Here is a 57,671-nt window from a genome sequence, read left to right as displayed (position 1 = left end):
GATATGTTTCTTGATTTCCCAAATACTTTCTCCCGTTCCTCTTTTCCGCCCGAAAAGACTGATATCACAGGCATACGACTGCGGATTATCTGCACAAACCAGACTCAATAGAGTCGATTTACCCGCTCCGTTTTCCCCACTTAATGCCCACTTCTCACCACGACAAACTGTCCAGTCCAATTCTTTCAGGATAGTACGGTCATCATAACGAATACTCACCTTATTCAATTTCACGACTTCATCCGAGTCGTAGGTATTTCCGTCATAAGCCAAATTGATAATCCGTTTCTGCAACTCCTCAAAAGAATCAACCGTATCTCTGTCATGAAAAGCTTTCAGATAAGCCTCACGTGCCATTTTAGGAAAGACCTCCATCTTATCCACAGGAATGACATGAGTAATAAACGAAGGTATATCATCCAGCATAGAAAGGACTAAGACGATCTGCACCGACGACATCTTTGTCAAACGCTCAAGCAAGGAGAACAATAATTCGCGGGTAGGTGCATCCAAACCGATGAACGGATTATCCATAATCAGCACACGAGGTGCTGTCAACAGAGTTTTAGTGAGTTGGAACTTACGTAGTTCACCACTGGAAAGTAAAATTATCTTTTTGTCAAGAAGAGGTTCGATATGGAAAAGTTCAAACAATTCATTTTTCAGCTTGTCGTCTTTGATTTCGCCCAACATATCACGAACATCCGGCACTTCATCCTGATCATGAGCATTCCAACGCTGCTGATAGTAGTAATTGGTATCGGCTGCCCCATAAGTATCACGGAAAGCAATATATTTCACATTATCATAAACAGTCTGAGTGGCCGAAGGAGAAAAATCATATTCAATCGTTCCCTCACGCAAAGGATATTTTCCTATCAAAGTATCTACAAAAAGACTTTTACCACCACCATTAGGACCTACAATAGCTATATGTTCATTCGCTCCGATAGTTGACGTGATGGGTTTGGCTAAACGCACAAGCGGGTTGCGTGCTACGCCCCCCGCCATGCTAAATGTATTTTGACTCATATTCTTATATTCTGTTTAATTATCGACCGCAAAGGTAACAATTTTACAGCAAAACAAGACCTATCACGAACATTTTTCCATTCATACAACCGATTTGTTTATCCAACGGGGTTATTCATCCATTCCGTCAATAGTAATGATTTTCCCGTCCGCATCATATTGCAGTTCGCAAACCTTCATGCTGCGCAACCAAGTTTTCCCTCCTGATGGCACACAATCGTGATGGAACAAATACCACTTTCCTTTGAATTCAACAATGGCATGATGTGTAGTCCATCCTATTACCGGAGTCTGAATGACTCCCTGATAAGTGAATGGTCCGTATGGATTATCACCTATCGCATAACAAAACAAATGGGTATCTCCCGTAGAATAAGAGAAATAATATCTCCCGTTATACTTGTGCATCCACGAAGCTTCAAAAAAACAGCGACCGTATCTCCGGCTGTCAACGGTTTCCCATTTTTATCGATTATCACCACCGCGTGGTTCTTCGGCAAACTCCATCATCTCCTCTCTCAAACGGGCTACACGTGTGGGCAAGGCTTCTTCCGTACCTTCCGGCAAAATGGCAGATTCCAACGCCTTATTATTCCTGTAACGTCGAAGTTGACCGCCCCACAATCCACCAAAATAGATATAATAGTTACGCCCAGCCATCGGCCAATCATTACGCCAAGAATCCGGATCGGCCTCATGTGCATATTGAAAAGCCAACGGAATTGTTTTGCGCAAAAGCTACTTCACCACCATAAGTAAGAAATGCCGCCATCACAAGCAAAAAAAATATTGATCCGTTTGTTTTTATATACAACAATTTTTAAGTAAATATTCTTTTATTTATTCGCCCCCTTTGTGGCGTAATTCTATCTCTCTATTGATGTTATCAATCACATCGTCCTCTAGTCCATACTTAGATATAATGAACATAGCCACCAGAAGCAGCAAGGCAGGAATAACAGCTACAAGCCACAGTATTCCCTGTTCGGCAAAAGGTGATTGTGACACCTCATTAGTCTGATCAAATCCGACAAATGCCATGACAAGTCCCGGCACCACACCTCCAAGAGCCATACCCGCTTTGTAGAAAATACCTGTCAATGGAATCCCTCCCAATATAAGGTATGAACGGTATTTGCCGAGTTTAGGATTGTGCTTATCAACAAAAGCCCCTACAAGAGGATCCCAAATGACATCCACTATCCTGACGATAAGGAACATCACGGCTGCCACCTCCGATTTGAGACCATATACATTCGTATAAAAAATCAGCAAATACATACATACGGTCTGATAGATTAAGGTTTTGCGCCAAATCACCGGAGCCGAATCCTATACGCTGGAGCCAGGAGAGCTTGTAGAAACCTTTAGCATCATTCATTTTCATTGTAGAGTCCATTTCATTCTGGCTTTTCTTTTACTTCTTAGTTATTTCGCGATAGTTAGAAAAAATGACGAATCTTGCCGACTATCACGTTGCAAACTTAAGAAGTTTCTTGCCCTCCACCGAAGAATTACGATTCAGATTGTTTCTCGTCTGTTACATCATCGTATGCATATGTTACAAATAGTTGTTGTTATGTTACATTCAAGCTGAAAAAGCTGGCTACCGATACATAATCAAAGCCGATTGACCGGGAATAATCACTTCCGCTCCCGTCTGTGTTCCCAGTCCGCGAACATCTATCACCCCGTCTTTACACACCACTGTATACTTTCCGGCAGGCACTGCCAAACGCGCAGGGGTCATACGGGAATTAAAGGCCACGATAATATCTTCCCAACTATCTCCGTTCGCGTGATCCTTCAGGCGGAATGCAATCAGGTTTTGTCCTTCCACTGGAAGAAACTCCAAATGCTTCCGAACCTTTTCCGCATCTCCCATACGGAAAGCGGGATGGGACTTACGCAGATCTATGAGCCGCTTATAATACATGAAAACATCTCCGTTCATCGTCTTGCGTCGCCAATCGATAGCATTGACTGCATCCGGACTCTTATAACTATTATCCACCCCTTGTTTATCGCGCATCACTTCTTCTCCTGCATAGATAAAAGGAATACCTTGCGAAGTGAAGACTACCGTCTGCGCAAGCTTATCAAGCCGGACCAGTTGCTCGGGAGTAGCTTCTGGCATACTTGCTTTCAAGCGATCAACAAGGCACAAACCGTCATGGCAGGAAACGTAACTAATCATTTGGGTAGGCTGTCCGGCCCAGGCTTGCCGACTGTAATTCACCGAATCATAGCGTACTTGCGGATGTTCGATAGCTCCCACAATACCAAACTTAACGCTGTTCTCCCCTCCCGGCACTCCGGCAAGAAAAGCTCCCTTACCTTTCTCCCAAACAGAACCGCAAAGTCCGTCACGAAACTCGTCCGAGAAGACTGCAATTCCGGGCATATACGCCACATTCTTTTTCATAGCCAAAGAATCAGCAGGATATTGAGGCATTTCAGCAGCCCATCCTTCTCCGTAAACACAAACAGTAGAGTCCACTTCATCCACTGCCTTCCGAATCTCGTTCATCGTTTCAATATCATGCACTCCCATCAAATCGAAGCGAAAACCATCGATATGATATTCCTTCATCCAGTAAAGCACGGATTCTATCATAAACTTACGCATCATAGGACGTTCACTAGCCGTTTCATTTCCACAACCCGAACCGTTCGCCAATGTCCCGTCTTCTTTCTGACGATAAAAATAACCGGGTACTGTACGTTCAAAATTACTCTCCGCCGTATTAAACGTATGATTGTAAACCACATCCAGAATCACCCGGATGCCGGCTTTATGCAACGCCTGTACCATTTGCTTGAATTCTTTCACGCGAGTGGCGGGTTGATAAGGATCTGTTGAATATGAGCCGTCCGGAACATTGTAATTCAACGGGTCATATCCCCAATTGTACTGATTTTCATCCAATTTCGTTTCATCTACGGAAGCATAATCATAGGAAGGAAGAAGATGCACATGCGTCACACCCAACTCTATCAGATGGTCGATTCCTGTCAGCAATTTGTCCGAGTTCATCGTTCCATGCTCAGTCAAAGCAAGGAACTTTCCTTTATTCTTTATTCCGGAAGTAGAATCGACCGAAAAATCACGATGATGCATTTCGTAGATAACCATATCGGCAGGAGATTTCAGCGGAGGACGTTGATCATTCTCCCATCCTTCCGGATTCGTTGCTTTCCAATCGATAATAGCGGCACGTTTTCCATTCACCCCGACAGCATGAGCATTAATTCCCGGAGTATCCCCTTGCCATTTATCATTGATTTTCACATTGAAAGTATAGAACTTATTGAGCAAATTCTTGTTAACCACAGTTGCCCAAGTTCCATCCTCTCCAAGTTCCATCTTCACTGTTTCATAAGCATGACCTCCTTCACCTTCATCATAAAGCATCAGGCGCACTTCTTCTGCTGTCGGTGACCAAAGGTTGAATTTCGTAGCTTCCGGAGTATATTCCATTTCCGTAAGGCTTCCCGTACGGACGGGATACAACTCGAAGGAAGCATATTCCTTTTTCGCAGAAGAACAACTCATCACTGTTGCCACTGTAGTCACTCCTATTATTGAATTAATTCCTATCTTCATCTCAAGCTCTCCTATGATACTATTTTTCGTAATCTGATTTATTGTTAAAGTTTACTTCACTTTATCCGGATTCTTCGCTATAAAATCCTTCCAGCTACTATATCCCTTCTCTACGGCAGGCCGTCCCATTTGCAGGAAATGGCAATAGGCGGCAGCCAGACCGTCGGTCGCATCCATAAAAGTGGGCATATCCGCTTTTGAGAAATGAAGCATTCTCTGCAACATATCCGCCACCTGCTCCTTCGATGCTTGTCCGTTTCCGGTAATAGCCATCTTTATCTTCAACGGGGCATATTCGGTGATCGGTATATCACGACTTAACGCTGCTGCCATCGCTACTCCTTGCGCACGTCCCAATTTCAACATAGACTGAACATTTTTGCCGAAGAAAGGAGCTTCAATAGCCAGTTCATCAGGCAAATAGCTTTCAATAATACTCAGCACCCGCTCATGGATATGGCGCAATTTCAAGTAATGATTGGCAAACTTACGCAAGTCGATAATCCCCATAGCAATCATTTCGGGTTTGGTTCCTTTTATTCTCAGCACTCCATATCCCATGATTGTCGTGCCGGGGTCTATCCCCAGAATTATCTTCTCTTTTACCGGTTGAATCACTCTATCACCTCCATCAATGTGGGAAATCCGATTACCTTATCCTTAAATATCTTAGTCAGTTCGTCATTCAATCGTATCCCTTGTTCCAAATGCCAGCGGTGCAACAATCCACTACTCTCTACTTCCCACTGTAAAGAATAGGCGCTCCCATCTTCCCGATGGCTCAATATACGACAAATACGTGGTGTTTTCAGCGCTCCGTGCTTCTGTACTTCGGGAATATAAGATTCTTTTATCCAAATCAAAAAATTATCGTGAACATCATCGTCCACTTGAAAAGTGGTGTTATAAATCAACATATTTTTCCTTCTAATAGATTATTTACCGCAAACATAGCAATTATTTCAGAATATTGCATTATATTTGCGGCAACAAAAGAGATTCGTTTACAAACGTTATCATATAAGAGAAAAAAGGGGCGTTAGCTCATCTGGCTAGAGCGTAACACTGGCAGTGTTAAGGTGATCGGTTCGAGTCCGATACGCTCCACTTCCTTTCCAATATTGGAATGTTAATAAATTACAGGATTCAGATTTTTATCAAAAAAGGGCCTTTATTCAAGGTCCTTCTTTATCACTTCATCTATTTCCTTTATACGTTTCTGACGGCCTTTGTCGGGACCGTCTTTCGTATCATTCTTGAAAACATTGTCTGCACGGTCAGAAACTTCACTGCTCCATTCTTCAAAATCATTCGTGGCCGGACGACCATTCGGTTCGATATTTTCTTCTGCAATCGAATCGTGTCTGTTAATCATATCATCCATAAGTTCTCATTTTATATATTTATGGTCATAAGACAATCAAGAACAAGAAAAGTTCTTTGTTTTAATGATTTTTTGAATCTGATTATACATGAGTAACTATCTTGCCAAAACATCTGTCACCCAATACGACCATACGATTTGCCTAAATCGACTATACGATTCACCTAAACTAACCATACGATTCACCTAAACCAACCATATAATTCATCCCAAGCATACGGAGTAGAGTCGTGTTTCAACGGCTTGAGACAAAGTGTTCGACAGTGCGAAACAAAGTGTTTAGCAGCGTGAAACATAATGTTTTCCACCGTTAAACAAAATGTTTCAAATAGCTATGAAACAAAATAATAAATAGTAAGAAAGACATTCTACCGATTACTGTTTTCAGAGAAAGCGGTGATAGGTGACAGGTGCGGTGATAGATTACACACAACCTATCACCTTATTGAAAGCACGATGAATAAAGGAATTCAGAGCAACAGGTGATAGGTGATAGAGGATTTTATGTTTTTATACTAGGGAAGGAAGGTTATTTCGCCCGATAATTCTGCGGTCGAAAAGGAATATAAAGAGTATAATTACTATCTGTCGGTTTACCTTCTACAAGAGCTGGAGCCCACTTCGGCATTCCTTTTACAATGCGGAGAGCTTCTTCCGCAAACTCCGGATGCGTAGACCGTACTATATGTGGACGAAGTATAACTCCTTCTTTATCAATAGTAAACTCGCACAAAGCAAATCCGGGAATATTTTTCTCCAATAAATCGACCGGATACACCATCTGTCCGGCAATATATTCTTCAGGAGTCATATCCGGAAAATGAGCTAACTCTTCTATCCGTTTTCCAGAAAGTGCTCTCGAGCGGGGACCTACCTGATAAATTCCAACATATATCGGTTGTTTATACGCATCGGGAGCTTCCTTGCTGCGTTGTTGCAGGGCCTTCAACAGAGAAGCGGCTTCTTCTGCCAAAGTCTGCTCCGATATATTTCCACCTTTGGACAACATATAAGCCGACTGGCAAACCAACACAAGACGCTCCATCAAAGTTCCTTTTTCCGGAGACCACTTCCTTCCCATCCGCTCTTTCCCTTTCTCATTGGTGGAAGAAAAATAATAGACAACCCCATCCAAACCGGCACTGGAACCATCCAAATCCTGTATCTGCTCAGTGGCTATATGAAAGATAGCTCCCAAAGACCGATAAAGCGACGGACTGACGGCAACTGATTTCGTCTCCACTTTCACCGTTCCTTTCTCCGCCTGCCAATAAGTTCGTGACAGCGTGTTCGATATCAGAAAATAACGTCCGTTCTTCTTTTCTACCGACATGGCATATTCGGGCGAAAAGGAAGGAATAGCTGTAAAACGTGCATAAGGCTGTTTCTGAAAACCTGTATTTAACAAAGAGAATACACTACGATAATATTCACCCAACTCGCCTTTATAAGTAGAGAGAGATCGCACCGGCTCCAAATAATCTGTCTGGGCCGCAAGGCGAAAAGAAAAAGCCAAAATCAGAAGAGTGAAAACAATCTTTTTCATAAGTTGCCGGATTTTCGGTACATAACGGTGCAAAGATAGGAATTATTTCAATGCGTACCGATAAAACAATGGGGAATATACTCCATCACACTGTGGAATTTTTACACAATTCCACAGTCTGCAATTCCACACTTCTAAAAAAACACACTTTATTTCTTAAATACTATAACAATAAAAATCAATTATTTACGTTTTATCCGGACAGTATATAGAATGGTCTGGCACGCTACTTGCTAACTATTAACAGAATTCAATCCCTATAAGAAATCTAAACTTAAATAAACATGAAAGTGACAAGAAAAAGCAAACGGTTGTTAAGCATTCTTTTTGTGTTCCTTTTACCATCACATCTGTTTTCACAAGCAGCAAGCATGCCGATGGAAGCCCCGACAGAGGGAGAGCCGGTAACGGAAGTGCAAGAAGACGAAACCGATGAAGGCGGGAACAGAACCATAAAAGGAATTATTTATGACGAACAAGGAGAAACCATCATCGGTGCCTCTGTATTAATAAAAGGAGAAGAAACGACAGGGACAACGAGTGATATGGACGGCAAATTTACACTGAGTGTTCCCCAAGGATCCACCCTCGTTATTTCTTATATCGGATATCATCCGCAGGAAATAAAAATAAGAAAAAGAACAGCCCTTCATGTCATACTGAAAGAAGACAATCAGCTACTAGAAGAGGTAGTGGTGGTAGGATACGGAACAGTCAAGAAAAGCGATTTGACGGGCTCCGTTTCCGGTGTGTCGACCAGGCAATTCAAGAACCAGCCGGTAAAACGGGTGGAAAACATCCTTCAAGGCCGGACACCCGGTGTGGAAGTTACTGCGACAAGCGGTGTGCCCGGAGCAGGCATGAAAGTACGTGTACGCGGTACTACCTCCATCAATAAAAGTAGTGACCCGTTGTACGTGATAGACGGAATCATCTCTTCCAGCGGGCTGGACGGTATCAATCCGTCGGATATCCAATCGATGGAAGTTCTGAAAGACGCTTCATCCACCGCTATTTACGGTTCGCGAGGTTCAAACGGAGTTATTTTGATCACCACCAAAGGCGGTAGCGAAGGAAAAGCCAGTATTACGTTCGATGCTTCCGTAGGTCTTTCCACAGTGAGAAAACAATATGATTTACTGAACGCATATGAATATGCAACGGCACTGAATGATATACGCGGTTCATCTACGATTTCAGCAGAAGACCTCGAAGCCTACAAAAACGGGACAAAAGGAATCAATTGGGCTGACCTCATCACTCACACCGGTATCACGCAGGATTACAGATTAAGCATCTCCGGTGGAAACGCCAAAGTGAAATATCTTATTTCCGGAAATATGCTGGATCAGGAAGCCGTCACTATCAGGACGGATTACAAACGTTATGGTATCCGGGCAAACATCGATGCTGATGTAAAACCCTGGCTGACTATCTCCGCCAAGATGAACGCCAGCAGTCTGCATAAGCATAACGACGGCGCCAACTGGTTTCATATCACCAACTTCTCCCCTACGATGGAAATGAAAGATCCGGAAACCGGCATATACAACAGAGACCCGTATAACATCGCCAACGGCTCGAATCCATACGGCGAGCTGATGGTTAACTACAGTGACAGTTACAGTTATAACCTCAATGCTAACCTGACCTTATTATTCAAGATAATGAAAGGGCTTACGTTCTCCGTACAAGGTGGATACGACTACGACCACAGCCCTTCCTATTCTTTCAAATCGAAATTGGAAGCTCCCGGTGCAATCAACAGCATGAACAACACCAGCAATATGCATAACTATTGGCAGAATACCAATAACCTGACCTGGCAAAGACAATTCGGTGACCACAACGTTACGGCAATGGCCGTATGGGAAATCAGCCGCTCGTGGGATACGGGCTTGCAAGGTACCGGTTCGAATCTGAACAATGAGAGCGTAGGATATTGGAATATCGCCAATGCCGCCATAAGAAATGCAAGTAACTCGTACACAGAAGCGTCTCTTGCTTCAGGAATCATACGTGCCAACTATGACTACAAGAAACGGTATTTCATCACTGCCGCATTAAGAGCGGACGGCTCTTCCAAATTTCAAGGAAACAATAAATGGGGATATTTTCCATCCGCAGCAGTAGCTTGGGATATAGCAAAGGAGAAGTTCATGAGCAACCAACATATATTGGAACAATTGAAATTAAGAGGTAGTTTCGGTGTCACCGGTAATCAGGACATTGCCGCATACAGTACGCTGGGAATGTTATCGGGCGCAACTTACGGCTGGGGTACTTCCAATGCTTACACAGGGTATTGGGGTAACCAGTTCCCTACTCCCGATATCACTTGGGAAAAAACCTACCAATATGATTTGGGAGTAGATTTAAGCTTGGGCGGGTTCAACATTACATTCGATTGGTTCAAGAAAATAACCAAAGACCTGCTCTTCCAAAAACAAGTACCCAAATACAACGGTGGAGGTACGTATTGGGTGAATCAGGGTGAACTGAAGAACACGGGAGTTGAATTCTCGGTCAACACCTTCCCGGTGAAAGGAACGGTGACTTGGGAGACCGGTTTCAATGCCGCTTATGTGAAAAATGAAGTAACCGACCTTGCCGGCAGTGACTTCGTACTGACAGCCAACTACAGCGATTTGGGCGGTGCGATGCAAATTATGAAGCCCGGTTATCCGATGGGATCTTTCTATGTATATCAATGGAAAGGATTCGACGACAAAGGCGCCAACCTTTATCAGAAAGCAGACGGTAGTCTGACTACCAGCCCTACTTCCGATGACTTGGTAGTAAAAGGACAGGCAAGCCCGAAATGGACAATGGGGTGGAACAACACAATCAGTTGGAAAAACTGGACTGTAAACATCTTCTTCAATGCCGCCACCGGATACAACCGCCTGAATATAAGCCGCTACACGGCCGCCTCAATGACCGGGAATTCACGTTTCGTCACGCTGCGGGATGCGTATTTCAAAGGTTGGGATCACGTAAGCAACAAAGCGGAAGCAGCTTATCCGAGCCTCACCAATACCGAAAGTAAGAATTACGCCAACTCGGACTTCTGGCTGGAAGACGCTTCTTTCGTCAAATTGAAGAACGTCAGCATTTCGTATCGCATTCCGAGACGGGTTGCCAAATTTGCAAGTATACAATTATCCGTAAGCGCGCAAGACCTTTTTACAATCACCCGTTACAAAGGAATGGATCCGGAGGTTTATACCAGCTATGACGGTCTGGATTATGGTGCGTACCCCATCCCACGAACAATAACTTTTGGCGCCAAAATCAGATTTTAACCATTGACCTATAAATAAAGAACAAGATGAAAACAACATATAAGTATATCAAAAAGACATTGCCATTCGTTTGGGCGGGTCTATGCTTGGTTTCGTGTAACGACTTCCTGACCGAAGACCCTAAAGGACAGTTGCCCTCAGAAGAATTCTTCAGCAACAAAGAAGATCTTGATGCTTCACTGACCGCACTATACTCCGTGATAGCAAGTTCACAGGCAAGCAATAATCTTTGCGGTACTAACTTCCTAGCCGGTGATGATATTTCCACCCACCCTTCCAGCAACAAACAGCCGCTTAGGGAACATGACCAGTTTGATGTGAAAGATAATAATTCATGGTTGTCCAGTATGTGGGAACAGCGTTTCAAAGTAATCAAAGCCGCCAACTTCATTATCAACAATGCTGGACGCACCCCTGACGTATCAGAGGAAGAAATTAAGGCTGCTATCGGACAGGCACATTATTGGAGAGCCTATTCGTATTTCTATCTGGTGACAACGTGGGGAAAAGTACCTATCATGCTGGAAGAGGAAATCAATTACAACGCTCCTTTGCAAACAGAAGAAGAAGTTTATAAATTGATTCTATCCGACCTGAAGATTGCAGAAACAGACTGTCCTGCAAATTACACCAAAGAGCCTTATGCCAGAAACGGAATAAATATCGCCGTAAGTGAAGGAGCAGTGAAAGCGACAATGGCATACGTGTATATGTGCATGGCAGGATGGCCGCTCAACAAAGGAACGGAATATTATAAACTGGCGGCAGGCAAAGCAAAAGAAGTAATCGACGGTGTGGAGAACCACATTTATAATTATGCACTGCTGGATGAATACAGCCAGGTATATTCTTGGGAATATAATAATAAGAATAAAGAGTTACTGCTGGGTATCTACTATAACCGGGACCAGACAAATCAAGCCGCTCCCTTGACCGATTTCCTTCAGGATATGGCACAAGGCGGATGGGGAGATACCAATGGAGAAATCAAATTCTGGAAAGCTTTTCCGGAAGGACCGCGCAAAGATGCCACTTACTTTCCTAAAATCATATTGAGCGATGGCGAGCTACATGACTGGTGGTATGACACCGATCCACCTTCCCGCGAAGTGGTTGCACCTGTTTTCATGAAAACGGTGGAAGGTGCTGTACGTGGAACGGAGTTCGATTACACCAATCCCGCTCTGGTGAATGCGGCAGGCGAAAAGACGCTCCAACTGATACGGCTGTCGCAGGTATATTGCTGGTATGCCGAAGCAACAGGGCGTTCGGGAGAAGTCAATACAAAAGCCATAGAAGTATTAAATAAGGTACGTAACAGGGCTGACGGTCAAGAAACTAATTTTTATAAGGAAACCATGACCCCCGAAGCACTGGCAGAAGCCGCCTACGATGAGCACGGCTGGGAAATAGCCGGATACTATTGGGGAGGCATTGCGAGCAGGGCCAGGGATATGTTCAGGATGTACCGGTACAAAGATCATTTTGAATACCGCAAGGAGAACCCGCTAATAAAAGTAGCGGAGGGTATCGAGAGAAATGAAGCGGTGCCCGTGACGGGTACATGGGATGATAGTAAAATGTACGCTCCCTATCCTTACGAGGATGCGATTTTAAATCCGAACCTAAAGTAAGGAACTCCATAAAAACGTCTATATAGATTTTACTAACTGAAATAAATATTATATCTTTGCAAGGTTTTTACCAAGAAACTGAATAACAATATATCAAAAATATGATAGCTAAGATTGAACAACTTCTGAAAGAGGTGGAAGCCTTGCACGCCTCCAATGCCGAAGAACTCGAAGCTCTCCGCATCAAATACCTTAGCAAGAAGGGAGCCATTAACGACTTAATGGCAGATTTTCGCAACGTACCGGCTGAGCAGAAAAAGGAAGTCGGCATGAGGCTGAATGAACTGAAAACGAAAGCGCAGGATAAAATCAATGCGCTGAAAGAGCAGTTTGAAAACCAAGACAACGGTTGCGACGGATTGGATTTGACCCGTTCGGCTTATCCTGTGAAACTTGGTACACGCCATCCGCTCACAATCGTGAAGAACGAAATCATCGATATTTTTGCCCGAATGGGTTTCAACATCGCAGACGGACCGGAAATCGAAGACGACTGGCATGTATTCTCTTCCATGAACTTTGCGGAAGACCATCCGGCACGCGATATGCAAGACACTTTCTTTATTGATAACAATACCGAAGTGTCTCACAATGTCGTTTTGCGTACACATACATCCAGCGTACAGAGCCGTGTAATGGAGTCTACACAGCCTCCTATCCGCGTACTTTGTCCAGGACGCGTATATCGTAACGAAGCTATCAGCTACCGTGCACACGCCTTCTTCCACCAAGTGGAAGCTTTATACGTAGACCGCAACGTGTCTTTCACGGATTTGAAACAGGCATTGCTTCTTTTTGCCCGCGAAATGTTCGGTGAAGATACCAAAATCCGCCTGCGTCCTTCTTACTTCCCTTTCACAGAGCCCAGTGCCGAAATGGATATAAGCTGTAACATCTGCGGTGGAAAAGGTTGTCCTTTCTGCAAACACACAGGTTGGGTGGAAATTTTAGGTTGCGGTATGGTAGATCCGAACGTGCTGGAGCTGAACGGTATTGACAGCAAGATATATAGCGGTTATGCTTTAGGAATGGGTATTGAACGAATCACCAACTTAAAATATCGCGTCAACGACCTCAGACTGTTCTCTGAAAATGACACACGCTTCCTGAAGGAATTCGAAAGCGCTTACTAAATTTAGATTTCACCACAGAGGACGCAGAGGACACAGAGTTCTTATTTCAGCCGTATCAATTACGGCTCGTTCTTCATAGAAAGTCATTAGAAAGAAAAACTCCGTGAGACTCTGCGTCCTCTGCGTCCTCTGCGGTGAAACAAATACATTCATTATGGCAAAGGATAGACTCATTACTCCTAGTTATTGTTTCATCTTGGCAGCCAATTTTCTGCTCTACTTCGGTTTCTGGCTGCTGATTCCCGTTTTGCCGTTTTATTTATCCGAGTTTTTCCAGGCAGGGACCTCTATCATTGGCATCGTACTTTCCTGTTATACAGTAGCGGCACTTTGCATTCGTCCGTTTTCCGGTTATCTGCTTGATACATTTGCACGCAAACCGCTGTATCTTTTCGCTTATTTTATCTTTATGATGATGTTCGGCGGTTATCTGATTGCCGGTTCACTGACCTTATTTATCATATTCCGTATTATACACGGTGTCTCGTTCGGGATGGTTACAGTGGGCGGAAATACAGTCGTTATCGATATTATGCCCTCTTCACGCAGAGGCGAAGGTTTAGGATATTACGGACTTACAAACAACACAGCGATGTCCATCGGACCGATGTTCGGATTATTCCTGCATGACGCGGGAGTCTCTTTTGCTACGATATTCTGTTATGCGCTCGGTTCATGTGTATTGGGATTTATTTCCGCCAGTTTAGTAAAAACACCCTATAAACCTCCGGTGAAACGGGAACCTATTTCACTCGACCGGTTTATCTTGTTAAAAGGATTGCCTGCCGGACTTAGCCTGTTGTTGCTTTCTATTCCTTACGGCATGACTACCAATTATGTAGCCATGTATGCCCGTCAGATAGGAATAAACACGCAAACGGGATTCTTCTTCACTTTTATGGCTATCGGTATGGCTATCTCCCGGATATTCTCCGGGAAGTTGGTGGATCGGGGGAAAATAACACAAATAATAGCCACCGGACTGTATCTTGTCATTTTCAGTTTCTTTCTGTTAGCTTCTTGCGTATATCTGATTCAATGGAATGAAGCGGCCTGCACAATCCTGTTTTTCGGTGTCGCACTACTGATGGGCGTAGGCTTCGGGATCATGTTTCCGGCATTCAATACGCTGTTTGTCAACCTGGCCCCCAACAGCCAACGGGGGACGGCCACTTCCACCTATCTTACTTCGTGGGATGTAGGAATCGGTATTGGTATGCTGACGGGAGGATATATTGCGGAAATCAGCACATTTGACAAAGCCTATCTGTTCGGAGCCTGCCTGACGGTAGTTTCCGCCATCTATTTTAAAATCAAAGTAACGCCTCATTACCATAAAAACAAACTACGATGAGAAAGAAAGAACGTTATGAGAAAGTGATCGCCTGGTTTCAGGAGAACGTGCCTGTGGCCGAAACAGAATTACATTACAACAATCCGTACGAACTGCTGATCGCAGTAATCCTCTCCGCCCAATGCACGGACAAACGAGTAAATATGATTACTCCGACTTTATATAAAGATTTTCCAACTCCGGAGGCTTTGGCAGCCACCACTCCCGAAGTCGTTTTTGAATATATCCGGAGTGTATCTTATCCGAACAACAAGGCGAAACATCTGGTCGGCATGGCAAAAATGCTGGTGAATGACTTCCAAAGCCAAGTTCCCGATAATCTGGAAGACTTGACAAAGCTGCCCGGTGTGGGCAGGAAGACGGCCAACGTGATTCAGTCCGTAGTATTCAATAAAGCGGCAATGGCGGTTGACACACACGTATTCCGGGTAAGCCACCGCATCGGATTAGTGCCGGACAGTTGCACTACTCCGTTTAGTGTGGAAAAAGAACTGATAAAGAATATTCCGGAAGAACTGATCCCTATCGCCCATCATTGGCTAATCCTTCACGGTCGTTATGTTTGTCAGGCACGTACTCCCAAATGTGCTACCTGTGGTTTGCAAATGATGTGCAAATATTTCTGTAACACCTATAAAGTTACAAAAGAGGAATCAAAAGCCAAGAATAAATAACGATTTAATAGCGGAGAACCGAAATAAATAGTAACTTTGCGGTCGTTCTTAACGAAGAATCTTAAAAACACTTTTAAATAAAAATAGAGTATTATGCAGACAATTGACAAATTCAATTTTGCCGGAAAAAAGGCATTTGTTCGCGTGGACTTCAATGTACCCTTGGACGAAAACTTCAACATCACAGACGACACCCGTATGCGTGCGGCTCTTCCTACTTTGAAGAAGATCCTTGCAGACGGCGGAAGCATCATCATTGGCTCTCATCTGGGTCGTCCGAAAGGCGTTGCCGATAAATTTTCTTTGAAACATATCATCAAACACCTGTCTGAATTGCTGGGTGTTGAAGTTCAGTTTGCTAACGACTGTATGGGTGAAGAAGCTGCCGTGAAAGCTGCTGCTCTGCAACCGGGCGAAGTGCTGTTGCTCGAAAACCTTCGTTTCTATGCTGAAGAAGAAGGCAAACCAAGAGGTTTGGCAGAAGACGCAACTGACGAAGAAAAAGCTGCTGCAAAGAAAGCTGTAAAAGAAAGCCAGAAAGAATTTACCAAGAAATTGGCTTCTTACGCTGACTGCTATGTAAACGACGCATTCGGTACCGCTCACCGTGCTCATGCTTCTACGGCATTGATCGCTAAATATTTCGATACTGATAACAAGATGTTCGGTTACCTGATGGAAAAAGAAGTGAAAGCCGTAGATAAAGTATTGAACGATATCAAACGTCCGTTCACTGCTATCATGGGTGGCTCTAAAGTTTCTTCTAAAATCGAAATCATCGAAAACCTGTTGAACAAGGTAGACAACTTGATTATCGCAGGTGGTATGACTTATACATTTACTAAAGCGCAAGGTGGTAAAATCGGTATCTCTATCTGCGAGGACGACAAACTTGACTTGGCTTTGGATCTGATTAAGAAGGCTAAAGAAAAAGGTGTGAACCTGGTTTTGGCTGTTGACGCTAAAATCGCTGACGCTTTTTCTAACGATGCAAATACTAAATTCTGTCCGGTTAACGAAATTCCTGATGGATGGGAAGGTCTTGATATCGGTCCTAAGACTGAAGAAATCTTCGCTAACGTTATCAAAGGATCTAAGACTATTCTTTGGAACGGTCCTACAGGTGTATTCGAATTTGACAACTTCACTCACGGTTCACGTACAGTAGGTGAAGCAATCGTTGAAGCAACCAAGAACGGTGCTTTCTCACTCGTCGGTGGTGGTGACTCTGTAGCTTGTGTCAACAAGTTCGGTCTGGCCAACGGTGTATCTTACGTTTCAACAGGTGGTGGCGCATTACTTGAAGCAATCGAAGGAAAAATCCTTCCGGGTATCGCCGCTATTCAAGAATAAATTCACATAAGATTTCAACATTCTTGAAGGGCAGTTCTTTGTGAAAAGAGTTGCCCTTATTTATAACCTATAATGAAGGTTAATACGTTGATTTCCTTTTTTGGCATTCTTTTTGCACTGTTCCATGTAGATGGAAAGAAATAAATAATTAATCAAATTATGAACGAAAAAACAATTAATGAACAATACGCATATATATATTCCTTACTTGAAGATAGAAGACTTAAGGAAGCCTTGATACAATTGGAATCCCTGTTGTGGCAATGCTCTGACTGGGATTTACGTACCCGATTGGAACAGCTGCAAACTTCATATAAGTATATGCTCGATTATATGAGACAGGGAGCCAATGATCCCGAACGATGGAATCTGTATCAGAAAATGCTTACGGATACGTGGGCTATCGCCGACCAATCGCGGTTGCTCATGCTAGACAACGCTTCATCCAACTATTATCACAAAGTGCGCCGCACTCCTACATCACCGGACTTAGCGAACTACGGCATTAAAACAATACTGCATATATTGGAGTCTTTCAATGACGACTTGGCAGTCAGCGGATTACTCTCTGACACAAAAATGGATGAAGTCCTGAAACGGCATGAAGACACACTCAAATTCATGTTCGTCAGGGTATGGACAAACAGCGCATGGACTCCTCAGGACGAAGAAGAGGCACAAGCCATGCTTGCATCCGAATTACTTCCAGGAGAAGATTTATGCCTGTTCACAAGCGCTGTCACACTAAGTTTGATGGAAAGTTTCGATGTGCGGAAAATAATGTGGCTACTCAACGCATACAGTCATTCGAACGTCAGCGTTAGCCAACGGGCATTGGTAGGTGTAATGATTATCTTCCACATTTACAGAAACCGTTTGATCTTTTATCCGGAAATCCTCAAGAGAGTAGATCTCATGGATGAAATCCCTACATTCAGAAAGGAGGTCGCACGTGTTTATCACCAAATGCTCTTATGTCAGGAAACAGAGAAAATCGATAAAAAGATGCGGGAAGAGATTATTCCTGAAATGTTGAAGTCTGTTTCTTCTATGAAGAATATGCGATTCGACCTAGAGGAGAACGATGAAGAGAACGATGACAAGAATCCGGATTGGGAAGACACTTTCGAAAAATCCGGTTTGGGAGACAAGCTGCGTGAAATGAGCGAGCTCCAGCTTGAAGGAGCTGATGTATATATGAGTACATTTGCCGCTCTGAAGAGTTATCCGTTCTTCCGTGAAGTGCAGAACTGGTTCTATCCTTTCAGCAAGCAACACTCCAGCGTACTAAAAGCGCTGAAAAAAACAGGTAATAAAGGAAACACTGTATTGGACCTGATACTTGAAGCGGGAATCTTCAGCAATAGCGACAAATATTCGTTGTTTTTCACCATCCACCAATTACCCCAAGCGCAGCAGGAGATGATGCTCAGCCAGCTCAACGAGCAGCAAATGAACGAATTGATGGAGAATTCAAATTCAAATCCTGAAATGATAAAACGGCTTAACGAAAGTCCGGGTGCTATCAGCAACCAGTATTTACACGATCTTTACCGTTTCTTCAAACTGAGCGTGCGCCGACAGGAATTCAGAGATATTTTTCAGGATAAACTTGACTTCCATAATGTTCCCGCACTCGACAATATCTTGTATTGGGCAGACGTGTTATTCCCCATCGCCGACTTCTATATATCAAAAGAACGCTGGGAGGAAGCGGTCGAAATCTACAAAGAGTTGGAAGAAATCGGAGAATTTGAAGGGGACGATATTGCTGACGGTTACCAAAAGTTCGGATATGTGTTACAGAAAACAAAACAATACGAAGAAGCTATTCAGGCCTATCTGAAAGCTGATACACTAAAACCGGATAACATCTGGAACAACCGCCATCTGGCTACCTGCTATCGGCTGACTAAGAACTACCGGGCGGCTCTCACCTATTATAAAAAGGTAGAGGAAGTGGCTCCGGAAGATGCAAACGTAATTTTCTATATCGGTAATTGCCTGGCAGAAATGGAACAATATGAAGAAGCGTTGAATTACTTCTTCAAGTTGGACTTCATCAAGAGCAATTGCATGAAAGCATGGCGTGGTATCGGATGGTGCTCATTCATCAGCCGGAAATATAAACAAGCCATGAAATATTACGAGAAAATCATCGGACAAAAGCCGCAGGCAATCGATTACATGAATGCCGGGCACGTTGCATGGGTGATGGGAGATATCCAAAAAGCGGTCACTTTCTATGAAAAGGCAATTATAGCCTGTGAAAGCCGTGAACATTTCCTGGAAATGTTCCATAAAGATGAAGAAGCTCTTCTCAAACAAGGTGTTCGAGAAGAAGACATTCCTTTAATGTTGGATTTATTATAACTTTTTCAACTCCCCGTACAGCTTTTGTATGGGGAGTCCCATTATATTATAGAAGCTACCGGAAATAGATTTCACTCCGATATATCCAATCCATTCCTGTACACCGTATGCTCCCGCCTTATCCATAGGTTGGTAACGATCGACATAATACTGTATTTCATCGTCAGACAAGACATCGAACAGGACATCGGAAGATGCGGTAAAACTTTTCTGCCATTCAGTGGTAGTCAGGCAAACACCGGTAAAAACCTGATGTGATTTCCCCGAAAGTGCACGGAGCATTTCAACAGCCCCTTCTCTCCCTTCCGGTTTGCCCAAAACCTGACCATCCAACCAGACAATGGTATCAGCAGTCACTAATAATTCTCCCGATTTCATCATTGCACGATAGGCGTCCGCCTTTTCACGGGCTATGAATTCGGGTATCTCCGCTCCAGCCAATGTATCCGGATAGGATTCATCCACATCGGGTAAAGTCCTTACCACATAATCTACTCCCAAACCTGACATTAGCTCTTTCCGACGAGGCGAGTTGGAAGCTAATATGATCTGATATTTCTTTAAATTATCAAGCATTACTTTATCAATTACGAATTAGTTATTCTGTTTGTTCTTTTTTGTGTACTACCAACCAAAAGCATCCTGTGCCATCCACAGCCCATGAGCTTTCAGCACTTGCTCCACCACATCACGTCCGCAGCCATGACCGCCGTCAGCATAAGAGATGTACTTTGCTACGGATTTTACTTCTGGAACAGCATCTTTCGGGCAGCAGGGAAGACCGCATTCACGCATCACTTCTATATCGGGCACATCATCCCCCATATATAATATTTCATCGTCAGACAATCCGTATTTATCACGGAACGCATGATAATCATGTATCTTTACGGCAGAGCCCATATACAAATCCTTCACTCCCAAGCCTTCAAAGCGGATACGTACGGCTTCTGTCCGCCCTCCGGTAATGATAGCGATATGAAGCCCTTTCTTTACGGCAAGTTGGATAGCATAACCATCCTTAATATTCACAGTACGCATCGGTTCACCGGAGGGATGCAGGGGAACTGTGGTCGAACTCAAGACTCCGTCAACATCGAAAGCTAAAGCCTTGATACGGGATAAATCATAGTTGATGGTGCTCATGGATACTTTTACTCATTAGTTTATATATTTCCTGCAATGCCGGAGAATCTACCAACATAGCAAGATGATTACTTATCACATTTTCATCATAACGCACTGCCGGTCCGGTTTGTGCCTCATGAGGTGTCAATTCGTGTACTTTACGCGCAGTCTCATCAATCAACGGAAGCATAACATCAAAAGGCAGATTATACTTTTCAAGCAAATCCGCCGCTAAGGCGTACATATGATTTGTAAAATTACAGATAAAGACAGCAGCCAAATGAAGACTCTTACGCTGTTCGGAAGTTATCTCGTACACATTATCCGAAAGAGTCGCAGCTATCGCTTTCAGAAGTTCCACATCTTCCGGTCTTTTCGCCTCAACAAAGAAGGGTATTTCCCGGAAATTAACTTCACGTTGCTTACTGAAAGTCTGCATGGGGTAAAACACTCCATAACGTTCCGCATATTTCTCCCAAACACTCATCGGGATACTGCCCGCCGTATGTACCAACAGCGCATCTTGCTTTCCTTCCGTTATCTGAGGCAATAATTCAACAAAAGCCGCATCTTTCAGAGATACAATATATAATCGGGCTTCTTTTGATATTTCCTGTAAATCCGTTGTATATCCGGCTTCTACCTGTTCGGCTAAAGCACGGGCAGATTCTTCCGTCCGACTATACACTTGCACGATACGAAAACCTTTGTAATAAAGCGCCTTTGCCAGATTAGTGGCCAAATTCCCGGCACCGATAAATACAATCGGGGTATCTTCTATACTTCTATTCATTACTTCTTTACCGTTTTGCAAACCAGAATAAAATGATTCCGATAATGAGCAGAGTCAATGGCAGCAGATACCCGGATAACGAACCCAGCAATGACATAACCAAGCCGATATTCATCACTAGCCAAAGACCAAGTAACACAAAACCAATTGATTTATCGCGTTTGAAAATAAGAAAACAGATCGAAGCATACAATAACATATTGTCTTTATTCATCACCCAAGGCAACCCGAGGGTAGAGAAATGAATCAGTTTATCAATCAGATAAAGTGCTCCGATAACGATAAAGGTAACAGCAGTAGCCAAATAAGTATCTTTGCTGTTACTCGCTTTAGCAGCTCCCATATTTATTTTCCTCCGAATTTATTAATATGAATTTTCTCCCATTGAAGATGTTCTTCGTTGAAAGGTTTACGTTCCATCCCTTTATGTCCGATAGCAATAACGGAAAGAATTTGAAGTTGCAGAGGAATACCCAGGATTCCATGAACAAATTCATCGGAAGGCATTCCGGTAGCAGTGAAACGTTCGCGAACCTGCACCCAGCAGCTTCCCAAGCCGAGATCTTCGGCCTGCAACTGTATCATGATAGAAGCAATAGAAGCATCTTCAATCCAAACATCACTGGCCAACGGATCGGCCATTACCACAATTGCCAAAGCAGCGTCGGCAATGAATGAAGAAGCCTGTTCCTTACAATGAGACAATTCTTTCAATACCTCTTTATCATCAACAACTATAAATTGCCAACTATTACTACGTTTGGAAGAGGGAGACATCAAAGCGGCTTTCATCAAGACAACCACCTCATCCTGAGTCAGTTCTTCATCAGTAAACTTACGCATACTGCGACGGTTCTTTATCAATTCACTGAAATTTTCCATATCATTTCCGGTTTCATCTGATTAATGTATGCAAAGATAATGCAATTATACTATTCTCGTCAATTCTCCGGTCGTAGAATCAATAATAAATCCGTAAACTCTCACATCCGAAGGAATCAAAGGATGGTGTACGATAAAATCAACAGTTCCTCTTACCGACTTTTCCGTATCTTCAAAACCGTCCAACCAGGAATTAAAATCCACTCCACAGAAACGCATCATGTCAATATAATCCGGATTGATCCCCCGCGCTTTCATTTTCCCGATCATCTCCTCACTATGCATGTGGCAAGCCCCACAGTCAGAATGGGCAATCACCATAATCTCTTCTACTCCCAACTCAAAAATGGCAACGAGCAAGCTGCGAATCACACTGCCGAAAGGATGGGAAATAACCCCTCCTGCATTTTTTATCATTTTCACATCACCATTCTTTATACCCAACGCAGCCGGAAGCAATGCTGTCAGACGGGTATCCATGCAAGAAAGAATCGCTATTTTTTTATCAGGATACTTGTTCGTTATATACTCTTCATATCCTTTCTTCTCTACAAATTGCTTGTTATAAGCTAAAATCTCGTCAATCATAGTAGTTATTCCATTTATATATTTTACTAATACACAAAAGTAACAAATTATCCGTTTTCTTGTTGTATGAGAAATAAAAATTGTAAATTTGTAGTTGAATGCCACTTAAACTAACAACATATTATAAAGGAAAGGATATTCCTGATTTGCCGGGAAAGAATACCTTTCATTCCAAAGAGCTGTTTCTGATTTACGAAGCGACTCCGGGTTATACTCCTTTATTGATAGTGGCAACGGAAAACGGCAAACCGATGGCACGTTTACTCGCAGCCATCCGCAAAGCAAAAAGATGGCTCCCCTCTTCATTGGTAAAACACTGTGTAGTATACAGTGAAGGCGAAGGGCTGGATGAGTCGCTTTCCGCTAACAAGGAAAAAGCTGAGGAAGTTTTTGGAGAGATGCTTGAGCATCTCACTCAGGAGGCAACACGCACCTGCTTCCTTATCGAATTCCGTAATCTGAATAATTCAATGTTCGGTTATCGTTTCTTCCGAAACAATAACTACTTTCCGGTCAATTGGCTACGGGTACGCAACTCGCTGCATAGTATGAAAAATGTAGAAGACCGCTTTAGTCCGTCACGTATCCGGCAAATAAAAAAAGGACTTAAGAATGGAGCAAAAGTAGAAGAAGCACATACAGTAGAAGAGATTCGTGATTTCTCACGAATGCTACATAAAGTCTATTCCTCCCGTATACGCAGATATTTCCCCGCCAACGATTTCTTCCGACACATGAACAGTATGCTCATCAGAGGCAAACAGGCAAAAATATTCATCGTCAAATATAAGGAGAAAATTATCGGCGGAGCTGTCTGTATCTATTCCGGAGAGAGTGCCTTCCTTTGGTTTTCAGGAGGAATGCGAAAGACATACGCATTGCAATATCCCGGTATACTGGCTGTTTGGAAAGCATTGGAAGATGCCCATCAACGCGGGTTCCGCCACATGGAATTCATGGATGTAGGACTTCCGTTCCGTAAACATGGCTATCGGGATTTCGTGCTTCGCTTTGGCGGAAAACAAAGCAGCACCCGCCGCTGGTTTCGTGTCAGTTGGACTTGGCTAAACAATCTTCTAGTCAAATTTTATGTCTAAATGTAATCTCAAGATTACAAAACAGCTCTTCATATCCCTGTCCTATGATTTTTTATGCTTTATAACGCAGCAATTAAATGCAGAAATATTTCTTTATTAGGTAAGAATTGTCTTTCTTTGTGCTGTTTTATGCCATATAAGCACATAATTAAAACCAAATAAAAAAGTATAGTTATGAAGATTTCACACATTGAACATCTGGGCATTGCTGTAAAAAGCATCGAAGAAGCCCTTCCTTACTACGAAAATGTATTGGGTCTGAAATGTTACAACATTGAAACAGTGGAAGATCAAAAGGTAAGAACTGCTTTCTTAAAAGTAGGCGAAACAAAAATTGAGCTGTTGGAGCCGACTTGCCCCGAGAGTACCATCGCTAAGTTTATTGAAAACAAAGGTGCAGGTGTTCATCACGTTGCATTTGCCGTAGAAGATGGCGTAGCCAATGCTTTGGCAGAAGCAGAAAGCAAAGAAATCCGCCTGATTGACAAGGCTCCGCGCAAGGGTGCCGAAGGTTTGAATATCGCTTTCCTCCACCCGAAGTCCACTCTAGGTGTGCTGACAGAACTCTGCGAACATTAATCATAAACTCTAAAACTAACAAGAACTCATGAGTAATCAACTTGAAAAAATTAAAGAGCTTATTGAACGCCGTGCCGTAGCACGTCTCGGAGGCGGTGAAAAAGCAATTGCGAAGCAACATGAAAAAGGGAAATACACAGCACGCGAACGTCTAGCTATGTTGCTGGATGAAGGTAGCTTTGAAGAAATGGACATGTTCGTTGAGCACAGATGTACGAACTTCGGCATGGACAAGAAGCACTATCCCGGAGACGGTGTAGTAACCGGTTGCGGTACTATCGAAGGACGTCTGGTATATGTGTTCGCACAGGACTTCACCGTTTCTGCCGGTTCACTGTCTGAAACAATGTCACAGAAGATTTGCAAAATCATGGATCAGGCCATGAAGATGGGGGCACCTTGTATCGGTATCAACGACTCAGGCGGTGCACGTATTCAAGAGGGTATCAATGCTCTTGCCGGCTATGCTGAAATCTTCCAACGTAATATCCTTGCCTCCGGTGTCATTCCGCAAATTTCCGGTATCTTCGGTCCTTGTGCTGGTGGTGCCGTATACTCTCCGGCTCTAACGGATTTCACTTTGATGATGGAAGGTACTTCCTATATGTTCCTTACCGGACCGAAAGTTGTAAAAACAGTAACAGGTGAAGACGTCAGCCAGGAAAATCTCGGTGGCGCAAGTGTTCACTCTACCAAATCAGGCGTCACTCATTTCACTGCTAAAACCGAAGAAGAAGGTTTCGCATTAATCCGCAAACTGTTGAGCTATATTCCTCAAAATAACCTTGAAGAAGCTCCGTATGTGGATTGCACAGACCCAATCGATCGTCTGGAAGATTCTTTGAATGATATTATTCCCGATAGTCCGACTAAGCCGTATGATATGTACGAAGTGATCGGAGCCATCGTAGATAACGGAGAATTCCTGGAAATCCAAAAAGATTATGCTAAGAATATTATCATCGGTTTCGCACGTTTCAACGGACAGTCAGTAGGTATCGTTGCCAACCAGCCGAAATATCTGGCAGGTGTGCTCGATAGCAACGCATCTCGTAAGGGTGCACGTTTCGTCCGTTTCTGCGATGCGTTCAATATTCCTATCGTATCGCTGGTAGATGTACCGGGATTCCTTCCGGGAACAGGCCAGGAATACAACGGTGTAATCCTGCACGGTGCTAAATTATTATATGCATACGGTGAGGCTACCGTACCTAAAGTAACTATTACTTTGCGTAAGTCCTACGGAGGTTCTCATATTGTGATGAGTTGTAAGCAGCTTCGCGGTGACATGAATTATGCATGGCCGACTGCTGAAATCGCAGTAATGGGTGGTGCCGGAGCAGTAGAGGTATTATATGCACGCGAAGCTAAAGATCAGGAGAATCCCGCTCAATTCCTAGCCGAGAAAGAAGCAGAATACACGAAATTGTTTGCTAATCCTTATAATGCCGCTAAATACGGTTACATTGACGATGTGATTGAGCCACGTAACACACGTTTCCGTGTTATTCGCGCTTTACAACAGTTGCAGACTAAGAAACTGACCAATCCGGCTAAGAAGCATGGAAATATTCCGTTGTAATCCAACTTTTCACATTAAAACAAGAACGATTATGAATAAAACCAAAATCGGAATATTCCTTTCTCTGCTATTACTGATCGGGCTCACTTCTTGTGGAGAGAAAAAGTCGAACAGCAAGCTGGTACTGAACGAAGTCCTGATAGACAACCAAAGTAATTTTCAGGATGACTACGGACTGCACAGCGCATGGATTGAAATATTCAATAAATCATTCGGTAGCGCCGATCTGGCAGCTTGCTTACTGAAAGTGAGCAACCAACCGGGCGATACAGTTACTTACTTTATTCCGAAAGGTGACGTACTGACACTGATAAAGCCGCGTCAACATGCCCTTTTCTGGGCAGACGGCGAGCCTAACCGTGGTACTTTCCACACAAGTTGCAAGCTGAATCCGGAAGCCGCCAATTGGATCGGGTTATTTGACTCCGGTAAAAAGTTAATCGACGAGGTTGTGATACCCGCCGGTGTTTTAGGCCCTAACCAATCGTATGCACGTGTTAGCGACGGAGCAGCAGAATGGGAAGTGAAAGGTGGAAGCAGTGACAAATATGTTACACCGAGCACAAATAACCAAACTCTTGACAGCAATGCCAAGATGGAAAAATTCGAAGAACATGACTCGGTTGGTATCGGCATGTCCATTTCAGCCATGAGCGTAGTATTCTGCGGACTTATCCTTCTGTATATCGCTTTCAAAGTAGTAGGTAAAGTCGCCGTCAACCTGAGTAAGCGTAATACAATGAAATCCAAAGGAATCGACAAGCATGAAGCCAAAGAGTTGTCACAAGCTCCGGGCGAAGTTTATGCCGCTATTTCTATGGCATTGCACGAAATGCAGGATGAAGTACATGATGTAGAAGAAACTGTACTGACCATTACTCGCGTAAAACGGAGCTATTCACCGTGGAGTTCAAAGATTTATACTTTGCGCGAAACTCCTCCCAGAAAGTAAGTCACCTTATAAAAAGTAAAAACGATGAAAGAATATAAATATAAAATCAACGGTAACTTATATAAAGTAACCATCGGAGATATTGAAGATAATATCGCTCACGTAGAAGTGAACGGTACGCATTATAAAGTGGAAATGGAAAAGAAGCCCAAAGCAGCCGTAAAACCTGTGGTAGTACGTCCTATGCCTAATGCACCGGCCGCTCCTACTCAGGTGGTGAAACCGGCCGCTCCAGCTTCCGGAAAATCAGGCGTCAAATCTCCACTTCCGGGTGTTATCCTCGATATTAAAGTTAATGTAGGAGATGCAGTAAAGAAAGGACAGACCATCATTATATTGGAAGCCATGAAAATGGAAAACAATATCAATGCTGACAAAGACGGTAAGATTACTGCAATCAACGTAAACAAGGGAGATTCTGTTCTTGAAGGTACTGACCTCGTAATTATCGAATAATATGGGAGATTTCATAAACTTTTTAGGAAACAACCTAGCCGACTTCTGGACCTACACAGGCTTTGCCAACGCTACGACAGGACACATAGTCATGATTCTTGTCGGCTTGGGGTTTATCTATTTGGCAGTAGCCAAAGAGTTCGAGCCGATGTTGCTGATTCCTATCGGATTCGGTATACTGATCGGTAATATACCTTTCAATATGGATGCCGGACTGAAAGTCGGTATTTATGAAGAAGGTTCAGTTTTGAATATATTGTATCAAGGAGTGACATCCGGATGGTATCCGCCGCTTATTTTCTTAGGCATTGGGGCTATGACGGACTTCTCCGCACTCATCTCTAACCCGAAATTGATGTTGATCGGTGCAGCAGCACAATTCGGTATCTTCGGCGCGTACATGATTGCATTGGAAATGGGATTCGATCCCATGCAAGCCGGAGCAATCGGTATCATTGGTGGTGCAGACGGTCCGACAGCCATATTCTTGTCTTCCAAACTAGCACCTAATTTAATGGGAGCCATTGCTGTATCCGCCTACTCTTATATGGCACTGGTTCCGGTGATACAGCCACCTATCATGCGTCTGCTCACCACCAAGAGCGAGCGTGTCATCCGTATGAAGCCGCCACGCGCTGTTTCTCATACGGAAAAAGTGATTTTCCCAATTATCGGTCTGTTGCTGACTTGTTTCCTGGTTCCTTCCGGTTTGCCTTTGTTAGGTATGCTGTTCTTCGGTAACCTATTGAAAGAGAGTGGAGTGACACGTCGTCTAGCCAATACGGCAAGTGGTCCGCTGATTGATACGATCACTATTCTGTTAGGGTTGACAGTGGGTGCTTCCACGCAAGCTTCCGAGTTCTTGACTTTCGATTCTATCAAGATTTTCGCACTCGGTGCATTGTCATTTATCATCGCAACAGCTTCAGGCGTAATCTTCGTAAAGATATTCAATCTCTTCCTGAAGAAAGGCAATAAGATTAATCCGTTAATCGGTAATGCAGGCGTATCTGCCGTTCCCGACTCTGCACGTATCTCACAAGTTATCGGTTTGGAATACGATCCGACCAATTACCTGCTGATGCACGCTATGGGTCCGAACGTAGCCGGAGTTATCGGTTCTGCAGTTGCTGCCGGTATCCTGCTTGGATTCTTAATGTAAAATCACGATTTAAAGAAAATCATAAAACTAGAAAAGGCTGCAACCATAATGGTTGCAGCCTTTTCTTATATATTTATATTGGAATAATCTGATTACTGAGCCAATTTGTTGTCAGAACCGAGCACGTTAAGGATTTTGTGCTTGTACAGTTTTTCCATATTGTCACGAGCCGGACCAAGATATTTACGCGGGTCGAATTCAGCCGGTTTTTCAGCAAATACCTTACGTACAGCAGCAGTCATAGCCAAACGAGAGTCTGAGTCGATATTGATTTTGCAAACTGCAGATTTAGCAGCCTTACGCAATTCTTCTTCAGGAATACCGATAGCAGCTTTCAAAGCACCACCATATTTATTGATAGTTTCCACTTCTTCTTCAGGAACTGAAGATGATCCGTGAAGAACGATTGGGAATCCCGGAAGTTTTTCCATTACAGCGTCCAATACTTCGAATGCCAATGGAGGAGGAACCATACGACCTGTTTTCGGATCGATATGACATTGTTCCGGAGTAAATTTGTAAGCACCGTGAGAAGTACCGATTGAAATAGCCAAAGAGTCGCAACCTGTACGAGTAGCAAAATCGATTACTTCTTCAGGGTCAGTATATGTGTGGTGGTCAGCAGAAACTTCATCTTCTACACCTGCCAATACGCCAAGTTCGCCTTCAACTGTCACATCAAACTGGTGTGCGTAATCAACTACTTTCTTAGTCAATGCAACGTTTTCTTCGTAAGGAAGATGAGAACCGTCGATCATTACTGAAGAGAAACCTGAATCAATGCACGATTTGCAAGTTTCGAAAGTATCTCCATGATCAAGGTGGAGAACGATTTCCGGATGTGCGCAACCTAATTCTTTAGCATATTCTACAGCACCCTGAGCCATGTAACGCAATAAAGTAGCGTTAGCATACTGACGAGCACCTTTAGATACCTGAAGAATCACAGGAGATTTAGTTTCAACAGCAGCCTTGATGATAGCTTGCATCTGTTCCATATTGTTGAAGTTGAATGCCGGGATAGCATATCCACCTTTGATAGCCTTAGCAAACATTTCTCTCGTGTTTACCAATCCTAAATCTTTGTAATTTACCATTTTGTTTAAAGTTTATTGTTAGTGAATAAAAATTCTACGCAAAAGTAAGCATTATCCACCGAATAACGAACATCGGAAAGAAAAATATAGTAGAAAAAGGTTTAAATAGAACATCTATTTCTTGCCGGAAAGCAAGGTAGACATTAGATTGTAATGTCTACCTTGCAAATAAATAACTAAAAGACAAATAATAACTCTTCGGGCAAATACACCTTATTATATAATAGGCAATGCGCCATAAACAAAAGTTTTTCAGCAAAACCTTTTTCTATTTCACAGAAAAGCATTATCTTTGCGCACTGAAAATGACCATTACACTATTTCTTACCAAAATAGTAACAGAATATAAATTAAAAAACAGATACTGAAATGAAAAAAGGCCTTCATCCAGAATCATACCGTCCGGTAGTATTCAAAGATATGTCAAATGGTGACATGTTTTTGTCTAAATCAACAGTAGCAACTAAAGAAACCATCGAGTTCGAAGGTGAAACTTATCCGTTGCTGAAGATTGAAATCTCTAACACTTCTCACCCGTTCTATACAGGTAAATCTACTTTGGTAGACACTGCAGGTCGTGTTGATAAGTTCATGAGCCGTTACGGTGACCGTAAGAAGAAATAATTCGATCTTTCGTTAAAGATGAAAAGAGGGGATTCTCAGCAGGGAATTTCCTCTTTTTCATTTTAAACTACATAGAGAGAACAGAAAAATCTTAAAAAATATCAGCGTACACAGTTTTTACCGAATAAAGAAACTACCTTTGTTAGATAATAAACAAACTAAAGTAATGGAAATAACCCAATTAGAACAAATGACTAAAGAAGAAGTTCTCAATTTTATCAGAAAGCGCCTTTCTTTCGGTTCGGAAATAAAAAGGCAACTCAAACATGTGGACGAGGATGATTTCAGCAAAGAGCATCGTAGGTTCGAAATGTCCGGCTGTGAACAGACTACAGGATGGTGCACTCTTTTCAACACTGCTATCTTAAATGAATTTGCCAATTTAGGTATCTACGATTATACCTCTTATCTTTTTCTCGATTTCGACAAAGGTACTCCAACTGTCTACCTCAAGTACTACGATGAAAATGAAAACCTGGAATATGATCTTAATGGTTATACAACGACAGAAATCATATTCACCATTTTTGAACTCACAATCTTTTCCGGAAGATCGAAAAGACCGAGAAGCTAAGACCTAAATCTTTCGGTTTTCCCGAACATTCATATCCATAAGTTGTTTATTCTCTGTAATAAAGAGAAACGAACCAACGCAAAAACTCTAAACATCAGTATGGTATATGAAGAAGAAATATGGATTCGTCCTGATAGCTGCAATTTTACTGGCAAGCTGCGGACAGAAAAAAGAGACGAAGACAACAACAAGTCGTCCCGTAAAGACTGCAATTGTTGAGTCTAGATCGATTATCAGAAAAGATTTTTCGGGAATTGTAGAAGCGGTAGAATATGTAAAACTGGCATTCCGTGTCAGTGGACAGATCATTCAATTGCCCGTCATCGAGGGAGAAAAAGTAAAGAAGGGACAACTGATCGCAGCCATTGATCCCAGAGATATTGCATTACAATATGCCGCAACCAAATCTGCTTACGAAACGGCAGCTGCACAGGTAGAACGTAACAAACGGCTTCTCTCCCGCCAAGCGATTTCTGTGCAGGAATATGAAATCAGCCTTGCCAACTATCAGAAAGCAAAATCCGAATATGAGTTGTCCGTCAATAATATGCGCGACACAAAACTGACAGCTCCTTTCGACGGCTCCATCGAAAAACGTCTGGTAGAAAACTATCAGCGTGTCAACTCTGGAGAAGGTATCGTGCAACTAGTCAACACACGTAATCTGCGTATCAAATTCACCATACCGGATGTCTATCTCTATCTACTTCGCACTAAAGATCCTCGTTTTCTAGTAGAATTCGACACATTCAGAGGACATATCTTTCAGGCAAAATTAGAAGAATACCTTGACATATCAACAGACGGCACGGGAATCCCGGTCAGCATAACAATTGATGATCCGTCTTTCGATCGAGATCTTTATGCTGTGAAACCGGGCTTTACGTGTAGCATACGTTTCACGACCGATGTCGGTCCATTGGTACAGGACAGTTGGACAATCGTACCGCTCAGCGCCATATTTGGCGAAAGTGAAGGGAAGAAAATGTATGTCTGGGTAGTGGAAGGCAACAAAGTACACAAACGTGAAGTGACTGTCAATGCACCTACCGGAGAAGCTCAAGTACTAATCTCAGAAGGTCTGAAACCCGGAGAAAAGATCATTATCGCAGGCGTATACCAGTTAGTAGAAGGAGAAACCGTAAAAGAAATCGAGAAATGAACTTAGCTAAATATTCATTAGACAACACAAAAATCATCTATTTCTTTCTTGCAGTATTGCTAATCGGGGGAATCACTTCCTTCGGTAAGCTAGGAAAGAAAGAGGATGCTCCGTTCGTCATCAAGTCGGCTGTTATCATGACCCGTTATCCGGGTGCCGAACCGGCTGAAGTAGAACGACTGATTACCGAACCTATCTCCCGTGAGATTCAAAGTATGAGTGGCGTATATAAGATTAAATCAGAATCTATGTACGGACTCTCTAAAATTACATTTGAACTGCAACCTTCATTAGCAGCCAATTCCATTCCCCAAAAATGGGATGAATTGCGACGAAAGGTGCTCAATATACAACCCCAGTTGCCAAGTGGCGCATCTACCCCGACCGTTTCTGATGATTTTGGCGATGTATTCGGCATTTATTACGGACTGACGGCAGATGAAGGTTATTCTTACGAAGAGATGCGCAATTGGGCTGAACGGATTAAGACACTGGTAGTCACAGCAGATGGAGTGATGAAAGTTGCCCTATTCGGAGTACAGACAGAGGTAGTGAATATCTATATCTCAACCAACAAATTAGTTGGCATGGGTATCGATCCGAAACAACTTGCAAGTCTGCTGCAATCGCAAAACCAGATTATCAATACCGGAGAAATCCGAGCCGGCGAACAGCAGTTGCGGGTAACAGCCAACGGTATGTATACTACTGTTGACGACATCCGCAACCAAGTAATTACAACAAAAGCCGGACAAGTGAAACTGGGTGACATCGCTGTAATAGAAAAAGGATATATGGATCCGCCGTCCAACATCATGCACGTAAACGGCAAACGTGCCATCGGTATCGGTGTATCGACCGACCCGCAACGAGATGTTGTGCAGACAGGAGAAAATGTAAAAAACAAACTTAACGAATTGTTGCCGCTCATGCCCGTAGGTCTGGAGTTGCAGAGCCTATATCTGGAAAATGAAATAGCCAACGAAGCCAACAACGGATTCATCATCAACCTGATCGAATCTATTCTGATTGTAATTGTAATTATTATGCTGGTAATGGGCTTACGCGCCGGTGTACTAATCGGCTCGTCACTTATTTTTTCCATCGGTGGGACGCTACTCATCATGTCTTTCTTCGGTGTAGGACTGAATCGTACCTCCCTTGCCGGATTCATTATCGCTATGGGAATGTTGGTGGATAACGCCATTGTGGTAACAGACAATGCACAAATCGCTATTGCACGTGGGGTAAATCGAAGAAAGGCCCTAATAGATGGCGCTACCGGCCCTCAATGGGGATTACTCGGAGCTACATTCATTGCCATTTGTTCATTCTTGCCGCTTTATCTCGCTCCTTCTTCTGTGGCGGAGATAGTAAAACCGCTTTTCGTGGTGCTCGCCATATCTTTGGGATTGAGTTGGGTACTTGCTCTCACGCAGACCACAGTATTCGGTAATTTTATCCTGAAAGCAAAAGTAAACGATGGAGCAAAAGATCCATACGATAAACCGTTCTACCACAAGTTCGCTTCCATCCTACGTGCACTGATTCGCAGAAAAGCGTTAACATTAGGTTCGATGGTGGTACTGTTCATTATCTCGCTGGTTATCATGGGAACAATGCCACAAAACTTCTTCCCTTCTTTGGACAAACCCTATTTCCGAGCAGACGTATTCTATCCTGATGGGTATAGCATCCAAGATGTCGTGAAAGAAATGAAATCGGTAGAAGACCATTTAGCGAAGCAACCGGAAGTAAAAAAGGTATCAATCACTTTTGGAAGCACCCCGCTAAGGTATTACCTGGCTTCCACTTCGGTAGGCCCCAAACCGAATTTTGCCAATATATTAGTTGAATTGACGGATAGCAAGTATACGAAAGAATATGAAGAGAATTTCGACGGATATATGAAAGCCAACTATCCGAATGCAATCACCCGTACCAGCCTGTTCAAACTATCTCCCGCAGTAGATGCAGCTATCGAGATAGGCTTTATAGGACCGAATGTAGACACACTCGTGGCACTTACCAATCAAGCACTGGAGATTATGCATCAAAACTCGGATTTAATTAATATCCGAAACTCATGGGGAAATAAAATCCCCGTATGGAAACCGGTGTATAGTCCGGAACGGGCACAACCTCTAGGAGTCTCCCGACAAGGAATGGCTCAAAGCATTCAGATCGGTACCACCGGAATGACATTAGGGGAATACAGGCAAGGAGACCAAGTGCTTCCTATATTATTGAAAGATAATACAGTGGACTCATTTCGTATCAATGACTTGCGTACCCTACCCGTATTCGGTACCGGAAATGAAACAACCAGTCTGGAACAAGTGGTATCGGATTTTGATTTCCAATACCGATTCTCGAATGTAAAGGATTACAACCGTCAGATGGTAATGATGGCACAATGCGACCCACGTCGGGGAGTAAATGCAATTGCCGCTTTCAACCAGGTGTGGTCTCAGGTACAGAAAGAAATTAAAGTCCCGGAAGGATATACAATGAAGTACTTCGGAGAACAGGAAAGTCAAGTCGAATCAAATGAGGCGTTGGCTAAAAATTTACCGCTGACTTTCTTCCTGATGTTTGTAACCTTGCTGTTCTTATTCAAGACATATCGCAAACCGACCGTAATTCTATTGATGTTACCACTGATCTTCATTGGTATCGTATTGGGATTATTAGTACTTGGCAAATCGTTCGACTTCTTTTCCATTCTCGGTTTACTAGGATTGATTGGAATGAATATCAAAAACGCGATTGTACTCGTCGAACAGATAGACTTGGAAACAGCTATGGGTAAAAAGCCTTTAGAAGCTGTAATCAGTGCTACAACCAGCCGTATCGTACCCGTAGCGATGGCTTCCGGAACAACAATTTTGGGAATGTTACCGCTACTATTTGATGCGATGTTCGGAGGTATGGCGGCTACGATTATGGGAGGATTGTTGGTAGCTTCAGCTCTGACGCTATTCGTTCTTCCGGTGGCCTATTGCTCTATCCAAAGAATCAAAAACTAAATATAACCCTTATTTAGACAGAAGAAATAAATTACAATGAATAAAATGAGAACTCAACTAATAACTCTGTCTCTGCTGCTCCTTAGTCTTACAGCCGAGGCACAACACCCCTTTCTCAGCCGGGAAGCGTACCGGGATAAAGTGGAAGCTTATAGCCAAATACTCAAGCAACAGAAACTAAAAACTATAGCAAGTGCGGAGGCACGTAAGATTGCTCATACCGGTTTCCTGCCCAAAATCGATATCAATGCGGACGGTACACTCAATATGAGTGATCTTAAAGCATGGAACGAGCCATTAGGGGAATACCGTAACCACACCTATCAAGGAGTATTCGTCGTCTCGCAACCTCTTTATACAGGAGGAGCACTCAACGCTCAACACAAGATTACCAAAGCGGATGAAAAACTCGGCCTGCTCAATGAGGAAATGACAATCGACCAAATTCATTATCAGAGCGATGCAGTCTATTGGAATGCGTCTGCTTCACAAGCAATGCTGCAAGCTGCCGATAAATATCAACATATCGTAAAACAGCAATATGATATTATTCTAGATCGTTTCAATGATGGAATGATTAGCCGTACAGACCTACTCATGATTTCCACCCGGCTAAAAGAAGCTGAACTTCAATATATCAAAGCCCGTCAGAATTACACGTTGGCATTGCAGAAATTGAATATTTTGATGGGAATAGATCCCAACACCCCCGTAGACAGTCTTTATACTATTGACAAGACTTCTGCTCCTATACAAATCCTTTCTCTTGAAAATGTATTGCAACGACGTGCGGATTATGAAAGTACGGAAGTGAACATCATGAAAAGTCAGGCGCAACGTAAAGCCGCATTAAGTCAATTCAATCCTCAGTTGAGTATGTATTTCAGTGGTGGATGGGCAACTGGTACGCCCAATCTCGGATATGATGTCTCATTCAATCCTATTGTCGGCATTAATCTTAATATCCCAATTTTCAGATGGGGCGCCCGTTTCAAGACGAACCGCCAACAAAAAGCATTTATCGGAATACAGAAGTTACAACAAAGCTATGTGACGGATAATATTAACGAAGAACTTTCAGCCGCACTTACTAAGTTGACAGAAACGGAATATCAGGTGAAGACAGCCACAGAAACGATGAATCTGGCTAATGAAAATCTCGACCTGGTTTCTTTCTCTTACAACGAGGGAAAAGCAAATATGGTAGACGTATTATCCGCACAGCTATCATGGACACAAGCACATACAAACTTGATTAATGCATACTTATCAGAAAAGATGGCAATAGCGGAATACAGAAGAGTTATCAGTGAATAATAAAAACCAAATTTTAAATTCATCTAACAAAGAAGAGAGTGTCAAAACGCAGAATGTTGACACTCCCTTCTTTTCAGAAATCAGTTGTTCCTAATTACGTAATTACGCAAGGAAAGAAATCAGAACACCGGCAGCTACGGCAGAACCAATTACTCCGGAAATGTTACTTGCCATACAATACTGCAATACATGATTTTTCGGGTCATATTTCAAAGCAATCTCGTTAGCAACACGGCTTGCCATAGGCACAGCACTTAATCCGGTAGCACCGATAAGCGGATTGATTTTCTTCTTGGAGAAGAGATTTACCAATTTCACAAACAGAATACCACCTGTAATAGAAAGGGCAAATGCCAAGAATCCGCCTATCACGATACCGATAGTCGTCCAGTTCAAGAAAGCTTCTGTCGTCATAGTAGCACCAACGGACAATCCTAAGAAAATAGTAGCAGCATTCATAATGCTGTTAGAAGCTGCATCAAACAAACGGAAAGTATTTGTTCCGATCTCTTTCACCAGATTACCGAACATCAACATACCAATCAAAGGTACTGCGCTAGGTACGAAAAGAGCGACAACAGTAGTCACTACAATCGGGAAGATAATCTTCAATACACGCAAATTTTTGATTTCTGTTTTTGACGGATACTTCTTTTCTTGTTCTTTCATGTTGATACTTAACTCTTTCTTTGAACAAAGCAGTTTCACTACCAGCGGAATAATCACCGGAACTAACGCCATATACGAATAAGCGGCAATAGCAATCGGTCCCAGCAAATGCGGAGCCAACTTAATGGTTGTAAAAATGGCTGTCGGACCGTCCGCACCACCAATGATACCCAAAGAAGCTGCTTCTTTCGGAGTAAATCCCATCAAAATAGCCACCAGCAACACGGTAAAGATACCAAGTTGCGCAGCAGCACCAAATATGGAAAGACGTAAATTACGTAACATCGGTCCGAAATCTGTCAACGCACCGACACCCATAAAGATGATTGGAGGCAGGAAACCGGTTTTTATCAACATATAGTAAATGAAGTTCATTAATCCCAATTCGTGGGCAATGTCATGCAACGGCATTTCCCAGATATTTTTCAACACTCCGTTTACCATCACCATACCATTCTCATCTGCCTGAATAACTCCCATATCTCCACCGGGAAAGTTGGCAAGCAACACCCCGAAAGCAATGGGAACAAGCAGCAACGGTTCGTACTGTTTCTTGATACCGAGATAGAGCAGAACAAACGCGATGGCATACATTATCAGGAACTGCGGTTCGGCAATGATATTGCTGAACGCAGTCATCTCGTATAAATTCTCAAATATCTCGTTCATTATCCTATCTTCATTAATACATCATCTTCTGAAACAGCATCTCCCGGAGTAACACAAATGGCAGTAACCGTACCGCCAAACTCTGCACGAATGGCATTGTAAGTCTTCATGGCTTCCACATAACAAATGACATCACCTTCTTTCACCGTGTCGCCTACTTGCAAAGCAGTCTCCTGCGCGTTCTTCACCAAGAAAAATTTGCCTTCTAGCGGTGAAAGCACTTCCTTGCCCTCTCCAGCCGGAGCAGCGGTAGCGGCTGATGCAACAGGAAGTTCGGTATCACCATAAGCCACTGTCACACGATAGGCCTGTCCGTCAACTTGCACAGTCAGTGTCTTCGGTTTTGCATCTTCCTCCGGAGATTTATCTTTTTCTGCACGACGCTTAGCAACATCTTCCAAGAAGTCTTCTTTTGCTTTTCCACTCTTGTAAGCCTCATACTGAGCCGGATGCATGGCATATTCGAAGAGCTCTTCGTCATCCTGGCCTACGTCCCATTTATTCTCCTTCATCAACTTACGGTATTTGTCGAGACTGTCCGGATAGTTATCCTGCGGATTCCCTTCAAAGAATTTACGGCCTTCACGCTCCGCCTTTTCAATAATTTCAGGAGCGAGTTTACCCGGCAAACGTCCGGCTTTACCCAAAATCATATCCCAAATATCGTCGGCAATCATTCCCCAGCGCTCTTTGCCTTTCTCCATCGCCATCACGTTCATCATGGCCAGATTCTTCACATATTGACTGAATGGTGTAACCAACGGAGGATAACCGACACGAGGCCATACGTAAGCCACTTCATCAAACAACTTAATAAGAAGCTGATCCTGTGTCATAAACGGCAAATTACGTTTTGCCTTGTATTTATTGATAGATTCAAGATTGGATTCAAGGTCAGCCATCAAACTCCCCATCATACCGCCCGGCAATCCGGGAGCAATCAATAAAGAGTTCATCAGACGGTTTTTCGGGCTGATGTACAATCCGAGAAAATCGTCCATAAATTCCTGAATTAATGCACGCACCTTCATATAAGCTTCCATATTGATTTCAGGAACCTGATATCCGGCGTCTTTCAACATAGCCTGTACACTCAGCAAATCAGCATGACCTGTACCCCATGACAATGGTTCCATACCTACGTCGATATAATCACATCCTGCCTCGCATACTTCAAGAATACTTGCCATATTAAATCCGGGACCGGCATGACTGTGATATTGCACAGGAATATCGGGATGAGCAGCCTTGATATTCGCTACAATTTTACCCAAAGAAACAGGGCGTCCAATACCTGCCATATCTTTGATGCAGATTTCATCGGCTCCCAGTTTGATAAGCTCCAACGCCATATTGGTGTAGTACTCCACAGTATGAATAGGCGAATGAGTGATACAAAGCGAACATTGCGAAATCATCCCAGCTTCCTTTGCATACGTAATGGAAGGGGCAATATTGCGGACATCATTCAATCCGCAGAATGTACGGGTAATATCTGTGCCTTGTGCTTTCTTTACTTTATAGAACAGTTTGCGGACATCTGCCGGAACAGGACTCATACGGAGTCCGTTCAGCGCACGGTCGAGCATATGAGTTTGAATACCGGCTTCGTGGAACGGCTTAGTCCATTCCCGTACAGCCTTATTCGGATTCTCACCAAACAATAAATTCACCTGTTCAAAACCTCCGCCATTGGTTTCTACGCGGGCAAAACAGCCCATATCAACAATAGCAGGAGCTACCTTTACGAGTTGATCTACACGAGGTACATATTTTCCGGCAGATTGCCACATATCTCGGAAAACCAAACTAAACTTTACTTCTCTTTTCATGTCTTTCAATGATATAACTTTTTATAGATTTATAATTTTTCCACTTTAGTGACTTTTCCCTTACCTAATGTCACCACATTCACAGCAGCACTGATAGCGGCCAGAATATTTCCCGGAATAGGTGCAGGACCTTTCTGTGTTTCCTTCTTCGCAGGAAGCACTTCTTCAGGAGCATATTTGTTGACCAGAGTAATTAAAAATTTGCCTAAATAAATCACAATCAGCAGAATAACAAATACTGTAGCCATTCCGACTACCATCAGCAGGATCGCTGTTTCAATATTTTCCATATAATTAAATTATTAGTTATTTCAGTCGTTTATTCAAAAAGCGTTCGAAAATACCAAATATTTATTATAAAATTAATTAAGGGAGGGATAATAAAGTATAAAACCATAAAGTTTCTTGCTCGCAGACATATAAAACAAATGTGAAAGAAAGCTCAAAGGAACGTTCTTTCACACTCTCCAAAATTTCCAAAGTATAGAATATACTTTAAAATTCGCTTGTAAAATGGAATTTAATATGTTTGAAATCCATTTGAGCCATCTGAAGTACATAACCGGAATCTGCCAGGAATACATCACGTCCTTCCCTATCCTTTGCCATATACTGATATTTGCGTTTCTTGAAAGCTTCCAATTCTGCCGGGTCATCACTTTCTACCCAACAAGCCTTATAAAGACTCACCGGCTCCCATCGGCAAGACGCGTTGTACTCATTCAACAGACGATATTGGATAACCTCAAACTGCAACTGCCCCACCGTACCGATAATTTTACGACCGTTGAATTGATTGACAAACAACTGAGCCACACCTTCGTCCATCAACTGATCAATTCCTTTAGCCAGTTGCTTCTGCTTCATCGGATCGGCATTCTCAATATACTTGAACATTTCCGGCGAGAAACTCGGCAAGCCGCGGAAATGAAGCATTTCACCTTCCGTCAGCGTATCGCCAATCTTGAAAGTACCATTATCCGGCAAACCGATAATATCTCCGGCGTATGCCTCGTCAATCGTTGTCTTACGCTGTGCCATAAACTGGGTAGGCGATGAAAAACGCATTGTTTTTCCATGACGTACATGCTGATAAGGAGCATTTCGTACAAATTTTCCGGAACAGATCTTACAAAATGCAACACAAGAACGGTGATTCGGGTCGATATTAGCGGTAATCTTAAAGATAAATCCGGTGAATTTAGGTTCTTCCGGTTTCACTTCTCTTTCTTCAGCCTGCACAGGACGAGGACTCGGAGCTATTTCCACGAAACAGTTCAGCAACTCCTGAACACCGAAGTTATTCAAAGCCGATCCAAAGAATACCGGTGCACAGTCACCCGCTAAATAAGATTCAACATCAAACTCCGGATAAACCCCTTCAATCAGTTCCAGATCACCACGCAGCTTATCCGCCAGCGTTTTGCCAATCTGCTTATCCAACTCTTCCGTATGAATATCAACGGCAACCTTTTCCGTCACCATCTGTTTAGACGGCTGATACAAATCCAGTTTCTGTTCATAAATATTATATACCCCCTTAAAACGAGGTCCCTGTTCAATCGGCCATGACAAGGGACGAACCTGAATCATCAACTCCTCTTCCAATTCATCCAGCAAATCGAACGGGTCTTTTCCCTCACGGTCCATCTTATTAACAAAAATAATTACCGGAGTCTTTCGCATACGGCAAACTTCCATCAACTTGCGCGTCTGTGTTTCCACACCTTTTGCACCGTCCACTACAATAATCACACTATCCACTGCAGTCAACGTACGGTATGTATCTTCGGCAAAATCCTGGTGTCCGGGAGTATCGAGGATATTAATCTTGTAGTCCCGATAATCAAACTCCATCACGGAAGTCGTCACCGAAATACCACGTTGCTTCTCAATCTCCATCCAGTCGGACGTAGCCGTTTTCTTAATCTTATTACTCTTTACCGCACCCGCTACCTGAATCTGTCCTCCAAAAAGCAATAATTTCTCCGTCAAAGATGTCTTACCCGCATCCGGATGCGCAATAATGGCGAACGTTCGCCGTCTCAAAATTTCTGTATTATCTGCCATATTTATTCATCATTCTTCATTTTACCAATGCATCGTTCAAGACTCTCTTCCCAATGAGGAATCTCGATGCCAAACGTTGTTTTTATCTTTGTCTTGTCCAATACGGAATAAGCGGGACGGTTTGCCTTTGCCGGATATTCCGCAGTGTGCAAAGGTTTCACTTTACAAGAAGTTATTCCCGCCAAACGATGAATAGCTACCGTAAAGTCATACCAGGAACATACGCCTTCATTGCTGAAATGATAAATACCACGAACTATCCCCTTATTGATAATTGTGTAAATAGCCCGCGCCAGATCATTGGCATAAGTAGGAGTTCCTATCTGGTCAAAAACAACTCCCAAACCATCCCGTTCCTTTCCGAGACGAATCATCGTTTTCACGAAATTATTTCCATAAATGGAATAAAGCCATGCGGTACGGATAACTACCGCTTTCTCACAATGGTCCATCACTTCCTGTTCACCTTCCAGCTTGGTAGAACCGTAAATTGAGTCCGGACAAGGCTTGCATTCTTCCGCATAAGGAGTATGAGCAGTCCCATCAAAGACATAGTCCGTAGACACTTGAATCATAGCAGCATTATTGGCTTGCGCGGCACGTGCCAGAATGCCCGGAGCTACACTATTAAGTTTATGAGCCAATTCCCGGTTATCTTCCGCCTTGTCTACTGCCGTATAAGCTGCACAATTTACAATCACATCAATCTGTTTTTCAGAAATATATGACCAAACGGCTTCTTTATCACATATATCAAGTTCCTGAACATCCGTAAAATAATACAAATGTTGCGGGTTCTCTTTCGCAAGTACCTGCATCTCATTGCCAAGCTGACCGTTGGCACCCGTTACTAAAATTCTCATTTATTCGTCCAATTTTAATTCACCTTTGCGGTCTTTATCATAATAGTTCGCCAACATAGACAAGAAACTAGTAATAGCTTCCACTGCTTTTGCAGTGCCTTCGCTAATCGTTTTTTTCTGAAGACGAAGCAAAAACACACCATACAATGCCTCAAAGCAAGTTTCCAATTCGGGCTCTTCTTTCTTACCGTTCTTATTTCGCAATTCTACGATAAATGGTAATGCCTTAAAATATGCGGCACTATAAAAAGGAAATTTAGGAGAAGAAGTCAATGCATTATGCAATTCAGTCAAATTGATAATTACATTTTTATTAATCTGCAGATGTCCTTTTTCACGAACACCTTCTTCACCCATCATCGTTATCAGATTTCCATACCACTCTCTCATGGCAGGCCGTTGGTCTTCCGGATAGCGGGCAATCACATTCGCTTCGATTTCCTCCGGTTCACAATGATTGGCGCGGACCAGATCTTCCTCCTGCCACATATATATAAGGTATTCGGCAATATTCTTTTCTTTCAGTTGTTGTGCTATCTGATTCATAAGCTATTTCTTAATAAAGTGACTCTCCCAGCAATGTATAAACCAGTCCGGCTACAGACACCAGCATCACAATACTGCCAATAACCCGGTTTAGTATCCAGATACCGCGCAAATTGAATTTTGTACGTACCTTATTCACAAAATAAGTGATTCCGAGCCACCACGTCAAAGCCCCCATAGCTATGGCAAAATATCCCGTAATTTCTTCAAACACCAATACACCCGGCTGCACAAATGCAAAACGGGCAAAAAGTCCGATAAACAGGAATATAATTAATGGGTTGGAAAGTGTTACAAAAAAAGCGGTAATGAAATTATGAAAATAGGAACCTTTATTCGACGAAGCCGGACGAATGGATTGTACCGGATTACTCCGAAAGGTATATATACCAAAAAGGAGTAGCATAATACTCCCCAACAGCTGCAAATAGAAAATATTCTTATTGATATAATCAAATACAAAACTCATGCCATAACCGGTAAGCAAAGCGTATGCTATATCACTCAAGGAAGCTCCCAGCCCTGTTACAAAGCCATACCAGCGTCCCTTATTCAAGGTCCTTTGAATACACAGCACGCCCACCGGACCGAGAGGTGCGGACACAACAACGCCAATAATAAAGCCTTTAACTATTATATCGAATATTGTCTCTATCTGAATCATGTCGCAAATATCGCACTTTTTTATGATATGGAGATAGGATATTAACGTTTTTTCCACACAAGAATCAAGAATATACTAACAACAAGTAAAACTGCATATCGGAAATATACATATTAAATATACGATTGGAATTTATTCTTCTTTTTTTTCCTACCACCGATGAAATTAATTATCTTTGTGGCGCAAAAGAGAAGAGTTTCTTCTACAGAGACTTCAATTATAAAATGGCAAATCATAAAATCATATATATAAGACATGATTCTTTTTTTCAGAACCCCTTCCAAGAGCGTGATTGCCGTAGAGAGCAACCATCAGCTCACCCCTGACGAAAGTAATAAACTCTGCTGGCTTTTTGGCGAAGCCGTGATGGAAAGTGAAGAAAACCTGAAAGGCTGTTTCGTTGGCCCGCGCCGCGAAATGATCACTCCTTGGAGTACAAACGCTGTAGAAATCACCCAAAACATGGGGCTTGAAGGCATCAGCCGCATCGAGGAATACTTCCCTGTTAAGGACGAAAATGCCGATCATGACCCGATGCTCCAACGTATGTACAAAGGACTCGACCAGAACGTATTCACAACCAACCGTCAGCCGGAGCCGATCATTTACATCGAAGATCTCGAAGTGTATAACGAAAAAGAAGGTCTGGCACTTTCTAAAGAAGAAATGGACTACCTGAAGAAAGTAGAAAACGATCTCGGCCGTAAGTTAACCGACTCTGAAGTTTTCGGTTTTGCACAAATCAACTCCGAGCACTGCCGCCACAAAATTTTCGGTGGAACGTTCATCATCGACGGTGTAGAACAGGAATCTTCCCTGTTCCAGATGATTAAAAAAACCACACAGGAAAATCCGAACAAAATCATCTCCGCTTATAAAGATAATGTAGCCTTCGCTGAAGGTCCGGTTGTGGAACAGTTTGCTCCGGCAGATCACTCCAAACCTGATTATTTCCAAATAAAGGATATCAAAAGCGTTATCTCACTGAAAGCGGAAACACATAATTTCCCGACAACCGTAGAACCGTTCAATGGCGCATCTACCGGTACAGGAGGTGAAATCCGCGACCGTATGGGTGGTGGTAAAGGCTCTTGGCCGATTGCAGGTACTGCTGTCTACATGACTTCTTACCCACGCACGGAAGAGGGACGCGAATGGGAAGAAATCCTTCCGGTACGCAAATGGCTATACCAGACTCCCGAACAGATTCTGATCAAGGCTTCCAATGGTGCTTCCGACTTTGGCAACAAGTTCGGTCAACCGTTAATCTGCGGTTCGGTGCTGACTTTCGAGCACACAGAGAATAAGGAAGTTTATGGTTACGACAAAGTAATCATGCTTGCCGGTGGTGTAGGCTACGGTACGCAACGCGACTGCTTGAAGGGAGCTCCCGAAGCAGGAAATAAAGTTGTGGTCATCGGTGGTGATAACTATCGTATCGGACTGGGTGGCGGTTCTGTTTCTTCAGTCGATACAGGCCGTTACAGCAGCGGTATCGAATTGAATGCAGTACAACGTGCCAACGCCGAAATGCAAAAACGTGCCAATAACGTAGTACGCGCTCTTTGCGAAGAAGACGTGAATCCGGTAGTTTCTATCCACGACCACGGTTCGGCCGGACACGTCAACTGCCTGTCCGAATTGGTAGAAGAATGCGGTGGATTGATCGACATGAGCAAATTGCCTATCGGCGACAAGACATTATCAGCCAAAGAAATCATTGCTAATGAAAGTCAGGAACGTATGGGTCTGCTGATAAAAGAAGAAGCAATCGAACACGTACGTAAGATTGCCGAACGTGAACGTGCTCCGATGTACGTAGTCGGTGAAACAACCGGTGATCATCGTTTCGCTTTCCAACAAGCTGACGGCGTGCGTCCGTTCGACCTTGCCGTAGAACAAATGTTCGGCTCTTCTCCCAAGACATACATGATAGACAAAACAGTGGAACGTCATTACGAAATGCCGAAATATGAATTGCCTAAACTTCATGAATATCTGACGAATGTATTGCAGCTTGAGGCTGTAGCTTGCAAAGACTGGTTGACGAATAAGGTAGACCGTTCGGTAACAGGCAAAGTAGCTCGTCAGCAATGTCAGGGTGAACTCCAGTTGCCATTGAGCGACTGTGGTGTCGTAGCACTCGACTACCGTGGCGAAAAAGGTATCGCTACCTCTATCGGACATGCTCCGCAAGCAGCATTAGCCGATCCGGCTGCCGGCTCTATCCTTTCCGTATCCGAAGCGCTGACCAATCTGGTTTGGGCTCCAATGGCAGAAGGTATGGACAGCATTTCTCTGTCTGCCAACTGGATGTGGCCTTGCCGCTCTCAAGAAGGTGAGGATGCCCGTCTTTACACAGCTGTTAAAGCATTAAGCGATTTCTGCTGTGCGCTACAGATCAATGTTCCTACCGGAAAAGACTCTCTGTCTATGACACAGAAGTATCCTAACGGTGAGAAAGTTATTTCTCCGGGAACAGTGATTGTTTCTGCAGGCGGCGAAGTTTCCGACGTAAAGAAAGTTGTATCTCCAGTATTGGTTAACAATGAAAAGACTACACTTTATCATATCGACTTCAGCTTCGATGAACTGAAACTGGGTGGTTCGGCTTTCGCCCAATCTCTGGGTAAAGTAGGCGATGATGTACCTTGCGTACAGGACGCTGAATATTTCCGCGATGCATTCCTTGCCGTACAGGAACTTGTCAACAAAGGACTGATTCTTGCAGGACACGATATATCTGCCGGTGGTTTGATTACCACATTGCTCGAAATGTGTTTCTCTAACGTAGAAGGCGGTATGGAAATCAGCCTTGACAATATGAAGGAACAGGATATCGTTAAGATTCTGTTTGCAGAAAATCCGGGTATCGTTATCCAGATCAGCGACAAGCATAAGAATGAAGTGAAGAAGATTCTGGAAGATGCAGGTATAGGTTTCGTGAAATTGGGTAAACCGACTGACGAACGTCACATTCTGGTATCCAAGAACGATGCCACCTACCAGTTCGGCATCGATTATATGCGTGATGTCTGGTATTCTTCCTCTTACCTGCTCGACCGCAAACAGTCCATGAACGGTTGCGCCAAGAAACGTTTCGAGAACTACAAGATGCAACCTGTAGAATTCGCATTTATGCCGGAATTCAAAGGTAAGCTTTCTCAATATGGCATTACTCCGGACCGTCGTACTCCAAGCGGTATCCGTGCCGCCATCATCCGTGAAAAGGGTACAAATGGCGAACGTGAAATGGCTTATTCACTCTACTTGGCAGGCTTCGATGTGAAAGACGTTACAATGACCGACCTTATCAGTGGACGTGAAACACTGGAAGATGTAAACATGATTGTTTACTGTGGTGGTTTCTCCAACTCTGATGTGCTTGGTTCTGCCAAAGGATGGGCGGGTGCATTCTTATTCAATCCTAAAGCAAAAGAAGCATTGGATAAATATTATGCACGTGAAGACACCTTATCATTGGGCGTTTGTAACGGTTGTCAGTTGATGATGGAGCTCAACCTTATCAATCCTGAACTGGAGAAAAAAGGCAAGATGTTGCACAACGATTCACATAAATTTGAGTCACGCTTCCTCGGCCTTACCATACCGACAAACCGCAGTGTAATGTTCGGTTCTCTAAGTGGTAGCAAACTAGGTATTTGGGTGGCCCATGGTGAAGGAAAGTTCTCTTTGCCATACGATGAGGATAAATATAATGTAGTAGCGAAGTACAGCTATGATGAATATCCGGCTAACCCGAACGGTTCCGACTATTCTGTCGCAGCATTGGCTAGTGCAGACGGCCGTCACCTGGCTATCATGCCTCACTTGGAACGTTCTATCTTCCCGTGGCAAAACGGTTGTTATCCGGCCGATCGCAAAAACAGCGATCAGGTAACTCCGTGGATAGAAGCATTTGTCAATGCCCACAAGTGGATTGAGACAAAAATGAAATAAACAGTCCTTTAAAATTTTATGCCACAAAGAGAGTGTGTCAGTTCTGATACACTCTCTTTTTTCTCTTTCTGCTTCCCGCTCTAACTTAATTCCTGTTTTCTGCAACTTAATTCCCTGAAATAAGCAACATATACAAACAGCGATAGAATAACTGATCCGCCAGATATTTGAGATCCACGTTATCTTTATACAAAATTTTGTTATATCGAAAATTCTTCCTAATTTTGTCAAACTTTTCCTCCTCTAAAATAAGATTCAATAACCCTTAAAAGTCCTATTCACATGAAAAAATGGATTTTTCTATTATTATTGTTTCCTCTAACCTGTGTCGCTCAGACGTATCAATATCTTGGAGTGGAAGATGGGTTAAGCAATCGGCGAGTTTACTGCATTCAAAAAGACAAAATCGGTTATATGTGGTTCCTCACTCACGAAGGAATCGACCGTTATAACGGAAAAGAGTTCAAACAATATAAACTGATGGATGGCGACATAGAAGTGAATTCTCTGTTAAATCTCAACTGGCTATACATCGACCAAGAAGGAGTCTTATGGGAAATCGGAAAAAAAGGAAAGATATTCCGATACGATGAGCTTCACGACACCTTCGAACTCGTCTATAAGCTGCCGATAGAAAACTTTCGCGATTTGCCTGCTCCTATCAGCTTTGCATGGCTTGACGAAAACAAACAAATCTGGCTATGCAATGAAGAAACAATCTTCCTCTACAGCACAGCTACCGGCCAGATCGGTCACATAAAGAATAAAATAAAAGAAGAAATCACAGATATCGAACAAATAGATAAATCTCATTTCTTTATTGGCACGGAAAGGGGCGTTCACTATGCCAAACTGGAAAACAACACTTTGGAACTTATCGACTGTGACAAATTGGAAAATCAAAAAGTTCAAGTCATCGATCTCTATTTTGATAGAAAAATCGGGAAACTATTTATCGGAACTTTCCAACGGGGAATTTTCGTTTACGACATGAGTATCAAATCCGTCACACAGCCGGAACACAATTTAAAAGATATCAGCATCACGCAATTCAAGCCTCTGAATGACAAAGAATTGCTAGTAGCCACAGACGGAGGAGGAGTTCATAAAATAAATACTGAAAACTACTTACTGGAGCCTTATATCATCACAGACTACAACAGTAATAATGGCATGAACGGCAACAGTATCAATGACATTTATGTAGACGATGAAGAACGTATCTGGCTGGCAAACTACCCTATTGGGATTACAATACGGAATAACCGTTACCCCAGCTACAAATGGATTAAGCATTCTATAGGCAACAAACAATCTTTAATCAACGACCAAGTAAATGCAGTCATTGAGGACAGAGATGGAGATTTATGGTTCGCAACAAACAATGGTATCAGCTTCTTTAATTCAAAGACCGGCCAATGGAGTTCGGTCCTCAGTTCTTTTGAAAAACCGCAGGCAAACAAGAGTCACATCTTCCTTACCCTCTGCGAAGTATCTCCCGGCACAATCTGGGCAGGAGGATATTCCTCCGGAGTATACCAAATAGACAAGAAGTCTCTACAAATCAGCTATTTCATGCCACCGCTATATAGCGAAGGGGTCATGCGACCGGACAAATATATTCGCGATATCCGTATGGACTCACAAGGATATATCTGGTCAGGTGGATTCTACAACTTAAAACGTATCAACCTGAAAACGCAGAATGTACGACTTTATCAAGGACTGAACTCCATTACCGCCATTACTGAGAAAGATGCCAATAGTATGTGGATAGGTAGTGCAACAGGACTATACCTTCTGGATAAAGAATCCGGAAAATTCGAGCATATCAAACTTCCGGTGGAATCTACCTATATCTATTCTTTATATCAAGCCAAGAACGGTTCGTTATATATCGGAACCAGTGGTTCGGGATTGTTAATCTACGACTTTGCCCAAAAGTTATTCACTCATTACTACTCGGAGAATTGTGCCCTGATATCCAATAATATCTATACCATATTATCAGATGCGGACAAAGAATTACTGATGGGTACGGAAAACGGACTAACAAGTTTTTATCCGCAACAGAAGAAGTTTTATAACTGGACTAAAGATATGGGGTTAATGACTACGCATTTCAATGCGCTGTCTGGTGTTTTACGTAAGAACAACCACTTTGTTTTTGGTAGTTCGGAAGGGGCTGTCGAATTTCATAAAGATATGAAATTGCCTAGAGATTACTCTTCCAAAATGATTTTCAGTGATTTCAAACTCTTTTATCAGACTGTTTATCCGAGAGACAAGCACTCTCCGCTAAAAGAAAGTATCAATGATATCAAAACATTGGAACTAGGATATAATCAGAACATTTTCTCTGTACAAGTTTCTTCCATCAACTACGACTACCCTTCTAATATTCTATATTCCTGGAAGTTAGACGGTTTCTATGAAGAATGGAGCAAACCCGGAGCCGAAAGTACGATACGCTATACCAATCTCGCACCCGGAGAATATACCCTAAGAGTACGTGCAATTTCCAATGAAGACAAACGCGTCGTTATTGAAGAAAGAAGCATCGATATTATTATTGACCAGCCGTTTTGGTTAACATTCTGGGCAATGTTGTTTTATGCAGGTATCCTATTTCTCATAGCTTCCGTCTTATTGCGTATTATAATTTTAAGAAAACAACGTAAGGTCTCTGCTGAAAAGATCCATTTCTTTATCAATACAGCACATGATATCCGTACTCCATTGACACTGATCAAAGCACCTTTGGAAGAACTCCGTGAAAAAGAAGAACTGAGCAAAGAGGGAATTTCTAATATGAATACAGCTCTGCGTAATGTGAATGCGCTATTGCGCCTTACGACTAATCTTATCAATTTCGAAAGGGCAGATGTATATTCTTCCGAGCTGTACATTTCGGAACATGAGCTAAATACGTTTATGAACGAAATATATGGAGCATTCCAGCAATATGCCAATATTAAACATATTAATTTCACCTACGAGAGTAATTTCAGATACATGAATGTGTGGTTCGACAAGGAAAAGATGGAATCCATCCTCAAAAACGTCATTTCGAACGCATTGAAGTATACACCGGAAAATGGCAGTGTACAAATCTTTGTTTCAGAAGCTGCGGATTCGTGGAGCGTGGAAGTCAGCGATACGGGAATCGGAATTCCTGCCAATGAGCAAAAGAAACTGTTCAAACTGCATTTCCGTGGCAGTAACACGATCAACTCAAAAGTGACGGGCAGTGGTATCGGACTTATGCTAGTCTGGAAATTAGTCCGGCTGCATAAAGGAAAGATAAATTTGTCAAGTATCGAAAATCAGGGATCAATCATCAAGATAACTTTCCCGAAAGACAGTAAACGTTACCGCAAAGCACACTTGACAACGCCAAACAAACAGCGTCCGGAAACAAAAAGCAGCAACGACATTCCACTCCCGGCACCTGAAATTTACGAGAATACACAAAAGAAAGAGAAGAAAGAAAAGAAAGAAAAGAACCAACGTATTCTGATTGTGGAAGATAATGATGAATTACGCAATTATCTGTCACAAACATTATCCGAAGACTACCTCATTCAAGTATGTTCCAACGGAAAAGAAGCATTGACCGTCATTCCCGAATATAAGCCGGATCTGGTTATCTCGGACATTATGATGCCGGAAATGCGAGGTGACGAACTATGTCAGGCTATCAAAAGCAATATCGAAACCTCGCATATCCCCGTTATCTTATTGACCGCACTGAATAATGAGAAAGACATTCTTTCCGGACTGCGGATCGGGGCAGATGAATATGTGTTAAAGCCATTCAATATCGGTATATTGAAAGCAACCATCTCCAACTTGTTGGCTAATCGCGCACTTCTACGCAACAAATATGCCAGCCTGGATTCGGAGGATGAAGAGAATGATGATGATGATGAAGAATACATCAACTACTCCCAGGACATCGACTGGCAGTTCATAGCAGATGTCAGAAAGAATATAAAAGACAACATTGACAACTCTGCGCTCACAGTAGATGTACTCGCCAGCCTGATGGGCATGAGCCGTACTAGTTTTTATAACAAGCTGAAAGCGCTTACCGACCAGTCACCGGGTGACTACATCCGGCTGATTCGCCTGAAACATGCCATAAAGTTATTAAAAGAAAATGTACATAATATAACTGAAATATCCGAAATGACAGGATTCAATGATGTCAAGTATTTCCGTGAAGTATTCAAGAAACACTATAACGTGAGTCCCAGCCAATACTTTAAGGAGAAAAAAGAAGACAACAAGGAAGGAGGAGAAAACGAAGAATGAACATATATCTCGAATCATTTGGAATCTTTTTTAAAATAGGCGCCTTCACCATCGGAGGAGGATACGCGATGGTGCCATTGATTGAAAATGAAATCGTAACCAAACGGAAATGGATTGCACAGGACGACTTCATCGACCTGCTGGCCATCTCTCAATCCGCTCCCGGCATTTTGGCAGTCAACATATCCATCTTTATAGGATACAAATTGCGCGGTATACGGGGAAGTATTGTTACGGCACTGGGAACGATTCTGCCATCTTTCATTATCATATTGGCCATCGCCCTGTTTTTCCACAATTTCAAAGATAATCCGATAGTGGAACGGATATTCAAAGGAATCCGTCCGGCAGTAGTGGCGCTTATCGCCGCACCTACGTTTACTATGGGGCGGTCTGCAAAAATCAATCGTTACAATCTGTGGATTCCGGTTGTATCGGCGCTACTTATCTGGCTATTGGGCTTCTCTCCCATCTGGATTATCATAGCTGCAGGTGTAGGAGGCTTCCTTTGGGGAAAGGTTAAAGAAGTTGAGAGTTGAAAGTTGAGAGTTGAGAGTGAGAGACCAGTACTATGTACTATTTATTATTTGTTCTAAATAAAAAGAGATGATATATATTCAGTTGTTTTATACGTTTTTCAAGATCGGACTCTTCGGTTTCGGAGGAGGATATGCAATGCTTTCCATGATTCAAGGGGAAGTCGTTACCCGTTATGGATGGGTAAGTTCGCAAGAATTCACAGATATTGTCGCGATCAGCCAAATGACACCGGGACCTATCGGAATTAACGCCGCTACTTATGTGGGATTCACTTCTACAGGCAGTATCTGGGGGGCTATCATTGCAACCTTCGCCGTAGTCCTTCCCTCCTTTATCTTAATGCTGACTATCAGCAAATTTTTTCTGAAATATCAGAAACATCCAGTAGTGGAATCAATCTTCAACGGACTACGGCCAGCAGTCGTAGGACTGCTGGCCTCTGCCGCATTGGTATTAATGAATGTAGAGAACTTTGGCTCACCTACAAAAGATACCTATACATTTGTTATCAGTATCATCATCTTCCTGATTGCTTTTATCGGAACGAGAAAATATAAGGCCAATCCGATTCTGATGATTATCGCTTGCGGTATTGCAGGATTGCTGCTCTATTAAAGCTTTACCTTTTTACTTACGGACTTCGATTCATTATGAAGACGGTCCAAAGCCGTTACCACATAGCGATGTTTTGTTTTTCCCGTCTCGTATGGAAGTCTGTAGAAAGGATTACTGGTGATGGCTACAATATGAGAAGGATCGTCAAGGTTCACCTTCTCTTTTCCGCTAAAGCGGTAAACCACATACCGCACCGCTTTATCCATTTCCGTTTCCGCTTTCGGGGCAGTCCAGAAAAGAACATAGCCGTCTTCTGTCCATACCTTCTTCATTTTGCGTACTTTGCCCGGAGCCTTATTGTCCATAAAATCGAAGACAGGAATCAAGGTAGGATATTTATGATACTCACTCACTAAAGCATCACGGTATCGGCCTTGATTTTCAACAACGGCTGAAGCATACCATTGACAACTGCCGCCAATCGTCTGATAAGCACGTTGTAAGGCCATTTTTCGCGGGAGCTGATTGATGGAAGGATTCTTTGGATCAGCATGTTGGATCGTATTCGATACCGACTGACCGATAAATAACGGACGGTTCTCCGAATGCGTAGCCCACCATTTCACTAAAGTCTCATAGTCGGCAGCCTTATGTCCTATTTCCCAATAAATCTGTGGGATATTATAATCAATCCATCCTTCACGCGCCCAAAGCAACACATCGGCATACAGGTCATCATAATTCTGCAAACCATTGGTATCACTGCCCAACGGATCACTCTTCTGATTACGGTAAATGCCGAAAGGACTGATACCGAACTTCACCCACGGCTTTACGGCACGGATTGTCTCATGAAGCTTTTTAATCAGCACATTGACATTACTACGACGCCAATCAGCCTTATTCGTAAAACCACCGCCATAACGGGCAAAGCTCGCATCATCCGGAAAGTCCATTCCTTTCACGGGATAAGGATAGAAATAATCGTCCATGTGGATAGCATCCACATCATAACGGGACACGATATCGGTCACGATTTTACAAATATAGTCCCGACTTTCAGGAAGTGCCGGATCGAAATACAGCTGATCGCCATACGTAACAAACCATTCCGGATGTTGATGATAAATATGTTCCGGCGCCAACTGATTTTTCAGCGAAGTCTTCACCCGGTAAGGATTGATCCAGGCATGAAACTCCATATTCCGTTTCCGGCACTCTTCAATCATAAATTGCATCGGGTCCCACATAGGAGAAGGTATCTGCCCCTGCGTCCCTGTCAGGAAACGGCTCCACGGTTCATGCTGCGAAGCATACAACGCATCCGCTTCGGGACGCACCTGGAAAATAATGGCATTGATACCTGCCCCTTGAAGAGAATTCAATTGATCAATCAACGTTTGTTTCAGCTTCCCGGTAGGGATACCTTTGAACTGCCCGTTGACAGCTTGTATCCACGCTCCACGAAATTCACGTTTGGGATATTTATTGCCGGATGGCACTTGTGCCCTCACTCCTACCACCAGAAGAAGAGCGAAAAGTAAAAGATAGTTTTTCAGCTTCATAATATTCTTAAATCGTAATAATGTGACGCAAAGATAATACAAACTCCCGATAAATTCGCTAACTTTGCCGACTACCATAAAAAAGGAGTATTTTATGTCAGAAAACAACTATATTTCGATCAAAGGTGCACGAGTCAACAACCTTAAAAACATCGATGTAGATATACCCCGCAACAAACTTGTTGTAATCACCGGATTATCGGGTTCCGGTAAATCTTCCCTCGCTTTTGACACTCTCTATGCAGAGGGGCAACGCCGCTATGTGGAAAGCCTGAGCAGCTATGCCCGTCAGTTCTTGGGACGAATGAGCAAACCGGAATGCGACTTTATCAAAGGCATCCCACCCGCCATTGCCATCGAACAGAAAGTGAACAGCCGCAACCCACGCTCTACGGTAGGTACTTCGACCGAGATTTACGAATATCTTCGCTTGCTCTATTCACGCGTAGGAAAGACATTCAGTCCCATTAGCGGACAAGAGGTGAAGAAACATTCGACAGAAGATATCGTCAACTGTATGCTTACGTATCCGGAAGGGACGAGATACACCGTATTGACACCCATCCGTCTGCGTGAGGACCGCACCTTGCAACAACAATTGGAAATAGACCTGAAACAGGGATTCAACCGTATCGAAGTGAACGGTGAGATGAAACGTATAGATGAATATACCCCTGTGGCAGGTGACGAAGTTTATCTGCTGGTAGACCGCATGACAGTAGGCAATAGCAAAGACTCCATCAGCCGACTGACAGACTCTGCCGAAACAGCGATGTACGAAGGCGACGGAACTTGTCTGCTACGTTTTTATCCGGCAGACGGAACTACGAAACTACATACTTTCAGTACTAAATTCGAAGCAGACGGCATCACTTTTGAAGAGCCGAACGACCAAATGTTCTCATTCAACTCTCCTATCGGCGCTTGCCCCACCTGCGAAGGATTCGGAAAAGTCATCGGCATTGACGAGCATTTGGTCGTGCCTGATCGCTCTTTATCAGTTTATGAGGGAGCTATCGTATGCTGGCGCGGTGAGAAAATGGGCGAATGGAAAGAAGAACTGATTCATAATGCAGATAAGTTTGATTTTCCGATTTTCACACCTTATTATGAGTTGACGGACGAGCAACGCCGGATACTCTGGGAAGGTAACCAATACTTTCATGGCATTAATGATTTCTTCAAAATGCTGGAAGAAAACCAGTACAAAATACAATATCGGGTAATGCTTGCACGTTATCGCGGCAAGACGCTCTGTCCGCAATGTCACGGCACACGCCTGAAGCCCGAAGCCGGTTATGTACGGGTAGGCGGAAAGAACATTTCCGAATTGGTGGATTTGCCCATCACTGAACTCAAGCAATTCTTTGATAACTTAAAACTTAGCGAGCACGACAGCAATGTGGCACGACGAATCCTTGTCGAAATCAACAGCCGCATCCGTTTTCTTATTGACGTAGGGTTGGGATATCTTACCTTGAATCGTCTCAGCAACTCTTTATCGGGAGGAGAAAGCCAGCGCATCAACCTGGCAACTTCATTGGGCAGCAGTCTGGTAGGCAGCCTTTATATCCTCGACGAGCCAAGTATAGGATTACACAGTCGTGACACCGACCGTTTGATTTATGTACTGCGCCAGCTACAACAGTTAGGCAATACGGTAGTGGTCGTCGAACATGATGAAGAAATCATCCGTACCGCAGACTACATTATCGACATCGGTCCTAATGCCGGGCGTTTGGGGGGCGAAGTCGTTTATCAAGGGGATATGAAAGACCTAAAGAAAAGAAGCAACAGCCACACGGTACGCTACCTCTTGGGAGAAGAAGAAATCCCAGTCCCCGCACACCGCCGTCCGTGGAATAACTACATCGAGTTGAAAGGAGCACGCGAGAATAACCTGAAAGGTGTAAACGTACGTTTCCCGCTCAATGTGATGACGGTAGTCACCGGAGTTTCCGGTTCCGGTAAGAGTACGCTCGTCCGGGATATTTTCTATCGGGCACTGAAACGTGAATTAGATGAATGCAGTGACCGTCCGGGAGAGTTTTCATCTATCGGGGGCAGTTTGCGCGACCTGCGGAATGTAGAGTTTGTAGATCAGAATCCGATCGGCAAATCCTCCCGTTCCAACCCCGTGACTTATATCAAGGCCTACGATGAAATCCGCAAGCTCTGGGCCGAGCAGCCGCTAGCCAAACAAATGGGCTACACAGCCGGATTCTTCAGTTTCAATAGTGAGGGGGGCCGTTGCGAAGAGTGCAAGGGGGATGGAACCATCACTGTGGAAATGCAATTTATGGCAGACTTAGTGTTGGAATGCGAATCCTGTCACGGAAAACGTTTCAAGTCCGACACGCTGGAAGTGAAGTTCCATGATAAAAGTATCTATGATGTATTGGAGATGACCGTGAACCAAGCTATTGAGTTTTTCAACGAACACGGACAGAAGAAAATAGTAAAGAAGTTGCTTCCACTACAGGATGTCGGATTGGGATATATCAAATTGGGACAGTCCTCATCCACTCTTTCCGGCGGTGAGAACCAACGCGTGAAACTGGCTTTCTATCTAAGCCAGGAAAAAGCGGACCCTACCCTGTTTATCTTTGACGAACCGACTACAGGCCTACATTTCCATGATATCCGGAAACTATTGGACGCCTTTGACGCACTGATTCGTCGCGGACATAGTATTGTAATCATCGAACACAACATGGATGTCATCAAATGTGCTGATTATGTAATTGATCTCGGCCCTGAGGGCGGTGATAAGGGAGGAAATATCGTAGCAGTAGGGACTCCCGAAGAGGTAGCCGCTTGTGGAGCCAGCTATACGGGACAGTTCTTGAAAGAAAAGCTCAGTTAACGAATCCGGTCTCCTCGGCTCAGTAGAAATTTAGTGGGGATACGCATATAGTTTAGCGATGCGGAAAAGGAAGAACCTCTTGTCAGCTACGCCTCTTAGGTTTGCTCTGAATAGTTTAATTTTAGCATTGAAAGATTC

General features: G+C 43.1%; 44 protein-coding genes, 1 tRNA gene and 3 pseudogenes (1 of these 48 running past the window's edge). 24 read left to right on the top strand and 24 right to left on the bottom strand.

Features of this window, described 5'->3' with window-relative positions; translation table 11 throughout:
* The 6 genes and pseudogenes from H8S63_RS11985 to H8S63_RS11960 all read right to left on the bottom strand — a co-directional run.
* Positions 1-1,032, bottom strand: the 5' portion of a protein-coding gene (locus H8S63_RS11985) for an ATP-binding cassette domain-containing protein (RefSeq protein ID WP_186926899.1). The gene continues 423 nt to the left of window position 1, outside the view; only the first 1,032 of its 1,455 coding nucleotides appear in the window; the start codon lies at positions 1,030-1,032; its stop codon lies beyond the left edge, outside the window.
* Between the two features lie 111 nt (positions 1,033-1,143).
* Positions 1,144-1,683, bottom strand: a pseudogene (locus tag H8S63_RS11980) (family 43 glycosylhydrolase); the annotation flags it as partial.
* 189 nt (positions 1,684-1,872) lie between these two features.
* Positions 1,873-2,431, bottom strand: a pseudogene (locus H8S63_RS11975) (MFS transporter).
* A gap of 207 nt (positions 2,432-2,638) precedes the next feature.
* Positions 2,639-4,639, bottom strand: a complete 2,001-nt coding sequence (gene pulA / locus H8S63_RS11970) for a type I pullulanase (protein WP_186926898.1) — start codon at positions 4,637-4,639, stop codon at positions 2,639-2,641.
* 51 nt (positions 4,640-4,690) lie between these two features.
* Positions 4,691-5,257: a crossover junction endodeoxyribonuclease RuvC gene (gene ruvC / locus H8S63_RS11965; RefSeq protein WP_007758671.1), complete on the bottom strand. Its 567-nt coding sequence runs from the start codon at positions 5,255-5,257 to the stop codon at positions 4,691-4,693.
* Positions 5,254-5,556, bottom strand: coding sequence for a DUF4286 family protein (locus tag H8S63_RS11960; protein ID WP_007756204.1), 303 nt, complete (start codon positions 5,554-5,556; stop codon positions 5,254-5,256). Before H8S63_RS11960 ends, ruvC begins: the two co-directional genes overlap by 4 nt.
* Before the next feature lie 116 nt (positions 5,557-5,672).
* Between H8S63_RS11960 and H8S63_RS11955 the strand changes: the two genes are divergently transcribed.
* Positions 5,673-5,746 (top strand) — tRNA-Ala (locus tag H8S63_RS11955).
* 64 nt (positions 5,747-5,810) lie between these two features.
* On the opposite strand, the gene H8S63_RS11950 is transcribed toward H8S63_RS11955, so the two are convergent.
* A complete protein-coding gene (locus tag H8S63_RS11950; protein ID WP_186926897.1) occupies positions 5,811-6,023 on the bottom strand; it encodes a hypothetical protein in 213 nt (70 codons plus the stop codon).
* A gap of 529 nt (positions 6,024-6,552) precedes the next feature.
* On the bottom strand, positions 6,553-7,569 hold the full coding sequence (locus H8S63_RS11945) for an energy transducer TonB (RefSeq protein WP_186926896.1): 1,017 nt from the start codon (positions 7,567-7,569) through the stop codon (positions 6,553-6,555).
* Positions 7,570-7,853: 284 nt separating this feature from the next.
* Here H8S63_RS11945 and H8S63_RS11940 point away from each other — a divergent pair, with 284 nt between their 5' ends.
* The 7 genes from H8S63_RS11940 (at position 7,854) to H8S63_RS11910 (ending at position 19,395) form a co-directional block, all read left to right on the top strand.
* On the top strand, positions 7,854-10,874 hold the full coding sequence (locus tag H8S63_RS11940) for a TonB-dependent receptor (RefSeq protein ID WP_007756913.1): 3,021 nt from the start codon (positions 7,854-7,856) through the stop codon (positions 10,872-10,874).
* 26 nt (positions 10,875-10,900) lie between these two features.
* Positions 10,901-12,508, top strand: a complete 1,608-nt coding sequence (locus tag H8S63_RS11935; protein WP_007756912.1) for a RagB/SusD family nutrient uptake outer membrane protein — start codon at positions 10,901-10,903, stop codon at positions 12,506-12,508.
* 101 nt (positions 12,509-12,609) lie between these two features.
* A complete protein-coding gene (pheS, locus tag H8S63_RS11930) occupies positions 12,610-13,641 on the top strand; it encodes a phenylalanine--tRNA ligase subunit alpha (RefSeq protein WP_007756911.1) in 1,032 nt (343 codons plus the stop codon).
* Positions 13,642-13,795: 154 nt separating this feature from the next.
* Positions 13,796-14,995, top strand: coding sequence for an MFS transporter (locus H8S63_RS11925; RefSeq protein WP_007756910.1), 1,200 nt, complete (start codon positions 13,796-13,798; stop codon positions 14,993-14,995).
* On the top strand, positions 14,992-15,669 hold the full coding sequence (gene nth, locus H8S63_RS11920) for an endonuclease III (RefSeq protein ID WP_186926895.1): 678 nt from the start codon (positions 14,992-14,994) through the stop codon (positions 15,667-15,669). Before H8S63_RS11925 ends, nth begins: the two co-directional genes overlap by 4 nt.
* Before the next feature lie 93 nt (positions 15,670-15,762).
* Positions 15,763-17,022 (top strand): phosphoglycerate kinase, encoded by a 1,260-nt coding sequence (pgk, locus tag H8S63_RS11915; RefSeq protein WP_007756908.1) that lies wholly within the window; start codon positions 15,763-15,765, stop codon positions 17,020-17,022.
* A gap of 159 nt (positions 17,023-17,181) precedes the next feature.
* Entirely contained in the window at positions 17,182-19,395 is a 2,214-nt protein-coding gene (locus tag H8S63_RS11910) for a tetratricopeptide repeat protein (protein ID WP_007756907.1), read from the top strand.
* On the opposite strand, the gene H8S63_RS11905 is transcribed toward H8S63_RS11910, so the two are convergent.
* From H8S63_RS11905 to H8S63_RS11880, 6 genes are read right to left on the bottom strand one after another with little or no spacing between them, the layout of a single operon-like run.
* The gene (locus H8S63_RS11905; protein WP_007756905.1) at positions 19,390-19,971 is read right to left on the bottom strand and encodes a Maf-like protein; all 582 of its coding nucleotides are present in this window, start codon (positions 19,969-19,971) and stop codon (positions 19,390-19,392) included. The two genes, H8S63_RS11910 and H8S63_RS11905, sit on opposite strands and share 6 nt — an antisense overlap.
* A 48-nt stretch (positions 19,972-20,019) precedes the next feature.
* Positions 20,020-20,541: an HAD family hydrolase gene (locus tag H8S63_RS11900; protein ID WP_007756902.1), complete on the bottom strand. Its 522-nt coding sequence runs from the start codon at positions 20,539-20,541 to the stop codon at positions 20,020-20,022.
* Positions 20,522-21,316, bottom strand: a complete 795-nt coding sequence (locus tag H8S63_RS11895; RefSeq protein ID WP_022275523.1) for a Rossmann-like and DUF2520 domain-containing protein — start codon at positions 21,314-21,316, stop codon at positions 20,522-20,524. Before H8S63_RS11895 ends, H8S63_RS11900 begins: the two co-directional genes overlap by 20 nt.
* 7 nt (positions 21,317-21,323) lie before the next feature.
* Complete coding sequence (locus H8S63_RS11890; RefSeq protein ID WP_007756900.1) at positions 21,324-21,659, bottom strand: hypothetical protein; 336 nt, start codon at positions 21,657-21,659, stop codon at positions 21,324-21,326.
* A 2-nt stretch (positions 21,660-21,661) separates the two neighbouring features.
* The gene (locus tag H8S63_RS11885; RefSeq protein ID WP_186926894.1) at positions 21,662-22,198 is read right to left on the bottom strand and encodes a nitroreductase family protein; all 537 of its coding nucleotides are present in this window, start codon (positions 22,196-22,198) and stop codon (positions 21,662-21,664) included.
* A 45-nt stretch (positions 22,199-22,243) separates the two neighbouring features.
* The gene (locus tag H8S63_RS11880) at positions 22,244-22,786 is read right to left on the bottom strand and encodes a carbonic anhydrase (protein ID WP_007756890.1); all 543 of its coding nucleotides are present in this window, start codon (positions 22,784-22,786) and stop codon (positions 22,244-22,246) included.
* Between the two features lie 98 nt (positions 22,787-22,884).
* Here H8S63_RS11880 and H8S63_RS11875 point away from each other — a divergent pair, with 98 nt between their 5' ends.
* From H8S63_RS11875 to H8S63_RS11850, 6 genes are all read left to right on the top strand, one after another.
* Positions 22,885-23,883 (top strand): GNAT family N-acetyltransferase, encoded by a 999-nt coding sequence (locus H8S63_RS11875; protein ID WP_186926893.1) that lies wholly within the window; start codon positions 22,885-22,887, stop codon positions 23,881-23,883.
* Positions 23,884-24,057: 174 nt separating this feature from the next.
* Positions 24,058-24,462: a methylmalonyl-CoA epimerase gene (gene mce, locus H8S63_RS11870; protein WP_002561104.1), complete on the top strand. Its 405-nt coding sequence runs from the start codon at positions 24,058-24,060 to the stop codon at positions 24,460-24,462.
* A gap of 28 nt (positions 24,463-24,490) precedes the next feature.
* Positions 24,491-26,044 carry an acyl-CoA carboxylase subunit beta gene (locus H8S63_RS11865; RefSeq protein WP_007756886.1) on the top strand — a complete coding sequence of 518 codons (1,554 nt, stop codon included), beginning with the start codon at positions 24,491-24,493 and terminating at the stop codon, positions 26,042-26,044.
* A gap of 31 nt (positions 26,045-26,075) precedes the next feature.
* A complete protein-coding gene (locus H8S63_RS11860) occupies positions 26,076-26,996 on the top strand; it encodes an OadG family transporter subunit (RefSeq protein ID WP_007758640.1) in 921 nt (306 codons plus the stop codon).
* 24 nt (positions 26,997-27,020) lie between these two features.
* Positions 27,021-27,452 carry a biotin/lipoyl-containing protein gene (locus H8S63_RS11855; RefSeq protein ID WP_007756883.1) on the top strand — a complete coding sequence of 144 codons (432 nt, stop codon included), beginning with the start codon at positions 27,021-27,023 and terminating at the stop codon, positions 27,450-27,452.
* A gap of 1 nt (position 27,453) precedes the next feature.
* A complete protein-coding gene (locus H8S63_RS11850; RefSeq protein ID WP_007756882.1) occupies positions 27,454-28,614 on the top strand; it encodes a sodium ion-translocating decarboxylase subunit beta in 1,161 nt (386 codons plus the stop codon).
* A 92-nt stretch (positions 28,615-28,706) separates the two neighbouring features.
* On the opposite strand, the gene H8S63_RS11845 is transcribed toward H8S63_RS11850, so the two are convergent.
* Positions 28,707-29,711 (bottom strand): class II fructose-bisphosphate aldolase, encoded by a 1,005-nt coding sequence (locus H8S63_RS11845; protein WP_007756881.1) that lies wholly within the window; start codon positions 29,709-29,711, stop codon positions 28,707-28,709.
* 369 nt (positions 29,712-30,080) lie between these two features.
* On the opposite strand from H8S63_RS11845, the gene H8S63_RS11840 reads away from it, so the two are divergent.
* The 5 genes from H8S63_RS11840 (at position 30,081) to H8S63_RS11820 (ending at position 36,417) form a co-directional block, all read left to right on the top strand.
* Positions 30,081-30,335, top strand: coding sequence for a type B 50S ribosomal protein L31 (locus H8S63_RS11840; protein WP_005678397.1), 255 nt, complete (start codon positions 30,081-30,083; stop codon positions 30,333-30,335).
* A gap of 166 nt (positions 30,336-30,501) precedes the next feature.
* A complete protein-coding gene (locus H8S63_RS11835; RefSeq protein ID WP_007756879.1) occupies positions 30,502-30,909 on the top strand; it encodes a hypothetical protein in 408 nt (135 codons plus the stop codon).
* Between the two features lie 106 nt (positions 30,910-31,015).
* Positions 31,016-32,071 (top strand): efflux RND transporter periplasmic adaptor subunit, encoded by a 1,056-nt coding sequence (locus H8S63_RS11830; protein ID WP_186926892.1) that lies wholly within the window; start codon positions 31,016-31,018, stop codon positions 32,069-32,071.
* Positions 32,068-35,100: an efflux RND transporter permease subunit gene (locus H8S63_RS11825; RefSeq protein ID WP_186926891.1), complete on the top strand. Its 3,033-nt coding sequence runs from the start codon at positions 32,068-32,070 to the stop codon at positions 35,098-35,100. Before H8S63_RS11830 ends, H8S63_RS11825 begins: the two co-directional genes overlap by 4 nt.
* A 45-nt stretch (positions 35,101-35,145) precedes the next feature.
* A complete protein-coding gene (locus H8S63_RS11820) occupies positions 35,146-36,417 on the top strand; it encodes a TolC family protein (RefSeq protein WP_186926890.1) in 1,272 nt (423 codons plus the stop codon).
* A 102-nt stretch (positions 36,418-36,519) separates the two neighbouring features.
* Here the strand turns inward: H8S63_RS11820 and H8S63_RS11815 are convergent, their stop codons facing one another.
* From H8S63_RS11815 to H8S63_RS11785, 7 genes are all read right to left on the bottom strand, one after another.
* Positions 36,520-37,755, bottom strand: coding sequence for a sodium ion-translocating decarboxylase subunit beta (locus H8S63_RS11815; protein WP_007758070.1), 1,236 nt, complete (start codon positions 37,753-37,755; stop codon positions 36,520-36,522).
* Positions 37,755-39,587, bottom strand: coding sequence for a biotin/lipoyl-containing protein (locus H8S63_RS11810; RefSeq protein WP_186926889.1), 1,833 nt, complete (start codon positions 39,585-39,587; stop codon positions 37,755-37,757). Before H8S63_RS11810 ends, H8S63_RS11815 begins: the two co-directional genes overlap by 1 nt.
* Before the next feature lie 29 nt (positions 39,588-39,616).
* Positions 39,617-39,877 (bottom strand): OadG family protein, encoded by a 261-nt coding sequence (locus H8S63_RS11805; protein WP_007758068.1) that lies wholly within the window; start codon positions 39,875-39,877, stop codon positions 39,617-39,619.
* A 205-nt stretch (positions 39,878-40,082) separates the two neighbouring features.
* Complete coding sequence (locus H8S63_RS11800) at positions 40,083-41,657, bottom strand: peptide chain release factor 3 (RefSeq protein ID WP_007758067.1); 1,575 nt, start codon at positions 41,655-41,657, stop codon at positions 40,083-40,085.
* Between the two features lie 2 nt (positions 41,658-41,659).
* Positions 41,660-42,520, bottom strand: a complete 861-nt coding sequence (gene rfbD, locus H8S63_RS11795; RefSeq protein ID WP_007758066.1) for a dTDP-4-dehydrorhamnose reductase — start codon at positions 42,518-42,520, stop codon at positions 41,660-41,662.
* Entirely contained in the window at positions 42,521-43,066 is a 546-nt protein-coding gene (locus H8S63_RS11790) for a DUF4924 family protein (protein WP_055278960.1), read from the bottom strand. It abuts the gene before it with no gap.
* Between the two features lie 10 nt (positions 43,067-43,076).
* On the bottom strand, positions 43,077-43,730 hold the full coding sequence (locus tag H8S63_RS11785; protein ID WP_007758618.1) for a LysE family translocator: 654 nt from the start codon (positions 43,728-43,730) through the stop codon (positions 43,077-43,079).
* Positions 43,731-43,985: 255 nt separating this feature from the next.
* Here H8S63_RS11785 and purL point away from each other — a divergent pair, with 255 nt between their 5' ends.
* The 4 genes from purL (at position 43,986) to H8S63_RS11765 (ending at position 53,162) form a co-directional block, all read left to right on the top strand.
* The gene (gene purL, locus H8S63_RS11780; RefSeq protein WP_186926888.1) at positions 43,986-47,690 is read left to right on the top strand and encodes a phosphoribosylformylglycinamidine synthase; all 3,705 of its coding nucleotides are present in this window, start codon (positions 43,986-43,988) and stop codon (positions 47,688-47,690) included.
* Between the two features lie 282 nt (positions 47,691-47,972).
* Complete coding sequence (locus tag H8S63_RS11775; RefSeq protein ID WP_186926887.1) at positions 47,973-52,007, top strand: two-component regulator propeller domain-containing protein; 4,035 nt, start codon at positions 47,973-47,975, stop codon at positions 52,005-52,007.
* Entirely contained in the window at positions 52,004-52,546 is a 543-nt protein-coding gene (locus H8S63_RS11770; protein ID WP_186926886.1) for a chromate transporter, read from the top strand. The genes H8S63_RS11775 and H8S63_RS11770 overlap by 4 nt, the downstream gene beginning before the upstream one ends.
* Before the next feature lie 67 nt (positions 52,547-52,613).
* Positions 52,614-53,162, top strand: coding sequence for a chromate transporter (locus H8S63_RS11765; protein WP_186926885.1), 549 nt, complete (start codon positions 52,614-52,616; stop codon positions 53,160-53,162).
* On the opposite strand, the gene H8S63_RS11760 is transcribed toward H8S63_RS11765, so the two are convergent.
* Complete coding sequence (locus H8S63_RS11760; protein WP_186926884.1) at positions 53,159-54,745, bottom strand: family 10 glycosylhydrolase; 1,587 nt, start codon at positions 54,743-54,745, stop codon at positions 53,159-53,161. The genes H8S63_RS11765 and H8S63_RS11760 overlap by 4 nt on opposite strands.
* 16 nt (positions 54,746-54,761) lie before the next feature.
* On the opposite strand from H8S63_RS11760, the gene uvrA reads away from it, so the two are divergent.
* Positions 54,762-57,533 (top strand): excinuclease ABC subunit UvrA, encoded by a 2,772-nt coding sequence (gene uvrA, locus H8S63_RS11755; RefSeq protein ID WP_186926883.1) that lies wholly within the window; start codon positions 54,762-54,764, stop codon positions 57,531-57,533.
* Positions 57,534-57,563: 30 nt separating this feature from the next.
* Here uvrA and H8S63_RS20345 read toward each other — a convergent pair.
* A pseudogene (locus H8S63_RS20345) lies at positions 57,564-57,671 on the bottom strand (DDE transposase); the annotation flags it as partial.

Origin of the sequence: Bacteroides sp. NSJ-39 (assembly GCF_014287315.1) — a bacterium.
Classification (GTDB): domain Bacteria; phylum Bacteroidota; class Bacteroidia; order Bacteroidales; family Bacteroidaceae; genus Bacteroides; species Bacteroides finegoldii.
Note: the sequence above shows the minus strand (reverse complement) of the source record. Positions and strands in the feature narration are given on the sequence as shown.

Coding starts and splice junctions, on each gene's coding strand:
- H8S63_RS11945 (WP_186926896.1), bottom strand. CDS start 7,569: ATGAAAAAGATTGTTTTCACTCTTCTGATTTTGGCTTTTTCTTTTCGC.
- H8S63_RS11845 (WP_007756881.1), bottom strand. CDS start 29,711: ATGGTAAATTACAAAGATTTAGGATTGGTAAACACGAGAGAAATGTTT.
- mce (WP_002561104.1), top strand. CDS start 24,058: ATGAAGATTTCACACATTGAACATCTGGGCATTGCTGTAAAAAGCATC.
- uvrA (WP_186926883.1), top strand. CDS start 54,762: ATGTCAGAAAACAACTATATTTCGATCAAAGGTGCACGAGTCAACAAC.
- H8S63_RS11775 (WP_186926887.1), top strand. CDS start 47,973: ATGAAAAAATGGATTTTTCTATTATTATTGTTTCCTCTAACCTGTGTC.
- H8S63_RS11900 (WP_007756902.1), bottom strand. CDS start 20,541: ATGAGCACCATCAACTATGATTTATCCCGTATCAAGGCTTTAGCTTTC.
- H8S63_RS11800 (WP_007758067.1), bottom strand. CDS start 41,657: ATGGCAGATAATACAGAAATTTTGAGACGGCGAACGTTCGCCATTATT.
- H8S63_RS11765 (WP_186926885.1), top strand. CDS start 52,614: ATGATATATATTCAGTTGTTTTATACGTTTTTCAAGATCGGACTCTTC.
- pheS (WP_007756911.1), top strand. CDS start 12,610: ATGATAGCTAAGATTGAACAACTTCTGAAAGAGGTGGAAGCCTTGCAC.
- H8S63_RS11835 (WP_007756879.1), top strand. CDS start 30,502: ATGGAAATAACCCAATTAGAACAAATGACTAAAGAAGAAGTTCTCAAT.
- H8S63_RS11810 (WP_186926889.1), bottom strand. CDS start 39,587: ATGAAAAGAGAAGTAAAGTTTAGTTTGGTTTTCCGAGATATGTGGCAA.
- H8S63_RS11825 (WP_186926891.1), top strand. CDS start 32,068: ATGAACTTAGCTAAATATTCATTAGACAACACAAAAATCATCTATTTC.
- H8S63_RS11885 (WP_186926894.1), bottom strand. CDS start 22,198: ATGGAAAATTTCAGTGAATTGATAAAGAACCGTCGCAGTATGCGTAAG.
- H8S63_RS11865 (WP_007756886.1), top strand. CDS start 24,491: ATGAGTAATCAACTTGAAAAAATTAAAGAGCTTATTGAACGCCGTGCC.
- H8S63_RS11960 (WP_007756204.1), bottom strand. CDS start 5,556: ATGTTGATTTATAACACCACTTTTCAAGTGGACGATGATGTTCACGAT.
- H8S63_RS11895 (WP_022275523.1), bottom strand. CDS start 21,316: ATGAATAGAAGTATAGAAGATACCCCGATTGTATTTATCGGTGCCGGG.
- H8S63_RS11925 (WP_007756910.1), top strand. CDS start 13,796: ATGGCAAAGGATAGACTCATTACTCCTAGTTATTGTTTCATCTTGGCA.
- H8S63_RS11815 (WP_007758070.1), bottom strand. CDS start 37,755: ATGAACGAGATATTTGAGAATTTATACGAGATGACTGCGTTCAGCAAT.
- H8S63_RS11830 (WP_186926892.1), top strand. CDS start 31,016: ATGAAGAAGAAATATGGATTCGTCCTGATAGCTGCAATTTTACTGGCA.
- H8S63_RS11860 (WP_007758640.1), top strand. CDS start 26,076: ATGAATAAAACCAAAATCGGAATATTCCTTTCTCTGCTATTACTGATC.
- H8S63_RS11805 (WP_007758068.1), bottom strand. CDS start 39,877: ATGGAAAATATTGAAACAGCGATCCTGCTGATGGTAGTCGGAATGGCT.
- H8S63_RS11910 (WP_007756907.1), top strand. CDS start 17,182: ATGAACGAAAAAACAATTAATGAACAATACGCATATATATATTCCTTA.
- H8S63_RS11820 (WP_186926890.1), top strand. CDS start 35,146: ATGAGAACTCAACTAATAACTCTGTCTCTGCTGCTCCTTAGTCTTACA.
- H8S63_RS11790 (WP_055278960.1), bottom strand. CDS start 43,066: ATGAATCAGATAGCACAACAACTGAAAGAAAAGAATATTGCCGAATAC.
- pulA (WP_186926898.1), bottom strand. CDS start 4,639: ATGAAGATAGGAATTAATTCAATAATAGGAGTGACTACAGTGGCAACA.
- H8S63_RS11940 (WP_007756913.1), top strand. CDS start 7,854: ATGAAAGTGACAAGAAAAAGCAAACGGTTGTTAAGCATTCTTTTTGTG.
- H8S63_RS11770 (WP_186926886.1), top strand. CDS start 52,004: ATGAACATATATCTCGAATCATTTGGAATCTTTTTTAAAATAGGCGCC.
- H8S63_RS11875 (WP_186926893.1), top strand. CDS start 22,885: ATGCCACTTAAACTAACAACATATTATAAAGGAAAGGATATTCCTGAT.
- rfbD (WP_007758066.1), bottom strand. CDS start 42,520: ATGAGAATTTTAGTAACGGGTGCCAACGGTCAGCTTGGCAATGAGATG.
- H8S63_RS11880 (WP_007756890.1), bottom strand. CDS start 22,786: ATGATTGACGAGATTTTAGCTTATAACAAGCAATTTGTAGAGAAGAAA.
- H8S63_RS11785 (WP_007758618.1), bottom strand. CDS start 43,730: ATGATTCAGATAGAGACAATATTCGATATAATAGTTAAAGGCTTTATT.
- H8S63_RS11850 (WP_007756882.1), top strand. CDS start 27,454: ATGGGAGATTTCATAAACTTTTTAGGAAACAACCTAGCCGACTTCTGG.
- purL (WP_186926888.1), top strand. CDS start 43,986: ATGATTCTTTTTTTCAGAACCCCTTCCAAGAGCGTGATTGCCGTAGAG.
- H8S63_RS11935 (WP_007756912.1), top strand. CDS start 10,901: ATGAAAACAACATATAAGTATATCAAAAAGACATTGCCATTCGTTTGG.
- H8S63_RS11760 (WP_186926884.1), bottom strand. CDS start 54,745: ATGGTAGTCGGCAAAGTTAGCGAATTTATCGGGAGTTTGTATTATCTT.
- H8S63_RS11855 (WP_007756883.1), top strand. CDS start 27,021: ATGAAAGAATATAAATATAAAATCAACGGTAACTTATATAAAGTAACC.
- H8S63_RS11905 (WP_007756905.1), bottom strand. CDS start 19,971: ATGCTTGATAATTTAAAGAAATATCAGATCATATTAGCTTCCAACTCG.
- H8S63_RS11950 (WP_186926897.1), bottom strand. CDS start 6,023: ATGGATGATATGATTAACAGACACGATTCGATTGCAGAAGAAAATATC.
- nth (WP_186926895.1), top strand. CDS start 14,992: ATGAGAAAGAAAGAACGTTATGAGAAAGTGATCGCCTGGTTTCAGGAG.
- H8S63_RS11840 (WP_005678397.1), top strand. CDS start 30,081: ATGAAAAAAGGCCTTCATCCAGAATCATACCGTCCGGTAGTATTCAAA.
- H8S63_RS11890 (WP_007756900.1), bottom strand. CDS start 21,659: ATGGGAGCTGCTAAAGCGAGTAACAGCAAAGATACTTATTTGGCTACT.
- pgk (WP_007756908.1), top strand. CDS start 15,763: ATGCAGACAATTGACAAATTCAATTTTGCCGGAAAAAAGGCATTTGTT.